General features: G+C 71.1%; 52 protein-coding genes (2 of these 52 cut by a window edge). 32 read left to right on the top strand and 20 right to left on the bottom strand.

What is annotated here, in order from left to right; translation table 11 throughout:
• Positions 1 to 988, top strand: the 3' portion of a protein-coding gene (locus OG507_RS17850; RefSeq protein ID WP_327368187.1) for an alpha/beta hydrolase. 134 nt of this gene lie to the left of the window's left edge; only the last 988 of its 1,122 coding nucleotides appear in the window; the start codon falls outside the window, past its left edge; its stop codon occupies positions 986 to 988.
• A 15-nt stretch (positions 989 to 1,003) separates the two neighbouring features.
• Here OG507_RS17850 and OG507_RS17845 read toward each other — a convergent pair whose 3' ends face one another.
• Positions 1,004 to 2,191 (bottom strand): ABC transporter ATP-binding protein, encoded by a 1,188-nt coding sequence (locus tag OG507_RS17845; protein WP_327368186.1) that lies wholly within the window; start codon positions 2,189 to 2,191, stop codon positions 1,004 to 1,006.
• A gap of 130 nt (positions 2,192 to 2,321) precedes the next feature.
• Here OG507_RS17845 and OG507_RS17840 point away from each other — a divergent pair, with 130 nt between their 5' ends.
• The 4 genes from OG507_RS17840 to OG507_RS17825 all read left to right on the top strand — a co-directional run bounded on the left by OG507_RS17840 (position 2,322) and on the right by OG507_RS17825 (position 5,914).
• Positions 2,322 to 3,038, top strand: coding sequence for an ABC transporter permease (locus tag OG507_RS17840; protein ID WP_327368185.1), 717 nt, complete (start codon positions 2,322 to 2,324; stop codon positions 3,036 to 3,038).
• Between the two features lie 3 nt (positions 3,039 to 3,041).
• A complete protein-coding gene (locus OG507_RS17835; RefSeq protein ID WP_327368184.1) occupies positions 3,042 to 3,716 on the top strand; it encodes an ABC transporter permease in 675 nt (224 codons plus the stop codon).
• Positions 3,717 to 3,822: 106 nt separating this feature from the next.
• Positions 3,823 to 4,809 carry an ABC transporter substrate-binding protein gene (locus OG507_RS17830; RefSeq protein ID WP_327368183.1) on the top strand — a complete coding sequence of 329 codons (987 nt, stop codon included), beginning with the start codon at positions 3,823 to 3,825 and terminating at the stop codon, positions 4,807 to 4,809.
• 94 nt (positions 4,810 to 4,903) lie between these two features.
• On the top strand, positions 4,904 to 5,914 hold the full coding sequence (locus OG507_RS17825) for a hypothetical protein (protein WP_327368182.1): 1,011 nt from the start codon (positions 4,904 to 4,906) through the stop codon (positions 5,912 to 5,914).
• Between the two features lie 33 nt (positions 5,915 to 5,947).
• On the opposite strand, the gene OG507_RS17820 is transcribed toward OG507_RS17825, so the two are convergent.
• Positions 5,948 to 7,090 (bottom strand): NADH-quinone oxidoreductase subunit D, encoded by a 1,143-nt coding sequence (locus tag OG507_RS17820; protein WP_327368181.1) that lies wholly within the window; start codon positions 7,088 to 7,090, stop codon positions 5,948 to 5,950.
• Positions 7,091 to 7,192: 102 nt separating this feature from the next.
• Positions 7,193 to 8,257, bottom strand: a complete 1,065-nt coding sequence (locus OG507_RS17815; protein WP_327368180.1) for an SAM-dependent methyltransferase — start codon at positions 8,255 to 8,257, stop codon at positions 7,193 to 7,195.
• A 96-nt stretch (positions 8,258 to 8,353) separates the two neighbouring features.
• On the opposite strand from OG507_RS17815, the gene OG507_RS17810 reads away from it, so the two are divergent.
• Both OG507_RS17810 and OG507_RS17805 read left to right on the top strand, forming a co-directional pair.
• Positions 8,354 to 9,556 carry a sensor histidine kinase gene (locus OG507_RS17810; RefSeq protein ID WP_327368179.1) on the top strand — a complete coding sequence of 401 codons (1,203 nt, stop codon included), beginning with the start codon at positions 8,354 to 8,356 and terminating at the stop codon, positions 9,554 to 9,556.
• 44 nt (positions 9,557 to 9,600) lie between these two features.
• The gene (locus tag OG507_RS17805) at positions 9,601 to 10,275 is read left to right on the top strand and encodes a response regulator transcription factor (RefSeq protein ID WP_327368178.1); all 675 of its coding nucleotides are present in this window, start codon (positions 9,601 to 9,603) and stop codon (positions 10,273 to 10,275) included.
• A gap of 83 nt (positions 10,276 to 10,358) precedes the next feature.
• Here the strand turns inward: OG507_RS17805 and OG507_RS17800 are convergent, their stop codons facing one another.
• Both OG507_RS17800 and OG507_RS17795 read right to left on the bottom strand, forming a co-directional pair.
• The gene (locus OG507_RS17800; RefSeq protein ID WP_327372014.1) at positions 10,359 to 11,459 is read right to left on the bottom strand and encodes a DUF5937 family protein; all 1,101 of its coding nucleotides are present in this window, start codon (positions 11,457 to 11,459) and stop codon (positions 10,359 to 10,361) included.
• A gap of 202 nt (positions 11,460 to 11,661) precedes the next feature.
• Positions 11,662 to 12,861, bottom strand: a complete 1,200-nt coding sequence (locus tag OG507_RS17795) for a threonine aldolase family protein (RefSeq protein WP_327368177.1) — start codon at positions 12,859 to 12,861, stop codon at positions 11,662 to 11,664.
• A 178-nt stretch (positions 12,862 to 13,039) separates the two neighbouring features.
• Between OG507_RS17795 and OG507_RS17790 the strand changes: the two genes are divergently transcribed.
• The 10 genes from OG507_RS17790 (at position 13,040) to OG507_RS17745 (ending at position 21,274) form a co-directional block, all read left to right on the top strand.
• On the top strand, positions 13,040 to 13,972 hold the full coding sequence (locus tag OG507_RS17790) for a Rossmann-like and DUF2520 domain-containing protein (RefSeq protein WP_327368176.1): 933 nt from the start codon (positions 13,040 to 13,042) through the stop codon (positions 13,970 to 13,972).
• Positions 13,969 to 15,069 (top strand): pantoate--beta-alanine ligase, encoded by a 1,101-nt coding sequence (panC, locus tag OG507_RS17785; protein ID WP_327368175.1) that lies wholly within the window; start codon positions 13,969 to 13,971, stop codon positions 15,067 to 15,069. Before OG507_RS17790 ends, panC begins: the two co-directional genes overlap by 4 nt.
• Entirely contained in the window at positions 15,066 to 16,811 is a 1,746-nt protein-coding gene (locus OG507_RS17780) for an L-aspartate oxidase (RefSeq protein WP_327368174.1), read from the top strand. The genes panC and OG507_RS17780 overlap by 4 nt, the downstream gene beginning before the upstream one ends.
• A gap of 2 nt (positions 16,812 to 16,813) precedes the next feature.
• A complete protein-coding gene (nadC, locus tag OG507_RS17775; RefSeq protein ID WP_327368173.1) occupies positions 16,814 to 17,857 on the top strand; it encodes a carboxylating nicotinate-nucleotide diphosphorylase in 1,044 nt (347 codons plus the stop codon).
• Complete coding sequence (locus tag OG507_RS17770; protein ID WP_327368172.1) at positions 17,857 to 18,654, top strand: type III pantothenate kinase; 798 nt, start codon at positions 17,857 to 17,859, stop codon at positions 18,652 to 18,654. The genes nadC and OG507_RS17770 overlap by 1 nt, the downstream gene beginning before the upstream one ends.
• Positions 18,655 to 18,795: 141 nt before the next feature.
• The gene (locus OG507_RS17765) at positions 18,796 to 19,374 is read left to right on the top strand and encodes a hypothetical protein (RefSeq protein ID WP_327372013.1); all 579 of its coding nucleotides are present in this window, start codon (positions 18,796 to 18,798) and stop codon (positions 19,372 to 19,374) included.
• Positions 19,375 to 19,435: 61 nt separating this feature from the next.
• A complete protein-coding gene (locus OG507_RS17760) occupies positions 19,436 to 19,615 on the top strand; it encodes a hypothetical protein (protein ID WP_327368171.1) in 180 nt (59 codons plus the stop codon).
• Positions 19,616 to 19,738: 123 nt separating this feature from the next.
• Positions 19,739 to 20,227, top strand: coding sequence for a BlaI/MecI/CopY family transcriptional regulator (locus OG507_RS17755; protein WP_327368170.1), 489 nt, complete (start codon positions 19,739 to 19,741; stop codon positions 20,225 to 20,227).
• Positions 20,228 to 20,236: 9 nt separating this feature from the next.
• A complete protein-coding gene (locus tag OG507_RS17750; RefSeq protein ID WP_327368169.1) occupies positions 20,237 to 20,794 on the top strand; it encodes an amino-acid N-acetyltransferase in 558 nt (185 codons plus the stop codon).
• A 144-nt stretch (positions 20,795 to 20,938) separates the two neighbouring features.
• Positions 20,939 to 21,274, top strand: coding sequence for a histone-like nucleoid-structuring protein Lsr2 (locus tag OG507_RS17745; protein ID WP_327368168.1), 336 nt, complete (start codon positions 20,939 to 20,941; stop codon positions 21,272 to 21,274).
• Here OG507_RS17745 and OG507_RS17740 read toward each other — a convergent pair.
• Positions 21,253 to 21,861, bottom strand: coding sequence for an SCO3374 family protein (locus tag OG507_RS17740; RefSeq protein ID WP_327368167.1), 609 nt, complete (start codon positions 21,859 to 21,861; stop codon positions 21,253 to 21,255). The genes OG507_RS17745 and OG507_RS17740 overlap by 22 nt on opposite strands.
• A gap of 428 nt (positions 21,862 to 22,289) precedes the next feature.
• Here OG507_RS17740 and OG507_RS17735 point away from each other — a divergent pair, with 428 nt between their 5' ends.
• Entirely contained in the window at positions 22,290 to 24,818 is a 2,529-nt protein-coding gene (locus OG507_RS17735; RefSeq protein WP_327368166.1) for an ATP-dependent Clp protease ATP-binding subunit, read from the top strand.
• A 126-nt stretch (positions 24,819 to 24,944) separates the two neighbouring features.
• Here OG507_RS17735 and OG507_RS17730 read toward each other — a convergent pair whose 3' ends face one another.
• Positions 24,945 to 28,205 carry an NACHT domain-containing protein gene (locus OG507_RS17730; RefSeq protein ID WP_327368165.1) on the bottom strand — a complete coding sequence of 1,087 codons (3,261 nt, stop codon included), beginning with the start codon at positions 28,203 to 28,205 and terminating at the stop codon, positions 24,945 to 24,947.
• Complete coding sequence (locus tag OG507_RS17725) at positions 28,202 to 28,564, bottom strand: trypco2 family protein (RefSeq protein WP_327368164.1); 363 nt, start codon at positions 28,562 to 28,564, stop codon at positions 28,202 to 28,204. The genes OG507_RS17730 and OG507_RS17725 overlap by 4 nt, the downstream gene beginning before the upstream one ends.
• 459 nt (positions 28,565 to 29,023) lie before the next feature.
• Here OG507_RS17725 and OG507_RS17720 point away from each other — a divergent pair, with 459 nt between their 5' ends.
• Complete coding sequence (locus OG507_RS17720; protein ID WP_327368163.1) at positions 29,024 to 29,719, top strand: M23 family metallopeptidase; 696 nt, start codon at positions 29,024 to 29,026, stop codon at positions 29,717 to 29,719.
• 19 nt (positions 29,720 to 29,738) lie between these two features.
• On the opposite strand, the gene OG507_RS17715 is transcribed toward OG507_RS17720, so the two are convergent.
• Complete coding sequence (locus OG507_RS17715; protein ID WP_327368162.1) at positions 29,739 to 30,323, bottom strand: TetR/AcrR family transcriptional regulator; 585 nt, start codon at positions 30,321 to 30,323, stop codon at positions 29,739 to 29,741.
• A 123-nt stretch (positions 30,324 to 30,446) separates the two neighbouring features.
• Here OG507_RS17715 and OG507_RS17710 point away from each other — a divergent pair, with 123 nt between their 5' ends.
• On the top strand, positions 30,447 to 32,057 hold the full coding sequence (locus tag OG507_RS17710; protein ID WP_327368161.1) for an MDR family MFS transporter: 1,611 nt from the start codon (positions 30,447 to 30,449) through the stop codon (positions 32,055 to 32,057).
• Positions 32,058 to 32,094: 37 nt separating this feature from the next.
• Here OG507_RS17710 and cseC read toward each other — a convergent pair whose 3' ends face one another.
• From cseC to OG507_RS17680, 6 genes are all read right to left on the bottom strand, one after another.
• Entirely contained in the window at positions 32,095 to 33,477 is a 1,383-nt protein-coding gene (gene cseC, locus OG507_RS17705) for a two-component system sensor histidine kinase CseC (protein WP_327368160.1), read from the bottom strand.
• Positions 33,474 to 34,178 (bottom strand): two-component system response regulator CseB, encoded by a 705-nt coding sequence (cseB, locus tag OG507_RS17700; RefSeq protein WP_327368159.1) that lies wholly within the window; start codon positions 34,176 to 34,178, stop codon positions 33,474 to 33,476. The genes cseC and cseB overlap by 4 nt, the downstream gene beginning before the upstream one ends.
• A 10-nt stretch (positions 34,179 to 34,188) precedes the next feature.
• On the bottom strand, positions 34,189 to 34,944 hold the full coding sequence (locus OG507_RS17695; RefSeq protein ID WP_442810993.1) for a hypothetical protein: 756 nt from the start codon (positions 34,942 to 34,944) through the stop codon (positions 34,189 to 34,191).
• Positions 34,932 to 35,570 (bottom strand): SigE family RNA polymerase sigma factor, encoded by a 639-nt coding sequence (locus OG507_RS17690; protein WP_327368158.1) that lies wholly within the window; start codon positions 35,568 to 35,570, stop codon positions 34,932 to 34,934. The genes OG507_RS17695 and OG507_RS17690 overlap by 13 nt, the downstream gene beginning before the upstream one ends.
• A gap of 189 nt (positions 35,571 to 35,759) precedes the next feature.
• Positions 35,760 to 36,662 (bottom strand): A/G-specific adenine glycosylase, encoded by a 903-nt coding sequence (locus tag OG507_RS17685; protein WP_327368157.1) that lies wholly within the window; start codon positions 36,660 to 36,662, stop codon positions 35,760 to 35,762.
• Between the two features lie 145 nt (positions 36,663 to 36,807).
• A complete protein-coding gene (locus OG507_RS17680) occupies positions 36,808 to 37,455 on the bottom strand; it encodes a phosphatase PAP2 family protein (protein WP_327368156.1) in 648 nt (215 codons plus the stop codon).
• A gap of 173 nt (positions 37,456 to 37,628) precedes the next feature.
• Here OG507_RS17680 and OG507_RS17675 point away from each other — a divergent pair, with 173 nt between their 5' ends.
• Complete coding sequence (locus OG507_RS17675; protein WP_327368155.1) at positions 37,629 to 38,447, top strand: hypothetical protein; 819 nt, start codon at positions 37,629 to 37,631, stop codon at positions 38,445 to 38,447.
• 87 nt (positions 38,448 to 38,534) lie between these two features.
• On the opposite strand, the gene disA is transcribed toward OG507_RS17675, so the two are convergent.
• Complete coding sequence (disA, locus tag OG507_RS17670; protein WP_327368154.1) at positions 38,535 to 39,659, bottom strand: DNA integrity scanning diadenylate cyclase DisA; 1,125 nt, start codon at positions 39,657 to 39,659, stop codon at positions 38,535 to 38,537.
• Between the two features lie 80 nt (positions 39,660 to 39,739).
• Complete coding sequence (gene radA / locus OG507_RS17665; RefSeq protein WP_327368153.1) at positions 39,740 to 41,152, bottom strand: DNA repair protein RadA; 1,413 nt, start codon at positions 41,150 to 41,152, stop codon at positions 39,740 to 39,742.
• A 172-nt stretch (positions 41,153 to 41,324) separates the two neighbouring features.
• Here radA and OG507_RS17660 point away from each other — a divergent pair, with 172 nt between their 5' ends.
• On the top strand, positions 41,325 to 43,265 hold the full coding sequence (locus OG507_RS17660) for a BACON domain-containing protein (protein ID WP_442810992.1): 1,941 nt from the start codon (positions 41,325 to 41,327) through the stop codon (positions 43,263 to 43,265).
• 81 nt (positions 43,266 to 43,346) lie between these two features.
• On the opposite strand, the gene OG507_RS17655 is transcribed toward OG507_RS17660, so the two are convergent.
• A complete protein-coding gene (locus OG507_RS17655) occupies positions 43,347 to 44,198 on the bottom strand; it encodes a hypothetical protein (RefSeq protein ID WP_327368151.1) in 852 nt (283 codons plus the stop codon).
• Between the two features lie 40 nt (positions 44,199 to 44,238).
• Here OG507_RS17655 and OG507_RS17650 point away from each other — a divergent pair, with 40 nt between their 5' ends.
• The 4 genes from OG507_RS17650 (at position 44,239) to ilvD (ending at position 48,819) form a co-directional block, all read left to right on the top strand.
• On the top strand, positions 44,239 to 45,171 hold the full coding sequence (locus OG507_RS17650) for a Ppx/GppA phosphatase family protein (RefSeq protein ID WP_327368150.1): 933 nt from the start codon (positions 44,239 to 44,241) through the stop codon (positions 45,169 to 45,171).
• A gap of 168 nt (positions 45,172 to 45,339) precedes the next feature.
• The gene (locus OG507_RS17645) at positions 45,340 to 46,155 is read left to right on the top strand and encodes a sugar phosphate isomerase/epimerase family protein (protein WP_327372011.1); all 816 of its coding nucleotides are present in this window, start codon (positions 45,340 to 45,342) and stop codon (positions 46,153 to 46,155) included.
• Positions 46,152 to 46,808, top strand: coding sequence for a TetR/AcrR family transcriptional regulator (locus OG507_RS17640; RefSeq protein ID WP_327368149.1), 657 nt, complete (start codon positions 46,152 to 46,154; stop codon positions 46,806 to 46,808). The genes OG507_RS17645 and OG507_RS17640 overlap by 4 nt, the downstream gene beginning before the upstream one ends.
• 160 nt (positions 46,809 to 46,968) lie before the next feature.
• A complete protein-coding gene (gene ilvD, locus OG507_RS17635; protein WP_327368148.1) occupies positions 46,969 to 48,819 on the top strand; it encodes a dihydroxy-acid dehydratase in 1,851 nt (616 codons plus the stop codon).
• 39 nt (positions 48,820 to 48,858) lie between these two features.
• Here the strand turns inward: ilvD and OG507_RS17630 are convergent, their stop codons facing one another.
• Positions 48,859 to 51,069, bottom strand: a complete 2,211-nt coding sequence (locus OG507_RS17630; RefSeq protein ID WP_327368147.1) for a serine/threonine-protein kinase — start codon at positions 51,067 to 51,069, stop codon at positions 48,859 to 48,861.
• Positions 51,070 to 51,196: 127 nt separating this feature from the next.
• Between OG507_RS17630 and OG507_RS17625 the strand changes: the two genes are divergently transcribed.
• The 6 genes from OG507_RS17625 to proC all read left to right on the top strand — a co-directional run bounded on the left by OG507_RS17625 (position 51,197) and on the right by proC (position 56,154).
• Positions 51,197 to 51,514, top strand: a complete 318-nt coding sequence (locus OG507_RS17625) for an SH3 domain-containing protein (protein WP_327368146.1) — start codon at positions 51,197 to 51,199, stop codon at positions 51,512 to 51,514.
• 52 nt (positions 51,515 to 51,566) lie between these two features.
• Positions 51,567 to 52,121: a hypothetical protein gene (locus OG507_RS17620; protein ID WP_327368145.1), complete on the top strand. Its 555-nt coding sequence runs from the start codon at positions 51,567 to 51,569 to the stop codon at positions 52,119 to 52,121.
• A gap of 136 nt (positions 52,122 to 52,257) precedes the next feature.
• Entirely contained in the window at positions 52,258 to 53,076 is an 819-nt protein-coding gene (locus tag OG507_RS17615; protein WP_327368144.1) for a class I SAM-dependent methyltransferase, read from the top strand.
• Positions 53,077 to 53,626: 550 nt separating this feature from the next.
• Positions 53,627 to 54,394, top strand: coding sequence for an ABC transporter ATP-binding protein (locus OG507_RS17610; protein ID WP_327368143.1), 768 nt, complete (start codon positions 53,627 to 53,629; stop codon positions 54,392 to 54,394).
• Positions 54,391 to 55,236 carry an ABC transporter permease gene (locus tag OG507_RS17605; RefSeq protein ID WP_327368142.1) on the top strand — a complete coding sequence of 282 codons (846 nt, stop codon included), beginning with the start codon at positions 54,391 to 54,393 and terminating at the stop codon, positions 55,234 to 55,236. Before OG507_RS17610 ends, OG507_RS17605 begins: the two co-directional genes overlap by 4 nt.
• A gap of 108 nt (positions 55,237 to 55,344) precedes the next feature.
• Positions 55,345 to 56,154, top strand: coding sequence for a pyrroline-5-carboxylate reductase (gene proC, locus OG507_RS17600; protein ID WP_327368141.1), 810 nt, complete (start codon positions 55,345 to 55,347; stop codon positions 56,152 to 56,154).
• 23 nt (positions 56,155 to 56,177) lie between these two features.
• Here the strand turns inward: proC and OG507_RS17595 are convergent, their stop codons facing one another.
• Positions 56,178 to 56,284, bottom strand: the 3' end of a protein-coding gene (locus OG507_RS17595; RefSeq protein ID WP_327368140.1) for a cysteine hydrolase family protein. The gene runs 478 nt beyond the window's last position; only the last 107 of its 585 coding nucleotides appear in the window; its start codon lies beyond the right edge, outside the window; it ends in the stop codon at positions 56,178 to 56,180.

The raw sequence follows: 56,284 nt of genomic DNA, 5'->3' as shown, positions 1-56,284 counted from the left end.
GCTGGCGACCCAGGTGACGGTGTTCGTCTGCGTCGCTCTGGTGGCCAACAACTCCTTCCTCTTCTACGGCTCCTGGGCCGATCTCTTCGGCCGGAAGCAGGATCTGGGCGTGGTCACGGACCACGCGGCCGGAGCACCGGCATCGGGGAACATCGTGCGGGTCGGGATCCAACGGCCGGACGTGCCGGGCGGTTCGCGGCCGACGACGGGCGGCCGGATCGACAAGGTCGTGATCGCGGGCCGGCAGTCGAAGATCGAGAGTTCGGCGTACGTGTATCTCCCGCCGGAGTACTTCCAGCCGGCCTTCGCCCGCCGGAAGTTCCCCGCGGTCGTCGTCCTCACCGGGTACCCAGGCGTCGCGGAGAACCTTCTGCAGGGTCTCAAGTACCCGCGAACGGCGCATGAACGGGTGAAGGCCGGCCGGGCGCAGCCGATGATCCTGGTGATGCTGCGGCCCACGGTGGCGCCGCCCAGGGACACCGAGTGTGTGGACATAAAGGGCGGGCCGCAGACCGAGACCTTCTTCGCCGAGGATCTGCCGCGGGCGGTCTCGGACGCGTACCGGGTCGGCACCCTGGCCCGCAACTGGGGCATCATGGGCAATTCAACCGGTGGTTACTGCGCGCTGAAGATCGGGCTCCACCACCCGGACCGGTTCGCCGCGAGCGCGGGGCTCTCCGCGTACTACAAGGCGGCCGAGGACCCGACGACCGGTGACCTCTTCCATGGAGACCAGGGGGCGCGCGACCGCTCCGATCTGATGTGGAGCCTGGACAATCTGCCGCAGCCCGACTCCTCCTTCCTCGTCACGACCTCCAGGCAGGGCGAGGGGAACTACCGCACCACGCGGCAGTTCATCGACAAGGTGAAGCCGCCCTCCCGGGTCTCCTCGATCGTGCTCGACAGCGGCGGGCACAACTTCAACACCTGGCGCCGGGAGATCCCTTCGGCGCTGGACTGGATGAGCAGCCGGCTCAGCGAGAACTGACCCCGGGCCGGCGGCTCACCCCGCGATGCTCTTGGCGATGCTCTCCACGGTCTCGACGGCCACCTCGGTACGCGGTACGGCCTGGGCATCGGCGTCGATCGAGCGGCGCAGCGCCTCATGGAGCCGGGCCGGGGTGAGCACGCCGAGGAAGCGGCCGGTGCTCTCCTCGTCGATGACGGCGATCCAGCCCGCGTCGTGCTGGAGCATGGTGGCGAACGCCTGCTTGAGCGGGGCTCCGACGGGCAGCCACGCCTCCATCCTGCGGGCGTGGGCGCGCACCGTGTCCTTCGTCCCGGCGGTGAAGCCGTCGGCCGGGATCCAGCCGTGCAGATTGTCCTGGCCGTCCAGCACGACCGCCCAGCGCGCGCCCTCGGCCCGCAGCCGCTCGGTCGCCCTCGCCAGGGAGTCGTCGAGGTGGACGACCGGCGGCTGGTCGAGGTCGCCCTCCTCGATGGGGGTCACGGAGAGCCGCTTGAGGCCGCGGTCGGCGCCGACGAAGTCCGCGACATAGGGGGTGGCGGGGGCGCCGAGCACGGTCGCCGGGGTGTCGAACTGCTCGATGGAGCCCTGTCCGTAGACGGCGATACGGTCACCGAGCCGGACCGCTTCCTCGATGTCGTGCGTGACGAACAGCACCGTTTTGCGGACCTGTGCCTGAAGTCTCAGGAATTCGTTCTGCAGGCGTTCCCGCACGACCGGGTCGACCGCGCCGAAAGGCTCGTCCATCAGCAGCACGGGCGGGTCCGCGGCCAGCGCCCTTGCCACGCCCACGCGTTGGCGCTGACCGCCGGAGAGCTGTTCCGGATAGCGGTCGCCATAAACGGAAGGATCAAGTCCGACGAGGTCGAGGAGTTCCGCCGCGCGTGCACGGCCCTTTCCCCGATTCCAGCCGAGGAGATGGGGAACCGTCGCGGTGTTTTCCAGGACCGTACGGTGCGGGAAGAGCCCCACCTGCTGGATCACATAGCCGATGCGGCGGCGCAGCTGGACGGGGTCGATGGCGGATATGTCGTCCCCGTCGAGGAATATCCGGCCCTCGGTCGGTTCGGTCAGCCGGTTCACCATCTTCATCGTGGTCGTCTTGCCGCAGCCCGACGGTCCGACGAGCGTGACCAGTTCACCCTCCGCGACCTCGAAGGAAAGGTCGTCGACGGCGGTCGTGCCGTCCGCGTACCGCTTGGTGACATGCTCGAAACGGATCATGGTTCCCCATTGTCGCGCGTGTTCTGTGAAGGACATGTTGCTGGAATACAACGTCCTCGGCGATTGTCAGTGGTCGAGGATAGGGTCACCAGAACATCGGTACGAGTCGGTAATCGGAGAGGGGGGACGGATGGCTGCCGCGCAGAACTGCATGGTGACGAACGACTGGATCTGCGGGGAGTATCTCCGTTCCCGCAGCCAGGAGTTGACCGATGCCACGGTCCAGCACATCTGGATCACCGCCGTCTCGGTGGCGATCGGACTCCTGGTGGCCTTTCCGCTGGCGCTGCTCGCCCGCCGCGGCCGCCGCTTCGCCGGGCCGGTCCTCGGGCTGACGACGGTGCTCTACACCGTGCCGTCACTCGCGATGTTCTCGCTGCTGCTGCCGCTGTTCGGGCTCTCCGCGGCGCTGGTCGTCACCGGCCTGGTGCTGTATTCGCTGACCATTCTCGTACGGAACATCCTGGCGGGCCTCGAAGCGGTTCCGCAGGAGGCGAAGGAAGCCGCGAAGGGAATGGGGTACGGGCCGTTCCGGCTGCTTTGGGAGGTCGAACTCCCCCTGGCGATGCCCGCGTTGATGGCCGGGGTGCGCATCGCCACGGTCTCCACGATCGCGCTGACGACGGTCGGATCGATCATCGGCAGAGGCGGCCTCGGCAACCTCATAGGGGACGCGCTGCCCAGCTTCTTCAAGGCCCAGGTGCTCACCGCCTCGGTCCTGTGCGTACTGCTCGCGGTCGTCGCGGATCTGCTGCTGCTGGGCCTCCAGAGGCTGCTGACCCCCTGGACCCGAATACGCACCGCGCCGGCGGGCGCGGCCGCGGACGCCACGGCGAAGGCGGTCTGACCCATGGGAGTTCTCGGCGAGGCCTGGACCTGGCTCACCACCGGCGCCAACTGGTCGGGGGAGAGCGGGGCGGCCCACCGGCTCGGCGAGCATCTGTACGTCAGCGGCGTCGCGCTCGCGCTGGCCTGCGCCGTGGCCCTGCCTATCGCGCTGTACCTCGGGCACATCGGGAAGGGGGGCGCGCTGGCCGTCAACATCTCCAATGTGGGGCGGGCGATCCCGGTCTTCGCGGTGCTGGCGCTCTTCATGGTCTCGCCGCTGCGCAACACCGGATATGTGCCGACGATCATCGCGCTGGTGCTGTTCGCAGTGCCGCCGCTGCTCACCAACGCCTACGTCGGGATGACGGAGGTCGACCGGTCGGTGGCAGAGGCGGCGCGGGGCATGGGGATGTCCGGGGGCCAGCTCTTCGTACGGGTCGAGCTCCCGCTGGCCTACCCGATGATCATGACCGGGCTGCGCTCGGCCGCGGTCCAGGTGGTCGCCACGGCGACGATCGCCGCGATGGTCGGCCAGGGCGGTCTCGGCCGGATCATCACCGCCGGGTTCAACACGTACAACACGCCACAGGTGGTCGCGGGGGCGCTGCTGGTCGCCGTGCTCGCCCTGCTGGTGGAGGCGGTGCTGGTGGTCCTGGACCGGCTGCTGTCACCGCTGCGCCGCCGCAGGACGGCATGACTGGTATGACGGCTCGGCGCGACCGTCCGTCGGCCCACGCCGTCGCATCCTCTGTTTCACCGGATTTCATCTCAGACAGCCCCTGTTGCTGTGGACGGAGAACACAATGAGCAAGACCTCGCGAATAGCGGGCGCGGTCATCGGCATGGTCGCGCTGGCCGGCTCGCTCGCCGCCTGCGGTGGCGACAGCCTGGAGAAGGACAAGGGGAGCTCGGCGGCCTCGGGCGACTCCGGCGGTTCCGGCAAGAAGGGCTCGCTCGTCGTCGGCGCGGCGTCCTTCACCGAGTCCAAGGTGCTCGCCGAGCTGTACGCGCAGATCCTGGGCGACGCCGGATACAGCACCTCAGTCACCACGGTGGCCAACCGGGAGCTGTACGAACCGTCTCTGGAGAAGGGCGAGATCGATGTCGTCCCCGAATATGCCGCGACGATCGCCGAATTCCTCAACGCCAAGGTGAACGGCGCGAAGGAGGCCGGGAAGAAGCCGGTCGCCTCCGGTGACGCGGCCGCCACGGTCGCGGCGCTGGAGAAGCTCGCGGGCCCGCTCGGACTGAAGGTGCTCCCGGTCGGCGAGGCCGTCGACCAGAACGCCTTCGCGGTGACCAAGGAATTCGCCGACGAGAACAAGCTGAAGACCCTTTCGGACCTCGGTGCCTCCAAGCTGAAGGTGAAGATCGCGGCGGGTGACGAGTGCGAGGTGCGGCCGTTCTGCGCGCCGGGCCTGAAGAAGACGTACGGCATCGATGTCACCGGTATCGACCCCAAGGGAGTCGGTACACCGCAGTCCAAGCAGGCCGTCAAGGACGGCAAGGACCAGCTGGTCCTCACCACCACCACGGACGCGGTGCTGGACAGCTACGGCCTGGTGTTCCTGGAGGACGACAAGAAGCTCCAGAACGCGGACAACGTTCTGCCGGTCGTCAATGCCAAGGACGCCGGTTCCCCGGACATTGCCGATGCACTCGGCAAGCTCACCAAGGCCCTGACGACCGAGGATCTCGCGGAACTGAACCGCAAGGTCGACGCCGAGCGCGCAAAGCCCGCCGATGTGGCCAAGGACTATCTGCAGTCGAAGGGACTCATCGAGAAGTAGGTATTGGGGGGATCGGAGGCCGTCAGGTAACCGGCCGGGAACAGATTGCCGGGCGGCCTCCCGATAGCCCCGTACACACGGTAAATTTCAGGCCATGCCACGTGGACGTCATCGCCATTCGCCACCTCTGCACAGAATCCTTCCGCCTTCGGTCGTCGCCGGAGCCTCGGTGCTCTGTGCCGCGGGCGCCTGGCTGCTCGCCGAGCCCCTGGTCCTGCGCGGTCTGGTGGCCGCCGCGGCGGCCGCTGCCGTGACCGGTGCGTATCTGATGCGCAGCTGGGACCGGGAGGCGGGCCGTCGTGTCGCGGATCTGACGCGCGCCCGCGCCGGTGACGAATGGCGGGCCGAGGAGCGCACGGCCGAGCTGGAGGCCGACCTGGAGGAGTCGCGGGAGCTGCGCGTACGGCTGGAGACGAAGCTGCGCCGCAAGCGCGTGGAGCTCGCCAACCTGCGCGGGGAGCACGCCGCGCTGCTGCGGCGGTACGCCAACGCCGAGACCGAGCGGGCCAGCGCGCTGGAGGGCCGCAGGCAGCTCGCGCTCGAAGCCGCCGCGCCCCGGGAGCTGCCCGCCGCACGCAGCACGCCGACACCGGCCACCTATCTGCGTGCCGCCAAGGCGCTGGAGGACCTCGCGCGCAACGGGGCGCTCCAGGAAGCGCGCCGTACCGCCGAGCAGGCCAGGGAGCGGGATCTCGCGGAGCGGGCCCGGGAGGCGGAGGAGCGGCAGGGGAAGCACGCGGCGGCCGCGGACGAGTCCGGGACGCACCACACGCGCCCGCAGGCCGCCCTTCCCGCGACCCGGCCGTCCGCCGCGCTGCCCGCGGCACGCGCCGTTCCGCGCGCCAGCGCCGTCGCTCCCTACGCGGCGTCCCGCCGCCATCCGGTGCCGCAGGGCAGCTTCGACTTCTTCGGTACGCAGAAGGCGCGCGCCGCGATCGAGTCCGTGCAGAACGAGGACCTCGCGGACGTGGTGGGAGAGGAGGCGCTGGCCGCGCACCGCACGGGCACGGCCGAGAACCGGGCCGTCGGCAAGGTCATCGACCTGACCGCGCACGACGAGACCGAGCAGCTCGACGTGGTGGAGCTGCGCAGCGCGATCTCGTAGCGGTCCGGGGCCCCGCGGCCTGTTTGTCGCGGTCTACTTGTCGATGTCGCCGACGACGAAGAAGAGCGAGCCCAGGATCGCCACCATGTCGGCGACCAGTGTGCCCGGCAGCAGCTCGGTGAGTGCCTGGATGTTGTTGTACGAGGCGGAGCGGAGCTTCAGCCGGTACGGGGTCTTCTCGCCCTTGGACACCAGGTAGTAGCCGTTGATGCCGAGCGGGTTCTCGGTCCAGGCGTAGGTGTGGCCCTCGGGGGCCTTCAGCACCTTGGGCAGCCGTTGGTTGATCGGGCCAAGCGCCAGGCCGGCCATCCGGTCCAGGCAGGCGTCCGCCAGCTCCAGCGCGTTGTGCGTCTGGTCCAGCAGGCATTCGAACCGGGCCAGGCAGTCGCCCTCGGTGCGGGTGACGACCTTGAGCGTGTCCTGCAGCTCCCCGTACGCGAGATACGGCTCGTCGCGCCGCAGATCGAAGTCGACTCCCGAGGCGCGGGCGATCGGTCCGGACACCCCGTAGGCGTGCACCGTCCCTGCGGACAGCACGCCGACACCGCGGGTGCGGCCCCGGAAGATCTCGTTGCCGAGCACCAGGTCGTCGTACACGTCCATCCGGGACCGGACCGAGGCGATGGCGTCCCTGGCACGGCCGAGCCAGCCCGCGGGGAGGTCCTCCTTGAGGCCGCCGACCCGGTTGAACATGTAGTGCATCCGGCCGCCGGAGACCTCCTCCATCACGGCCTGGAGCTCCTCGCGCTCGCGGAAGGCGTAGAACACCGGGGTGATCCCGCCGAGTTCGAGCGGGTACGAGCCGAGGAACATCAGATGGTTCAGGACCCGGTTCAGCTCGGCGAGCAGGGTGCGCGTCCAGACCGCACGCTCCGGGACCTCCATGCCGAGCATGCGCTCGACGGCCATCACGACGCCCAGCTCGTTGGAGAACGCCGACAGCCAGTCGTGGCGGTTGGCGAGCATCACGATCTGCCGGTAGTCGCGGGCCTCGAACAGCTTCTCCGCGCCGCGGTGCATGTAGCCGATGACCGGTTCGGCGTGCTGGATGCGTTCGCCGTCGAGGACGATGCGCAGACGGAGCACGCCGTGGGTGGAGGGGTGCTGGGGGCCGATGTTGAGCACCATGTCGGTGCTCTCCGCTGCGCCGCCGATGCCGACTGTCGTCTCCGTCATACGGCCAGTATTCCCTGAGCGCCCGGGGCTGTGCCCCGGACCCCGCGCGTCAAGCACCGACAGAGCTGGTTCCGACCGGGGCTGTGCCCCGGACCCCGCTCCTCAATCGCCGGAGGGGCTGCGTTCTGCCGTGGTGAGGCTGGGTTCGGCCGGGGTGGGGCTCGGTTCGGCCGAGGGGAGGCGGGGTTTTCGTTGTAGTAGCCAGGCGAAGTCGCCCAGGCCGTTCCGGGCTGTGAGTTCGGCTGCCTCGCTCGCCGAGGCCAGGGCACGTACGTATCCGGCAGGGTCGGTCGATGCCAGGCTCAGCGGGGGGCGTTCGCCGGTGATGCCGAGGTGGTGCAGGGCCTCGCGCTGTGTCAGCAGCTCGGGTGGTGCGGTCCCGTCCACCGCCGTCACCGCCGCCGCGCACGCGTCCAGCGCCACGTGCGAGGTGAGGTCGCAGCTGCCGTCCGGCACCGGCCGCACCTCGCGGCCGGACCGGAAGCCGGTCAGCGTGCCGAAGGGCGGCCGGGCCTCCCGTACGTGTGCGTAGTCCACCGCCACCGCGAGCCCCCCGGACAGTGTGGACACCGCCCGCGCCCAGGCCTCGTCGCGCGGGCGGCCGATCTCCGCGCGGGTGCCCGGTCCGGCCGACGGCCACCAGCGGCGCAGCCACTCGGCGTCCGCCCCGGTCACCGGCTCGCCGAGCCGCTCCGTACCGTCCGGCGCCCGGACGAGGACATAGCGGTCGACACCGTCCGCATCGGTCTCGGCGACGTCGGTCGGGACGTTGTCCAGCCACTCGTTGGCGAACAGCAGACCGTACGTCCCCTTCGGCGGCTCGGCGCACCATTCGATCCGTGGGTCCAGACCGGCCGGGCGGGCGGCGAGCTCCACGGCGTAAGCCCGTACGGCGAGACCGTCGGTGCCCACTGCCGCGAGCGCCGCCAGCACGCCCGTCAGCAGTTCGCCCCGCCCCGCCCCCAGATCCACCAGGTCGACCGAGCCGGTGCCCAGCTCCCGCGCCGTCCTGACCAGCAGCCGGGCGACGGCACGGGCGAACAGCGGCGACGCGTGGACAGAGGTGCGGAAGTGGCCCGCCGGCCCTTCGGGGCTCCGGTAGAACCCCCCGTCCCCGTACAAAGCGGTCTCTGCCGCATCCCGCCACCCATGCCACTCATCCGTCACGTTTCCAAGTCTCCACCTTGGGGAGTACGGTCCCTGCAGCCGGATCGGCCCCTCGGTTGACCCGTGCACCTACCGCCTTTCCCTACGCTGGGTTACGTGCAGCGCCTCTACGACTTCATCCGCAGACACCCGACGGGCGTCGACAGCTTCTGGGCTGTCTGCCTCCTCGGGTTCTCCGGCCTGTCCATGGTGGCGCTCGCGGGCAGCACCGCCGAGCGGATCGCCGCCGTGCCGATAGCCATCGGCCTGTGCACGGTCGTCGCGCTGCGCCGACGCACGCCGGAGAAGATGCTGCTGCTCGCCATCGCGATGGGCGTCGCGCAGTTGGTCTTCGAGGTCAAGCCGGGCGTCGCGGACTTCGCGCTGCTGGTGATCGTCTTCACCGTGGCCGCTCTCGGGGAGCGCTGGGCGTCCCGGCTCGCACTGGTCTGCAGCCTGAGCGCGGCCGGTCTCTCCCAGCTGCGCTGGCCGCAGGACGTACCGCGGGGCAGCTGGCTCCAGCAGGTCTTCGTCTGCGTCGTGATGACCGTGCCGTTCGTACTCGCCTGGGTGCTCGGCGACTCGATGCGGACCCGGCGCGCCTACCTCAGCCAGCTGGAGGAGCGCGCGGCCCGGCTGGAGCGGGAGCGCGAGGCGCAGTCGAAGGTCGCGGTGGCCGCCGAGCGGGCCCGTATCGCCCGCGAGCTCCACGATGTCGTCGCGCACAACGTCTCGGTGATGGTGGTGCAGGCCGACGGCGCGGCGTACGTCATGGACGCGGCCCCCGACCAGGCCCGGCAGGCCCTGGAGACCATCTCCAGCACCGGCCGGCAGGCCCTCGCCGAGATGCGGCGGCTGCTCGGGGTGCTGCGGACCGGTGACGTCAAGGAGAGCGGGGAGTACGTTCCGCAGCCCGATGTCGAGCAGATCGAGGACCTGATCGAACAGGTCAGGCGGACCGGACTGGCCGTCGACTTCAAGATCGAGGGCACCCCGCGCCCGCTGCCCAGCGGGGTCGAGCTGACCGCGTACCGCATCGTGCAGGAGGCCCTGACCAACACCCGCAAGCACGGCGGCCCGGACGCAGGGGCCAGTGTGCGGCTGGTCTACTTCGACGACGGGCTCGGGCTGCTGGTCGAGGACGACGGGCGGGGCGCGGCGCACGAGCTGTACGAGGACGGCGGCGCCGACGGCGCGGGCCACGGAATGATCGGTATGCGCGAGCGGGTCGGCATGGTCGGCGGCACGCTGGACGCCGGGCCGCGGCCCGGCGGCGGGTTCCGGATCAGCGCACTGCTGCCGCTCAAGCCGGCCCACTAGCCCACTGCCCCCTTGCTGGACAGGAACAGGAGACAAGGACCCTCATGGCGATCCGCGTGATGCTCGTCGACGACCAGGTGCTGCTGCGCACCGGCTTCCGGATGGTGCTCGCCGCCCAGCCGGACATGGAGGTCGTGGCCGAGGCCGGCGACGGCGCGGAGGCGATCGAGATCCTGCGCTCCACCTCCGTCGACGTGGTGCTGATGGACGTACGGATGCCGAGGCTGGACGGCGTCGAGGCCACCCGCCGCATCTGCGCGCAGCCGGACGCGCCCAAGGTGCTCATCCTGACCACGTTCGACCTCGACGAGTACGCCTTCTCCGGGCTGAAGGCCGGGGCCAGCGGCTTCATGCTCAAGGACGTACCGCCCGCCGAACTGCTCGCCGCTATCCGCTCCGTGCACAGCGGTGACGCCGTAGTCGCCCCGTCCACCACGCGCCGGCTGCTCGACCGCTTCTCCCCGCTGCTGCCGAGCGGCACCCGCGAACCGCTGCACAAGGGCATCGCCAAGCTCACCGAACGCGAACGCGAAGTGATGCTGCTGGTCGCACAGGGCCTGTCGAACGGCGAGATCGCGGCGCGCCTGGTCCTCTCCGAGGCGACCGTGAAGACGCATGTGGGCCGCATCCTCACCAAACTGAGCCTGCGCGACCGGGTGCAGGTCGTCGTCCTCGCGTACGAGACGGGCATGGTCCGGGCCGGTGGCGGGGCGGGCTGAAGCGGGAGAGCGCGCTGCGGCACCGGGTGCGGCGTACGCGGACGGGGATCAGGCACATCCGCTTCGGCCGAACCGGCCGTCGCTCAGCGCAGAACGCCTTCCAGGAAGTCGCTGCCGAGCCGGGCCACCACGGTCAGGTCCAGCTGGTGCAGTACGTACCGGCCGCGCCGCCGGGTGGTGACCAGGCTCGCCTTCTTCAGCACCGCGAGGTGCCGGGAGACCTCGGGCGCCGTGATGCCGTGCATATCGGCCAGCTCGCCGGTCGTGTGCGCGGACCGGGCGAGATGGCGGCACAGGCGCATCCGCATCGGGTTGGCCAGCGCCTCCATGCGCAGCTGGAGCAGTTCCACGGAGGCGGGGGAGGGCAGCTCGGGCTGGTGCACCGGGTAGTGGATCACCGGTCGCCAGCCCGGCGCGTGCAGCACCATCAGGTGCGGCCAGCCGAAGGCGGACGGGACGAGGGTGAGCCCGGGGCCCGTGGCGCTGGTCCTGCCCTCGGCGAGCTTGTCGGCGCTGATCCTGGTCCCGGCCTCGTCGAGCGACAGGGCCGGGGACACCGCGCCCATCGCCTCGCCGATGCCCTTGTGCCGCAGCAGATCCGTCTTGTGCCGGGCGTCGGCGACCAGCTGGACCTGCACGCGTCGCCAGGTGTCGCCGAAGAACGCCTGGTCGCAGTCCTCGAACAGGCGCCGTACCCAGCGGCGTACGGAGACGGGGTCGGCCAGCAGCTGCCGGGTGAACTCCACCTGCCGGGGACCGCGCGCCGCCGCCAGCTCCAGAGCGCGGGCGCGCATCGTCGCGTCGTCGAGGGGGGAGGGCGCGCCGATCGCGTAGTGGCTGGAGCAGGTGAACTCCAGGGCGGCGGAGACGAACCGCTCGTCGTCGAGCCGGTCGAGGATGTCCAGGTCCTCGGCGAGGTTCGCGCCCGTCCTGCCGTTGCCGCCACGGACCCCGGCAAACGGCATGAAGACGTCCGAGAACGTGTGGCTCCACAGGAAGTCGGCCTCGTGCAGCCGGTCCGCGAGGTCGGGCTCCAGCGCGCTCGCGGTCGCCGTCGCCCAGCCGTGCAGGCCCGGGTGGTGTCCCGGCTCGGCGAGGGCGTGCAGGGCCAGCCCCAGCTCGGCGAGGGGGGAGGTCTCGAAGACGATGTGCTCGGGCGCCAGCCCGGCGATGTCGATGTGCACGCTCACCCCTCCATAGTGCGGGGTGTGCGGGGGAGGCCACGCGCCATTTGACGGCGGTCGTCAATCGACGGGCCGGACGGGCGGGACCGGCCCACACTGCGGTCATGGACGCCATTCAGCAACACATGATCGACAGTTACGGAACCGTCCGGGCGGGGACCCGGGGTGAACATGTCGGCCCCGGGCCGCTCGGCAGCCCCCGCTAAGCCACCCGCTTCAGGAACTCCGCCACCGCCCCCCGTACATCCTGCGCCGTCCACTCCAGCCCTTCCCGCCCCACCGTGACCTCGGTGAGCGACACCCCGGGCGGCCCGGCAGCCGCAGGGTGCCAGACGCGGAAGAGCGCCACGCCCGTCTCCTCCGCCTGCCGCACCGCCGCCTCCGTCAGGGCATCCGCCCCGTACGGCAGCCACACCCGGAACTGGTGCGTGTGCGGCGGATCCGGATGCACCCGGAACCAGCCGACGCCCGCCGCCGAGAAGCCCTCGGCCAGCGCCCCGGCCACCACCTTCGCCCGTGCCACGTACGAAGGCAGCTGCGGCAGCTCCTGGTCGAGGCCGATCAGTGCGGCGAGCGCCGCCGGGAACTGCTGGAAGAGCTGTCCGCCGTACCGGTGGCGCCAGGTGCGGGCCTCCTCGATCAGCGACTCGGAACCGGCCAGCGCGGCCCCGGAAATGCCGCCGAGCGTCTTGTAGAACGAGACGTACACACTGTCCGCGAGCGCCGCGATCTCCGGCAGCTCCCGCCCGAAGTGGGAGGCGCACTCCCACAGCCGCGCGCCGTCGAAGTGCACCACTGCATCGCGTTCCCGCGCGGCCGCCACGACGGCCTCCAGCTCCTCCCACGTCGGCAGGACGAAACCGGCATCGCGCAACGGCAGCTCCAGCATCATCGTGCCGAACGGCTCGGCGAAGTCATGGATCTCCTGCGCCGTGGGCAGCCGGGGCTCGGACGTCGGATGGACGGTACGCAGCCCGCTCACCGCTCCCAGCGCGCCGCGCTCGTGCACCTCGGGGTGTGCCAGGGGATGCAGCGCCACCGTGGAGTTGCCGGTCCGTCCGGCCCAGCACCGCAGCGCGACCTGCTGCGCCATCGTCCCGGTCGGGAAGAACGCGGCGGCCTCCGTGCCCAGCAGGCCCGCGATCCGCCCCTCCAGCTCGGCGACGACGCCGTCGCCGTAGATGTCCGCGGGGCGGTCGGGATCGGTGACCGTCCCGGCCCCCGCCGCCAGTGCGGCCAGCCGTTCACCGAGCGACAGGTCCATGGGCGGCCTGATCAAGGCCCGCTCGGCCGCGCGCCAGGCATTCAGCCTGCGCAGCCGCTGCGCCGACTTCGATTCCGATTCCGACTCCGACGGCGATCCCGATGGCGACTGCTCGTCCGTGTCTGCTGTGTCTGTCATGGGACGATCATCACGCAGAGCGCAGCCCCGGCCCACACGGTTCACCGGTCTCCCCCGTGCCCCCTCCGGACTTTTCCCACAGGCTGTGGACAGTCAGGAGCCCGGGCGAAACGCTGGCGTAGCATGCAATGAAATCGTCCGGTACCCCCCGCGGACTGGAACGGAAGGCCACCGCCGCGTGAATGCAACAGTTCCCAAGGAGCCCCTCGATGCGAGGGACCGTCCCGCCCGCCTCACGGTCGGCGTCGTGGGCGCGGGCCGCGTCGGCCCCGCTCTCGCCGCGTCCCTGCAGCTCGCAGGGCACCGGCCCGTCGCCGTGTCGGGCGTCTCCGACGCGTCCGTGCGCAGGGCGGCCGCCCTGCTCCCCGACGTACCGCTGGTGCCGCCCGCCGAGGTCCTCGCGCGCGCAGAGCTGGTGCTGCTGACCGTGCCCGACGACGCCCTGCCCGGCCTGGTCGAGGGCCTCGCCGAGACCGGTGCGGTGCGGCCGGGACAGCTGATCGTTCACACGTCGGGGCGGTACGGGACGAGGGTGCTGGACCCGGCGCTGCGGGCAGGCGCGCTCCCGCTCGCCCTGCACCCGGCGATGACGTTCACCGGCACCTCCGTCGACGTCCAGCGGCTGGCCGGCTGTTCGTTCGGCGTGACCGCCCCCGAGGAGCTGCGGCTCGCCGCGGAGGCGCTGGTCATCGAGATGGGCGGCGAGCCCGAATGGATCGCGGAGGAGTCCCGCCCGCTCTACCACGCGGCGCTCGCCCTCGGCGCGAACCACCTGGTCACCCTGGTCGCCCAGTCGATGGAGCTGTTGCGCACGGCCGGGGTCACCGCCCCCGACCGGATGCTCGGCCCCCTCCTCGGCGCCGCGCTCGACAACGCCCTGCGCTCCGGCGACGCCGCCCTGACAGGCCCCGTGGCCCGCGGCGACGCGGGCACGGTCGCCGCGCACATCGGCGAGCTGCGCAGACACGCTCCGCAGACGGTCGCCGGCTATGTCGCGATGGCCCGCGCCACCGCCGATCGCGCACTCGCCCACGGCATGCTCAAGCCGGAGCTGGCCGAGGACCTGCTCGACGTCCTGGCCGACGGCACCGGAACCCAGGAGCCCCGATGACCAACAGGACCGGCACGCCCAGCACCGCCCACACGCCCGGTACGGCCCCTTCCGCCGCCGCGCCCCACACGCCGGGCACGCCCCGCCCCGGCGCCCCCGGCGCCCCCCTTCTCCGTACGAGCGCCGAACTCGCCGCGTTCGCCCCCTTCAAGGGGCCGCGGGCCGTCGTCATGACCATGGGCGCCCTGCACGAGGGCCATGCCACCCTGATCCGTACCGCACGCGCGGCCGCGGGCCCGGACGGACAGGTCGTCGTCACCGTCTTCGTCAACCCGCTGCAGTTCGGCGAGGCGGCGGACCTGGAGCGCTACCCCCGCACCCTCGAAGCCGATCTCGCCGTGGCGGGCGCCGCCGGGGCGGACGCGGTCTTCGCGCCCTCCGTCGACGAGGTCTACCCCGGCGGCGAACCGCAGGTCAGGATCTCGGCCGGCCCGATGGGCGAGCGGCTCGAAGGGGCCTTTCGCCCCGGGCACTTCGACGGGATGCTCACCGTCGTCGCCAAGATGCTGCACCTCACCCGCCCCGACACCGCGTTCTTCGGGCAGAAGGACGCCCAGCAACTGGCGCTGATCCGCCGCATGGTGCGCGATCTGAACTTCCCCGTGGAGATCGTCGGCGTGGAGACGGTCCGCGAACCGGACGGCCTCGCGCTCTCCAGCCGCAACCGCTTCCTGGACGCGGAGGAACGGCACACCGCCCTCGCCCTGTCCCGGGCCCTGTTCGCGGCGCGCGACCGGCTCGCCGCCCAGCAGGCGCTGCACGCCCGCGCGCAGACCACCGCGGCGACCACCGGCAGGGCCGCCGCGCTCACCGCGCTCGGCGAGACCCGCGCGGCCGCCGACACCCAGGCGGTGGCGCTGGCCCGCCCCGTCGACGGACCCGTGGCCGTGCGCGCCGCCGCGCAGCTGATCCTGGACGACGCGGCCGCCGAGCAGCCGCCGCTCGCCCTGGACTACCTGGCGCTCGTCGACCCGGCCGACTTCACCGAGATCCCCGACGACCGCACCACCGGTGACGCGATCCTCGCCATCGCGGCGAAGGTCGGCAAGACCCGCCTCATCGACAACATCCCGCTGACCTTCGGAGCCACCACGTGACCGGAATACGGCTGACCGCCCCCGCCCCCGGCTGGTCCATCGACGCCGACGTCGTGGTGGTCGGGTCCGGCGTGGCCGGTCTCACCACCGCGCTGCGCTGCGCGGCCGCGGGCCTCGCCACCGTCGTCGTCACCAAGGCCCGCCTCGACGACGGCTCCACCCGCTGGGCGCAGGGCGGCATCGCGGCGGCCCTCGGCGAGGGCGACACCCCTGAGCAGCACCTGGACGACACCCTGGTCGCGGGCGCGGGCCTGTGCGACGAGTCGGCGGTACGGACCCTGGTCACCGAGGGCCCCGACGCCGTGCGCCGGCTGATCGAGACCGGCGCGCACTTCGACACCACGGACGGCGGCGACATCGCGCTGACCCGCGAGGGCGGCCACCACCGCCGCCGCATCGCGCACGCGGGCGGGGACGCCACGGGCGCCGAGATCTCCCGCGCCCTGGTCGAAGCGGTCCGCTCCGCAGCCCTCCACACCGTGGAGAACGCCCTGGTCCTGGATCTGCTGACGGACGCCGAAGGCCGTACCGCGGGCGTCACCCTGCACGTCATGGGCGAGGGCCAGCACGACGGCGTCGGCGCGGTCCGAGCCCCCGCGGTGGTCCTCGCCACCGGCGGCATGGGCCAGGTCTTCTCCGCCACCACCAATCCGGCGGTCTCCACGGGCGACGGTGTCGCTCTCGCGCTGCGGGCCGGCGCGGAGGTCTCCGATTTCGAATTCGTCCAGTTCCACCCGACGGTGCTCTTCCTCGGCGCCGACGCCGAGGGCCAGCAGCCCCTCGTATCGGAAGCGGTACGGGGCGAGGGCGCCCATCTCGTCGACGCGTCCGGCACCCGCTTCATGCTCGGGCAGCACGAACTGGCCGAGCTCGCCCCGCGCGACATCGTCGCCAAGGCCATCACCCGCCAGATGCAACTGCACGGCACCGAGCACATGTATCTCGACGCCCGCCACTTCGGCGCCGAGATGTGGGAACAGCGCTTCCCCACGATCCTGGCGGCCTGCCGCGCCCACGGCATCGACCCGATCACCGAGCCGATCCCGGTCGCCCCCGCCGCGCACTACGCCTCCGGCGGCATCCGCACCGACCTGCGGGGACGTACGACCGTGCCCGGTCTGTACGCCTGCGGCGAGGTCGCCTGCACCGGTGTGCACGGCGCGAACCGGCTGGCGTCCAACTCCCTCCTGGAGGGTCTCGTCTTCGCCGAGCGCATCGCGGCGGACATCGTCGAGGACCGGCCCCGCGCGGGCGCCGCGACGAACGGCCCCCTTCCCGCCCCCTCGCCGCTGCTCGCCCCCGAGGCGCGCGGCACGATCCAGCGGATCATGACCAGGGGCGCCGGAGTCCTGCGCTCCGCCGAGAGCCTGGCCGCCGCGGCCGATGAGCTGGAGGATCTGCACAACAGCGCCGCCGAGGCCGCCGGGGCTGCCGAGCCCAAGGTCGCGGTGCCCGGCGTCGAGGCGTGGGAGGCCACCAACCTGCTGCTCGTCTCGCGGGTCCTGGTCGCCGCCGCCCGCCTGCGCGAGGAGACCCGCGGCTGCCACTGGCGCGAGGACCGGCCCGAACGCGACGACGAGAACTGGCGCCGCCACCTCGTCGTCCGGCTCACCGCGGAGCGTCAACCGGTCCTCCGTCGGACGGAGACCGAGGCATTCGGGCCCGTACGCCCGGCGCAGGCGCCAGACTGCGCAGCAGCAGCACCCCTGATTCACCCCGCCGACGTCACCGAGGAGCCGTAACCGTGAGCACGCCCGAAGAGAATCCGCGCCCCACACCCGTGGACGTACCGCTGATCCAGATCGGCGCGCCCGCACCGTCCGCCGGCGGCTGCGGGGACGGCTGCGGCTGCGGCGGGGACGAGTACTACGAGATCGACCCGCTGGAGTGCGGCCTCGACCCCGACCTCGCCCAGCTCCTCGCCGACGCGGGCCTGGACCCGGTTCAGGTCGAGGACGTCGCGCACGTCGCCATCGCGGAGGACCTCGACGGCGGTGTCGACGTCACCACCGTCGCGACCGTCGCCGAGGACGCCGTGGCCACCGGCGACTTCACCGCCCGTGAGGCGGGCGTCGTGGCCGGGCTGCGCGTCGCCGAGGCCGTCCTGTCCATCGTCTGCACGGACGAGTTCGCGGTCGAGCGCCATGTCGAGGACGGCGACCGCGTCGCCCCCGGCCAGAAGCTGCTGACCGTCACCACCCGCACCCGCGACCTGCTCACCGGCGAGCGCAGCGCACTCAATCTGCTCTGCAGGCTCTCCGGCATCGCGACCGCCACCCGCGCCTGGGCCGATGCGCTCGAAGGCACGAAGGCCAAGGTCCGCGACACCCGCAAGACCACCCCGGGCCTGCGCGCCATGGAGAAGTACGCGGTGCGCTGCGGCGGCGGCGTCAACCACCGCATGTCGCTGTCCGACGCCGCGCTGGTCAAGGACAACCACGTCATCGCGGCGGGCGGTGTTGCCGAGGCCTTCAAGCGGGTACGGGACGAGTTCCCGGACGTGGCGATCGAGGTCGAGGTCGACACCCTGCAGCAGGTCCGTGAGGTCCTCGACGCGGGCGCCGACCTGATCCTGCTGGACAACTTCACCCCGCTGCAGACGGCCGAGGCGGTCGCCCTGGTCGGCGGCCGCGCGGTCCTGGAGTCCTCCGGCCGGCTCTCCCTCGACACCGCGCGCGCCTACGCCGAGGCGGGCGTCGACTACCTGGCCGTCGGCGCGCTCACCCACTCCTCGCCGATCCTCGACATCGGCCTGGACTTCCGCGACACCGACGGGGCCGGCGTCTGATGCTGCTCACCATCGACGTCGGCAACACCCACACCGTCCTCGGCCTGTTCGACGGTGAGGAGATCGTCGAGCACTGGCGGATCTCCACCGACGCCCGCCGCACCGCGGACGAGCTCGCGGTGCTGCTGCAGGGCCTGATGGGCATGCACCCGCTGCTCGGCGAGGAGCTGGGCGACGGCATCGAGGGCATCGCGATCTGCTCCACGGTCCCGGCCGTCCTGCACGAGCTGCGCGAGGTGACCCGCCGCTACTACGGCGACGTCCCCGCGGTCCTCGTCGAGCCGGGCATCAAGACCGGGGTGCCGATCCTGATGGACAACCCGAAGGAGGTCGGCGCGGACCGCATCATCAACGCGGTCGCTGCCGTCGACCTGTACGGCGGTCCGGCGATTGTCGTCGACTTCGGCACGGCCACCACCTTCGACGCGGTCTCCGCCCGCGGTGAGTACGCCGGCGGTGTCATCGCCCCCGGCATCGAGATCTCGGTCGAGGCGCTCGGCGTCAAGGGCGCCCAGCTCCGCAAGATCGAGCTGGCCAGGCCGCGCAGCGTGATCGGCAAGAACACCGTCGAGGCGATGCAGGCGGGCATCATCTACGGCTTCGCGGGCCAGGTCGACGGTGTCGTCGCCCGGATGAAGAAGGAACTGGCGGCCGATCCCGACGACGTCACCGTCATCGCGACGGGGGGCCTTGCGCCGATGGTGTTGGGCGAGTCCTCCGTCATCGACGAGCACGAGCCCTGGCTCACCCTCATCGGTCTGCGTCTGGTGTACGAGCGGAACGTGTCCCGGATGTAGCGGATACGGGCGGCGTACCTGCGGGAACGGTTCGGTGGAGGCGGGGGCCGCCGCCGCGCCGCCGACTGCCAGTTAAGCCGATTTTGTCCCTTTAGCACGTATTGTCGCGTCATGCCCACGCCCTACGGATCACGCGGCGGCATGGCGTTCAGCGCGGACGAGCTGCGTGTGCTCCGACGCGTCCTCGCCATCGCCCTTCACCCCTCGCCCCTGCCCGACGAGGACGTCCAGGACTGCCTGCGGCTTGCGGGCGCGGTGGACGAGGCGGTCGGCGAGGCGGGACGGCTGCGCGCGTTCCTCCTCGCCGACCTCGTCCGCTACCGCAACGCCCTCCCCGGCTCCGTCAGCGGCTATCTGGAGCTTCTCCAGGATGCCCTGGCGGGCGGATACGACCCCCGCCCCGACGACCTTGCCGCGCTGCGCGCCCTGCGCCACAGACCGGTGGCCGCGGCGCTCCTGGAGCGCTGCCGGGTGCTCGCGGAGCGGTCGGTACGGGCCCGCCTCGCCGGACGCGCCGCCGCACCTGCCGCCCCCGCACCCCGCAGCCGGCTCCTCGCGCTGCCCGGTGGCCGGGCCGCCGACGCCGAACCCGAACGGCCCAAGACCCCGGCGGCCCCGCCCCGGCCGGTCCCGCCGGCCGAGCGTCCGGCACCGAAGCCCTCGGAGGTCTTCCCGCCCCGGCGCCCTGTCCCGCCGCCGCAGGAGCGGGCCGCGGGATAGCCGCGCCACGACGCGGAGGGGGTGCGCGGAAGGCCGTACCGGCCTCGCTACTCTGGACGCCATGGACTACGTATCCGCGCTGGTGCCCCCCGTGGTGATGGCCGCCTTCTTCATCGGCCTCGTCGTGACGATCGTCAAGAGCCAGGGCGGTCCCAACAAGGCCAAGGAGGACGCGGCCGTGGACATGGCGCTCGGCCACGCCGAGTCGGCCGAGCAGGCACCGCGGACGAACGGCGTCTGATCCTCCCGGAGGTCTCTTTGGGCCTCGCAGCATGTCGAAGGGCGCACGACCCGTCAGGAGTCGTGCGCCTTTTTGCTGCGTGAATAGCCGAGCATTCCCGGCATCTGGCACTAAAGTGACATTGTGCCCCGCCAATTGGGAGATCTGGAAGACGCCGTGATGACGCGGGTCTGGCAATGGAACCGTCCGGTCACCGTGCGGGAAGTCCTTGAGGACCTTCAGCAGGAACGCTCCATCGCCTACACCACCGTCATGACGGTAATGGACAATCTCCATCAGAAGGGCTGGGTGCGCAGGGAAGTCGACGGCCGCGCATATCGATATACGGCGGTCTCCACCCGCGCCGCCTACTCGGCCGCACTGATGAACGAAGCCTGGTCGCACAGCGACAACCCGGCCGCCGCTCTTGTCGCCTTCTTCGGCATGATGTCCGCCGAGCAGCGCGAGGCCCTCCAGGACGCCATGCGGATCGTTCTGCCCGATCTGCACGGCACCCCCGAGCTCCCGCCCGATGAAGCGGCGGATGAAGCGGCCGATGAACCGGCCGGAGAAGCGGCGGGAGAACCGGCCGGAGATCCGGCCGATGACGCGGGCCCGGAGACCGGGCGATAGCGTCTGCGTATGTCCTCAGAGCTTCCGCATACCGATTTCCGTACCGAACCGTCGGTTATAAACGTGGCCATCACCGTCCGCCGTGCCAGGACCAGCGATGTGGCATCGGTCCGCCGTCTCCTCGACGGGTACGTACGTGAAGGCATCCTGCTCGACAAAGCAACGGTGACGCTTTACGAGGACATCCAGGAGTTCTGGATCGCGGAACGCGACGAGGACGCCCGGGTCGTCGGCTGCGGTGCACTGCACGTGATGTGGGAAGACCTCGCCGAAGTGCGTACTCTCGCGGTCGATCACAGCATCAGGGGTGCGGGAGTCGGGCATCAAGTACTGGACAAGTTGTTGCAGACCGCCCGTTGGCTGGGCGTACGGCGGGTTTTCTGTCTCACCTTCGAAGTCGACTTCTTCGCGAAGCACGGCTTCGTGGAGATCGGAGAGACTCCGGTCGACGGAGATGTCTACAGCGAGCTGCTGCGTTCCTATGACGAAGGTGTAGCAGAGTTCCTGGGTCTCGAACGAGTGAAGCCGAACACCTTGGGCAACAGCCGGATGCTTCTGCACCTGTGACCGTCGCAAGAAGCCGTAGCCCTATGTCCGAATCGCGCACGTTTCCCGTCTTCTCGGGATCCTGAACCTCTCCCGGGGGTTTGTGTTTTCCGGGGAAAAGCGGTTTCCTTTCCGCGTACTGCATTTTCGATGAAAGGAAATCCCGTGGCACAGAAGGTTCAGGTCCTTCTTGTCGATGACCTCGACGGTGGCGAGGCGGACGAGACAGTCACGTTCGCGCTCGATGGCAAGACGTACGAGATTGACCTCACCACGACCAACGCTGACAAGCTCCGTGGTCTTCTTGAGCCCTACACCAAGGGTGGCCGGCGTACGGGTGGCCGCGCAGCGGCCGGCCGTGGCAAGGGCCGCGCCGTTACGGGTGGCAACAAGGACACCGCGGAGATCCGTAAGTGGGCGCGCGAGAACGGCCACAATGTGAATGACCGCGGCCGTGTTCCCGCGGAGATCCGCGAGGCTTACGAGAAGGCCAACGGCTGAGCTGTCGACTCATCGGTCGACCGCCCCGTTCGGGCACGCATCAACCGGGCCCGGTGGCTTTCCGTGGCCACCGCGTCCACGATCCGTACGAGATCGGGAGCACCCCCACCCCTGCTCCCGAGGCCGACGAGGGCCGGGAGCTCCGGCTCTCCCTCGTGCCGCGGCCCGGGGGGCCGCAGCCATACGGCGGCCCCCGACCGGCCCGCCGTCCGTCCGGGCGGTGCCGGCGCAGTGATCCGACCGCCCGTGCCGATGGCGGTCAGTGAGAGGGCGACCCCGCCCCACTCCAGCCAGTCGAGCAGCCCGGGCAACTCCTCGGCGCTTCCCGCCGCCACCAGCAGGCCCATCCGCGCGCCCGTCAGTGCGACCGGTCCGGTGCGGCCCACCCGCCGCAGCGCCGCACGGCCGACGGCCGCGGGCACCTCCAGGACGTCGAACCGCAGCCCGGTCAGCAACCGCACCGGTGCGGTGCCCTCCGTCGCCCAGCCGAGCTCGCGCTCGTACCACCGCGCCCAGCGCGCACACTCGGCGTGATCCTCCCGCCCGTCGGCGAGCGACGGCAGGGGAGGCGGGACGGCGATGGCCATGCCGGAAGAACGCCCGAGCCACTCCAGGGGTTACGCAGGGTCCGCATCCGAGTGCTCAGTGTGTCCGGGATGGGGGCGTAGAGACGTATTCGGGAGCGCGAAGATGTTCGCCCGTAGCGGAGGGAACGGGCGCGCGCCGCATGGACCGTCTGTAATTGCGGGTAAGACATCCCTAGTGGGACGGGGCGACACGCTGGTCCGGGCGTCTCACGTTCGCCATCGGCGTACTGGCGAAAGGGGTATCTGCCTGGCCTGCGGGAACATCGTCTCGCACCATCGGGTTGGAGCAGATGTCGGCGTTCGGGGCAGGAGGCCAAGGACGGTGTCGGCAGTTGGAATGAGCGGTCCCCGCTTGCGGGACTAAGCTGCGGAAGGACAGGGAGGGGACCGACCCCTTACTGCCTGACCGCTCTGAGGAGCGATTAACGATGTTCGAGAGGTTCACCGACCGCGCGCGGCGGGTTGTCGTCCTGGCTCAGGAAGAAGCCCGGATGCTCAACCACAACTACATCGGCACCGAGCACATCCTCCTGGGCCTTATCCACGAGGGTGAGGGTGTCGCCGCTAAGGCCCTGGAGAGCCTCGGGATTTCGCTCGAGGCGGTCCGCCAGCAGGTGGAGGAGATCATCGGCCAGGGCCAGCAGGCCCCGTCCGGGCACATCCCCTTCACGCCCCGGGCCAAGAAGGTCCTGGAGCTGTCGCTCCGCGAGGCCCTCCAGCTCGGCCACAACTACATCGGCACCGAGCACATCCTGCTCGGCCTGATCCGCGAGGGCGAGGGCGTCGCAGCCCAGGTCCTCGTGAAGCTGGGCGCCGACCTGAACCGGGTGCGGCAGCAGGTCATCCAGCTGCTCTCCGGCTACTCGGGCGGCAAGGAGGCGGCAACCGCGGGCGGCCCCGCGGAAGGCACGCCCTCCACATCCCTGGTGCTCGACCAGTTCGGCCGGAATCTCACCCAGGCGGCCCGCGAATCCAAGCTCGACCCGGTCATCGGGCGCGAGAAGGAGATCGAGCGGGTCATGCAGGTGCTGTCCCGCCGTACCAAGAACAACCCGGTTCTCATCGGCGAGCCCGGCGTCGGCAAGACGGCGGTCGTCGAAGGACTGGCGCAGGCCATCGTCAAGGGCGAGGTGCCCGAGACCCTCAAGGACAAGCACCTCTACACCCTCGACCTCGGTGCGCTGGTCGCCGGTTCCCGCTACCGCGGTGACTTCGAGGAGCGCCTGAAGAAGGTGCTCAAGGAGATCCGCACCCGCGGCGACATCATCCTGTTCATCGATGAGCTCCACACCCTGGTGGGTGCGGGTGCCGCCGAGGGCGCGATCGACGCCGCCAGCATCCTCAAGCCCATGCTCGCCCGCGGCGAGCTGCAGACCATCGGTGCCACGACGCTCGACGAGTACCGCAAGCACCTGGAGAAGGACGCCGCTCTCGAGCGCCGCTTCCAGCCCATCCAGGTCGCGGAGCCGTCGCTGCCGCACACCATCGAGATCCTCAAGGGTCTGCGCGACCGCTACGAGGCCCACCACCGCGTCTCCATCACGGACGAGGCGCTGGTCCAGGCCGCGACGCTGGCCGACCGGTACATCTCGGACCGCTTCCTGCCGGACAAGGCGATCGACCTGATCGACGAGGCCGGTTCCCGGATGCGCATCCGCCGGATGACCGCGCCGCCGGACCTCCGCGAGTTCGACGAGAAGATCGCGGGCGTCCGCCGCGACAAGGAGTCCGCGATCGACTCGCAGGACTTCGAGAAGGCCGCGTCCCTGCGCGACAAGGAGAAGCAGCTCCTCGCCGCGAAGACCAAGCGCGAGAAGGAGTGGAAGGCCGGCGACATGGACGTCGTGGCCGAGGTCGACGGCGAGCTGATCGCCGAGGTCCTCGCCACCGCGACCGGCATCCCGGTCTTCAAGCTGACGGAGGAGGAGTCCTCCCGGCTGCTGCGCATGGAGGACGAGCTCCACAAGCGCGTCATCGGCCAGAAGGACGCCATCAAGGCCCTCTCGCAGGCGATCCGCCGTACGCGAGCCGGTCTGAAGGACCCGAAGCGTCCCGGTGGCTCGTTCATCTTCGCCGGCCCGTCCGGTGTCGGTAAGACCGAGCTCTCCAAGACGCTCGCCGAATTCCTCTTCGGTGACGAGGACGCGCTGATCGCCCTCGACATGTCGGAGTTCAGCGAGAAGCACACGGTTTCCCGCCTCTTCGGTTCTCCCCCCGGCTACGTCGGTTACGAAGAGGGCGGCCAGCTCACCGAGAAGGTGCGCCGCAAGCCGTTCTCCGTCGTCCTCTTCGACGAGGTCGAGAAGGCCCACCCCGATATCTTCAATTCCCTGCTCCAGATCCTGGAGGACGGTCGCCTGACCGACTCCCAGGGCCGGGTCGTGGACTTCAAGAACACGGTCATCATCATGACGACCAACCTCGGGACCCGGGACATCTCCAAGGGCTTCAACCTGGGCTTCGCCGCCCAGGGCGACGTCAAGACGAACTACGAGCGGATGAAGGTCAAGGTCAACGAAGAGCTCAAGCAGCACTTCCGCCCCGAGTTCCTCAACCGTGTCGACGACACGGTCGTCTTCCACCAGCTCACCGAGGAAGACATCATCCAGATCGTCGACCTCATGCTGGCCAAGGTGGACGAGCGCCTGAAGGACCGCGACATGGGCATCGAGCTGAGCTCGGAAGCCAAGTCGCTCCTGGCGAAGAAGGGCTACGACCCCGTGATGGGCGCCCGGCCGCTGCGCCGGACGATCCAGCGCGAGATCGAGGACATCCTCTCCGAGAAGATCCTCTTCGGTGAGCTGCGTCCCGGTCACATCGTGGTCGTCGGCACCGAGGGCGAGGGTGAGGAGAAGAAGTTCACCTTCCGCGGCGAGGAGAAGTCGGCTCTGCCCGACGTCCCCCCGATCGAGCAGGCGGCAGGCGGCGCGGGCCCGAACATGTCGAAGGACGTGTGAGGACGCTCCCGAGCGGCTGAGCGCCTGAGCATCCGAAGGGGCTGCCCCGGAACCGTGAAAACGGTCCGGGGCAGCCCCTTCTGCCGTGCCCGCCGTGTACCCGCCGTGCTGCCGTGTCCGCTGCCGTCAGCGGCGCACATCGAGGCCTTCGCCACCGATGGGCCGGAAATTGCCGGTGACGGAGACCCGTAGTCCGGGCAGGGCTTCGAGCGGGGTCAGATCGATGCTCCCGCCGTACGTGGGAGGGGTGAACAGCAGCGATCTCAACGCGGGGAAGACCCGGGGGATCTGCTCGAACCCCTCGTCCGGTTCCGTGCCGCTGCGGAGCACCAGTTCCCGGACGGAGGGGACGGCCGCCTCGCCCTCGAACTCCGCCAGGGACACCACCTGCATGGTGAGGTCGGTGACCCGGGGAGCCTGTCGCAGGGCGTCGAGCAGGGGCCGCACCGGCGTGGGGGTTTCCAGATGGAGGACGCCCAGGAGCGTCCAGCCGTCGAGCGAGTCCACTTCGAACGGGGCCGTCCCCCGGATGGTCAGCGTGCGCACGTGGGGGTGCGAGGGCAGTCCCGTCAGCCGCTCGGCCGGCACATTCCTGAGGTACAGGAAGCCCAGCCGGTCCGAGGCGGAAGCCGTCGCCGAGAGCGCGGCGCCCGGGAGATGACTCATGTCCAGCTGGAGTGACCTCAGCGCACGGATTCCGGCGAGCGGACCGAGATCCTGCACGGCCGGGCAGGCGCGCAGGGACAGGTCCATGAGCCTCTCCCCGCAGTCCGCCAGAAAGGACAGGTCCGTCATACAGGGGTTCTCCCCGATGGAGAGTTCGGTCCACTGCCTGCCGCGCAGCGCTCCGTGGAGTTCGGCGTCGGTGAACCGGCCGCTGATCCGCAGATGGCCGGCGGAGGGCAGACGGTCCAGCGCGTCCAGTTGCTCCCGGGAGGTGATCTTCAGGAGGTGATACTCCAGATCGAAGACGGCGAGGACCTGCTCGGCGTACTCCGCCGCCGGGTATCTGTCCCAGTTGTCGCGGAACGTATAGCTGAGGGTCGGGTGGGCGAGCGCCCAGCGGCGGGCGTACGGCACGGCTTCGGCGCCGCCGACCTCGTTGATCAGATCCGCGACGGTGCGCACCTCCCTCGCGGCGAGCCCGGCGGTCGCCGGGTCGGGGAGATGGCTCAGCCCGGCCGGTCCCAGCCGGGCGAGCAGCCGTACGTCCCGGTTGGACTCCGGAGGGAACAGGGCCGCGACGGCCGTGCGGACCCTGGCACGTGTCGTCTCGTCCAGCCAGGTGGCGTGCTGGGCGCAGAGCGCGGCCAGGACGACGATCTCGTTCCGGGTGACGGTGTCCGCCGGTCCCGGCTCCACATCCAGCAACCCGTTGACCAGGACGGGGTGTTCACGGCGGCCGCAGTGGCCGGCCGCCAGCAGGATGACGTCCTGCCACTGCTGTGTGCCGGCCCGGCCGAGCAGTTCGTTCAGCTGGTCGCCCTCGACGAACTCCTTGGCGGCGAGGAAGTCCTGGAAGGTGCGGTGGGCGAACTGGTAGACGCCGTCGGCCCGTTCCTGGAGGACCCCGCTGCGGTTCAGCAGATGCGTCAGGATCTCCTCGGCCGTGCCCTGGCCGCGTACCTGTTCCATGCCCGGCAGGGCCCGGTCCAGCTGGTGCAGCGCCGCAGGGCGCCGGAGCTCCGACTGGTTGCCCCGTACGAGCCAGATCGCGATGCGCTGGAGGAGCTGGGCCTGTTCCTCCACGTTCATCGTGATGCCTTCGGGGGCCTCGATCCTGCGCCGCTTGTCGCGGTCGCCGAGCAGCATGGCGAGGGCCGAGTCGTACAGACTCCAGCGGGTCTCCGGCAGGATGCCCTGGCGGCGTCGGTGCAGGGCGCAGATCACCGCGCAGAGCAGCGGGGTGCGGGCCAGATCGCGCAGGGCGGAGTTCTGGGCGAACTGCTGGGTCAGATCCCGTTCCAGCCGGGTCAGGGTCTCGTGATCGTCGTCGTCCAGCCGGGCGGCCCGGTGCCAGGCGGCGGCGAAGGCCTCGATGTCCTCGTTCCGCATCGGCAGCAGCCGCAGCTCCTCGAAGCCCTCCGGCTCCAGCCAGTCCGGCTCCACGGCCAGCGGGCGCACCGTGGCCACGCAGCGGATGTCCGGGTACCGGTCGAGGAGCCGGGAGAGCCAGTCGTGCGCCTGCTCGCGGTCGTCCTGCGGGACCTCGTCCAGGCCGTCGACCAGCAGCAGCGCCCGCCCCGATTCCAGGACCCGGCCGACCCAGCCCTCCGGGGCCTCGTCGATCACCAGCCGGGCCGCGGCGGGCAGCCGTGCGGGGGCCGGGAACGTGCCTCCCTGGGCGCGCAGGGTGCGCAGCGGGACGACGAACGGCACCAGCCCGTTGAGCGCGGCCAGCTGCGGGCCCAGCGTCCGGGCGGAGGCATGGGCGGCCAGCCACCACAGCAGTGTGGTCTTCCCAGCGCCCGCTTCGCCCCGCAGCAGTACCCGGGGGCGGTCGGCGAGCAGCGCGTCGATCCGCTGGGGCGAACGCGGACTGCGGGGATCATCAGGGCCGGTGGGATTCCGCTGGGCCTCCAGGCTCAGATACGCGGTGTCCAGGTCCCACTCGGAATCGCGCCGGCCCAGCTCGTCGAGGCCGAAGATCTTCATGCGCCGGTACGCGGCACCGAGCGCTGCCGCGTACTCCTCCTCGTACCGCGCGTCCCGGGGGAAGTGGCCGTGGACCCGCTCGTGGCGCAGTGCCGTACCGCTCTGCCGGTAGACGAGACCGAACGGTTTCGAGGTGACGAGCGGGGCGAGCGGTACGCACTCCACGCGCCGGCCGCCGCGTTGCCGGGGGATCTGCCGGGCGATGCCGATCAGGACGTCCCCGGCGAAGACCGGGCCGCCGGACATGCCGCGCAACGACGGGGACTCATGGCCCAGGGGGTCGGCGGGCGGCGCGCCGTCCAGCTCGCAGACCAGCAGACCGCGCAGGTGCCCGGCCATGGGCAGGGCGGTGGCCGTGTACTGGTCGGCCTCCAGATGCTGCCCGGGGCCGTACCGCTGGATGTCGGGAAAGCCGGTGATCTCGCAGCCGGAGAGTGCCTGGTCGCTGTGGAGGACGCCGAGCCGCACGGGGGCGACCTGGAGCACCGGGGCCGCGGTCAGCAGCAGGGCGGCGTCGAGGTCGTGATCGATCCAGGCGACCGTCGCCGTTCTGCGGTTCGGTAGACCGGGGTGGGCGACAGAGGCCCGGCTGCCGCCCTTGACCACATGGGCGCAGGTCAGCACGAGCCGGTCGGTGAGCAGGGCGCCGCTGCCCTGGACGGATCCGGCACCGAGCACGACGACCGTACGCGTCGTGGGCGCCGTGGCGGCCGCGGGCGGCGCACCGCTCATGGCTGTGCCGTCCCGCCGCCGAAGTGCGCCGTGCTGCCCTCGTCCTCGTGGCCGATGCGCCAGGGCTCGCCGGTCGTGGCATCGCGCGGTTTGAGGGTGAACGCGACCTTGTGGGTGCGGCCGGTCGTACGGGACGCGTCGGCGCCCGCCTCGACGACCCAGGCCTTCACCTTGGTGCCGCCCTTGATCTCCTTGCGGAGTTCGAGGGTGAACTCCATCTGGATGTCGCCGACCTCGAAGGCCACGGGACGGCCGGTTGCGCGGCCCGCGGCGTCGATGAGCTGGTTGCGGATCGACTCGACGGCGTCGGCGAGCTCGATGCCGTCCATGCCGCTGGTGCCTGCGGCGTCACTGGCCATGGCCTTGTCCCCCCGGGAGCTGAGCTGGTCGCCGGTTCAGGGTAGCCAGCTTGCAGGCCGAAGGTCCCGAATCGGACAGTCTTCGGTCCCACCGGCGGTGACATGGCGCACAGCCCTTTCGCGGCCTACTAGGGGTGATAGGGGAAGGCTGCGTGATCGGGGCAGGGACCTTTGCCCCTGTGTGGGGAGGGGCTTTCGGGGCCGGAGGGGGATAAGCCTGAATGGCTATGTTTAGTCCGATTAAGGCGGTTTCGAACTGGGGTTAAACCTGTCCGGAAACAAGAGTTTCGAGGGGCCCGGGCATGGGGTGCGCGGAACGGGTGACGGTGAATTTCCCGGCCCGGCTACGGCTTTTGTTCGTAGATGGGGTGTTTGAGCATTGGCGGGGATGCGGGTTACCAAGGAATGGCCAGCCCGGCCGAAGCGCCGGGACCAGTCACTTCCGGAGGATTTCCGCTTATGCCGAAGCGCGTTTCGTTCCAGCACTCCCGCCGCCCGTCCCTGTCCCGTGTCCGTGGCGCCGTGGTGGCAGCCGGCCTGGGGACATCGATGGTTCTCGGCGCGGGCGCTGCGTTCGCCGTCGGCACGGCGAGCTCCGGTCACGCGAGCCTGGCCGGCAACAGCGCGGCCGAGTCGGTCGCCAAGCAGGCGGCCGTGCAGGCCAAGGCGGCCAAGTCCGTCAAGGGCGTGGTGGCCGAGAAGGCGGCGGTGAAGAAGACCGCGGCCAAGCGCCTCGCCGACTGGAAGACCCCGGTGAGTAACTACGTACTGAGCGCGTGCTTCGGCAACGACGGCGCCCGCTGGGCCCACAAGCACTCCGGCCAGGACTTCGCCGTGCCGATCGGCACCAAGGTCGAGGCCGCGCACAGCGGCACCGTCGTGAAGGCCGGTCCGAACGGCGGCGGCGACGGTTCCGCGTACGGCAACGCCATCGTGATCAGCCACGGCAACGGCACCTACTCGCAGTACGCCCACCTGTCGCAGATCAATGTGCACATCGGCCAGAGCGTGAAGACGGGCGAGAAGATCGCCCTCTCCGGCAACACCGGCAACTCCAGTGGCCCGCACCTGCACTTCGAGATCCGGACCACCCCGAACTACGGTTCCGCGATCAACCCGGTCTCGTTCCTGCACAAGGAAGGCGTCATGGTCTGACCCGACCCTGACGGACCCGCTACTTCGCGGACTCGGGGCCGTGTGCCCGGGTGACCAGTTCGAAGGCGACTTCGAGGACGGCCTTGCGCTTCTCCTCGGGGTCGCCTTCGACGTCGTTCAGGGCGAACATGCCCGCGTGCATCGTGAAGAGCGCGGTGAAACAGCGCACCTGGTCGGCGAGCGGGGCATCGGGTTCCTTGATCAGATCGACCATGCCGATGACGCGGTCCTTGATGGTCTTTCCGATGCTGAGGTCGCGTACCGTCGCCTGGTTCTCCTGCATGAACTGGAAGAGCGGGGCGGCGGCGGCCAGTGCCTCGCTGTAGCGGCGCAGGATCTCCTTCTTCGTCTCCAGGCTGTGGGGCTGACCCCTGCCCCACTCGATCAGCTCCTCGATCGGCCGGTTGAGGTCCTCGAAGATGCTGACCAGGATGTCTTCCTTGGTCTTGAAGTGGTAGTACAGCGCGGCCTTGGTGACATCCAGCCGCTCGGAGATCTCGCGCAGCGAGGTCTTCTCGTAGCCGTGTTCGGCGAAGAGCTCCAGGGCGACGTCCTGAATGCGCTGGCGTGTGTTGCCCCGGCGCGGCTGCGGTGTGCTGCCCATGGCGCTCTCCCTCGAACTTACTTGACGCCCGGCTAGTTACGGGTCTACTTTCCCCAGTGTAGTCAACTAGCCGGGCGGCAAGTAAGTGCCCGGCCGCGCACCGGGCACCAGGGGAGTGGGACCATGTCGGACCTGAAGAAGGCGACGGACGGGAAGGCGGACGACCGGCCCGCCGGGAAACCCGAGAAACGGCAGCGCAGCGTCCAGGTGGTGATGCTCGCCCTGATGATCACGATGCTGCTCGCCATGCTGGACAACCTGATCGTCGGCACCGCGATGCCGACCATCGTCGGCGACCTCGGCGGCCTGGAGCATCTGTCCTGGGTCGTCACCGCGTACACCCTGGCCACCGCCGCCTCCACCCCCATCTGGGGCAAGCTCGGCGACATGTACGGACGCAAGGGCATCTTCCTCACGTCCATCGTGGTCTTCCTGATCGGCTCGGTGCTGAGCGGAATGGCCCAGGACATGGGCCAGCTCATCGGCTTCCGGGCCGTCCAGGGCCTCGGCGCGGGCGGCCTGATGGTCGGCGTCATGGCGATCATCGGCGACCTGGTGCCGCCCCGCGAGCGCGGCAAGTACCAGGGCATGATGGCCGGTGTGATGGCGATCGCCATGATCGGCGGACCGCTGGTCGGCGGCACCATAACCGACCACCTCGGCTGGCGCTGGAGCTTCTACATCAACCTGCCGCTGGGCGCGGTCGCCCTCGCCATGGTCACCGTCGTACTGCACCTGCCCAAGCGGGAGCGCACCGAGGCGAAGGTCGACTATCTCGGCGCGGGGCTGCTGACCCTCGGCATCACCGCGATCGTGCTGGTCACCACCTGGGGCGGCTCGGAGTACGAGTGGAACTCCGCCGTGATCATGGAGCTCATCGCGATCGGTGTCGCCTCGCTCGCCGGCTTCGTCTTCGTCGAGACGAAGGCTGCAGAACCGATCATTCCGCTCCACATCTTCCGCAACCGCAACTTCACCCTGATGTCCGTGGTCGGCTTCATGTCGGGCTTCGTGATGTTCGGTGCGGTGCTCTTCCTGCCGCTGTACCAGCAGTCCGTCCAGGGCGCCTCCGCGACCAACTCGGGTCTGCTGCTCCTGCCGATGCTGCTGTCGATGATGGTCGTCTCGCTGATCGCGGGACGGGTCACCACCAGCACCGGCAAGTACAAGATCTTCCCCGTCATCGGCTCCGTCCTGATGGTGGCCGGTCTGTTCCTGCTCTCGCAGATGGACACCGGCACCACGCGGTTCACCTCGGGCGTCTACATGGCGGTGCTCGGCGCGGGCATGGGCTTCCTGATGCAGATCACCATGCTCGTCGCGCAGAACAGCGTCGAGATGAAGGACATGGGCGTCGCCTCCTCCGCGACCACCCTCTTCCGTACGCTCGGCAGCTCCTTCGGCGTCGCGATCATGGGTGCGCTGTTCACCGGACGGGTGCAGGACGAGATGGCCGCCCGCGGCGGCGGGGGCGCCACGGCGCAGTCCGCGCAGCTGGACGCGGCGAGCCTGGCCAAGCTGCCGGACGCGGTGCGTGAGGCGTACCAGTTCGCGGTGTCGTCCGGAACCCACATCGCGTTCCTGGTGGGTGCCTCGGTCGGAGTGATCGCCCTGCTCGCGTCGGTCTTCGTCAAGGAGGTCCCGCTGCGGGGAGCGGCTCCGGAGAAGGCGTCGTCGGATGATGCGCCGGAGCCGGCCGCGGGCGCGGGCAGCAAACAGCCCGAGGCCGTCTGACCTCTCCGTGCCTCCTTCGTACCCGGCCGTATCCGGCTCAGCAGCCGGGCCGTCTGCGGCCGGACTCCGCGCTCTGCACGTCGCCGCTGCCCGGTGTGCGCTGTTCGGACAGGCGCAGGATGGGGAAACTGCCGGTGTTCGTCGGTGCGTGCTCGGGCAGCCACAGCACGGCGATCGCCCCGCCCGTGCCCTTCGCCGCCCCATCGGGACCGGCGTTGCGGAAGGTCAGCCGCGCCCCGAGGACCCGTGCCTGACCGGCCGCGATCGTCAGCCCCAGACCGTGCCCGTGTCCGGCCCGGTCGCTGCTTCCGGTACGGAACCGGCTCGGGCCCTCACGCAGCAGCGCAGCAGGAAACCCGGCACCGTGATCGCGGATCCGCACCACCCGGCCCTCGACCGTGACCTCCACCGGGGTGGCACCGTGCTTGGCGGCATTGCCCAGCAGATTGCCGAGGATGCGCTCCAGCCGGCGCGGATCGGTACTGACCCAGGACTCGTGGACGACCTGCACCCGCACATCCGGGTCCAGCAGCGCCATCCGGCGGCTGACGAACTCGCCCAGCGCGATCTCCTGCAGCTCGGCCCGCTCCGAGGCACTGTCCAGCCGGGCCACCTCCAGCACGTCCTCGACCAGGGTGCGCATCGCCTGCGCCCGGTCCCGTACCAGCTCGGTGGGGCGGCCCGGCGGGAGCAGCTCGGCCGCCGTCAGCAGACCGGTCACGGGCGTACGCAGCTCGTGCGCGATGTCCGCGGTGACCCGGCGCTCCGCCTCGATCCGTTCGTTCAGCGCGTCCGTCAGCGCGTCCACCGCGCGCGCCAGCTCATCGGTCTCGTCCTGGACGACACCGCCGACGGCCTCCCTGACCCGTACATCCGTATTGCCCTGCGCGACCCGGCCCGCCGCGGCCGCCGCCTTGCGCAGCCGGCGCGACAGCTGCCCGCCGATCAGCACGCCCAGCGCACAGCCGCCGAACACCACCGAGACCGAGCCGATGACCAGCGCCCGGTCGAGATCGTCCATGATCGTGGCGCTGCGGTCGGCGAACCGGGTGTGCAGCGAGAGCACGTCGCCGTTGCCGAGCGGCACGGCCGCCCATACGTCGGGCACCCCGTTCCCGGATTCCTCGACATGGGTGGCGCGCCGGTTCCTGCTGGTCTCCGCGCGCAGGCTGCGCGGCATCAGCGGGTCGTTGAGCTTGGCGCCGAACCGGGGGTCGGCCTTCTGCGTCTTCTTCGCCTCGTACAGCAGCTGCGCGTACTTCAGCCGCTCCAGCTGGACCTCGCGCGCGTTCTCCAGCATCGAGACCCGGGCGGCGTTGTGGACGACGAAGCTGAGCGCGACCGCGGTCAGCGCGCAGACCGCCGCGATCGCGATGCTGATCTTCCAGCGGACACCCGTCCGCAGGGCCGGACGTCTCATGGCCTGAGTTTGTAGCCGAAGCCGCGGACCGTCTCGATCCGGTCCTGGCCGATCTTGGTGCGCAGCCGCTGCACATGGACATCCACGACCCGGGTGTCACCGCCCCATCCGTAGTCCCAGACCCGCTCCAGGAGTTTGTCGCGGGAGAGCACTGTGCCGGGCGCGGCGGAGAACTCCAGCAGCAGCCGCATCTCGGTCGGGGTCAGCGCCACCGGCTCACCGCGCTTGCGGACCTCCATGCCCTCGGTGTCCACCTCCAGGTCACCGAAGGCCAGCACCCCGCCGAAGGGCTGCGACTCCGGCTCCCCGTTGCCCGGCTGCCCGCCCGAGGCATGGCCGAAGCGGCGCAGCACGGCACGGATCCGGGCGACCAGGACCGCCCCGTCGAAGGGCTTGGTGACGTAGTCGTCGGCGCCGGCCTCCAGACCGAGCACCACATCGATCGAGTCGGCCCGGGCCGACAGCATGATCACCGGGACCGTCGACTCGTCGCGGATACGACGGCAGAGGCTGACCCCGTCGAGCCCCGGCACCATCACATCGAGCAGGGCGATGTCGGGACGGTCGGCCCGGAACGCCTCAAGACCCGACAGGCCGTCGGGCATCGCGGTGACCGCGAAGCCGTCGCGCTCCAGCGCCAGCTGGGTGGCCTCGCGGATGACATCGTCGTCCTCGACGAACAGGACGTGGGTCTCGGCCATCGGACTGCTCTCAGTTCCCCGCCGGCTCGGCGGATTCCGGAAGACCCGCTTCGCCGTTGCCGACGGCTCGGTTGAAGTCGTTGTGCACCCGGTCGTGCTCGCTGAACCGGTTGTCCGCCCAGCGGTAGGTGATCACTTCCTCGCCCGAGGGGTACGCGACCGAGTCCTTCTTCTCGTACACCTGGGCCGTCACCACCAGATCACCGCGGTCGATGGTGCCGTACACCGCGGGCTGCTCGATGGAGAAGACGTTCTCGTACCTGCCGTTGCCCCTCGGGCGGTACACATAGGTGCCGACGCCCACCGAGTCGCCGCAGGTCATCACGTTCACCACGACATCGGCCGAGGATCCGCCGGTCAGGGTGCCGTACGAGGTGTCCACCGGGTACTCGGAGCCGCTGCACGGCTTCAGATCCGTCCTGACCCCCTCGCTGACCTTGGGGTCCCGCTTGAGCAGCGTCACCGGATCGACCCGGGGCGTGGGACTGGCCGTGGCCTGCGGAGCGGTGCTCGGCGTGACCTGGGCGACGGGCTGGGTGCCCGCCGGGCCCTCGTCCCGGGTGCCGGTCCCGCCGGTGGAGCAGCCGACCGCGAGCAGCCCGAAGGCGGCGAGCCCGACCACGGTCGTGGTGCTCGCCGCCCAGCAGGCCAGATTCCGGCCCCGCCCGCCGGTGGCCTTGCGGCCACCGCTGTTTCTTCCGCCGCCGGGGTCCCCGTCACCGCCGTCGACGTTGGCGCTGTCATCGCCGGCTGTCAGGCCGCGCACCGCTCCCGCCCCCACTCGTCCATCCGCCTGGCCGCCCGGGCCCCTACCTGAGCCGCTGCCCGCGGCGCACTCACCGCAGCGCGGCCGGAAGCCGCCGGACCCCGCTCCTCGCGGAGCCGGGCCTCCCTGCTCGCCGCCTCACGGCTCTCCAGCTCCTGGCGCAGCCGGGCCAGCGCGCGGTGCAGCGTGCTCTTCACCGTACCGGCCGACATGCCGAGCGCCGCAGCCGTCTCTTCCGTACTCATCTGTTCCCAGTGTCGCAGCACGACGACGCTGCGCTGCTTGGGAGCCAGGACGCCCAGCACGTCCATCAGCAGGGCGCGGTCGGCGCGCTGCTCCGAGCCGTCCTCGACACTCGCGTCGGGCAGCTGCTCGGTGGGAACCTCGTCCAGCTTGCGGGCCCGCCACCACTCGGTACGGGTGTTGATCATGACGCGGCGCAGATAGGCGTCGGCGAGGGACTTGTCGGCGATGCCGTCCCAGCGGCCGTACGTACGGACCAGGGCGGTCTGCAGCAGGTCCTGTGCATCCACCGGGTCGGGGACCAGCCGGCGCGCACTGCGCAGCAGTGCCTCCTGCCGAGTGCGTACGTACTCCTCGAATTCGAGCACCTCGCCCTGCGCCATTCCAACCGCCTCCGTCCCCGTAGATCCCCGTAGAACCGCCGCCAGCCATCGTTCGGTCGGGCTGACGTCGATGACGCTACGGAGCTGTTGTCACGGGGCTGTGCGGAGCAGCCATACACCGACGCACGGCTGTCCATCGGTTGTGTAACAGCGGGAGAGAGCGGTACGGGGAGAGGGCGGTACGGATCCTCAGCTCAGCGGCAGCCGGTACTGCCCGCCGGCGAGCGGCTCGACCAGGCCGTCCGCGACCAGACCGTCCAGCGCACGGGCGCGTTGCACCGGTTCGTCCCACACCGCGTCCAGCGCCGACTGCGGCACCGGTGCCACGGCCTCGCGCAGCACCGCGAGCAGCCGACCGCGCACCTGCCGGTCCGTGCCCGCATAGGTCTGGCCGCGCCGCGGGGGACCCTGGTGGGCGGGCTTCCCGGCCAGCCGCCAGGCGCACTGCCCGGAGATCGGGCACCGTGTGCAGTCCTCGTTCTTGGCGGTGCAGACGAGTGCGCCGAGCTCCATCGTCGCGGCGGCCCAGCGGGCGGCCCGTTCGTCCTCCTCCGGGAGCAGGGCGCGGGCGAGCTTGCGCTCGGCGGCGGTGGTCGCGTTCGGCGGGTACTGGATGCCGGTCGCGGCCCGGGCGAACACCCGGCGGACGTTCGTGTCGAGCACCGCATGGCGCTGCCCGTACGCGAACGAGGCCACGGCCGCCGCGGTGTACTCACCGATCCCGGGCAGGGCGAGCAGCTGACCGTGCTCGCTCGGTACGTCGCCGCCGTGCCGTTCCGTTATTGCCTGCGCCGCCCCGTGGAGGCGGAGCGCCCGGCGCGGGTAGCCGAGCCGGCCCCAGGCGCGGACCGCCTCACCGGGCGGCTCGGCGGCCAGGTCGGCCGGGCGCGGCCAGCGGGCCAGCCACTGTTCGTACACCGGGAGGACCCGGCTGACGGGGGTCTGCTGCAGCATGAACTCGCTCACCATCACGCCCCAGGCGCCCGCTTCGGGGCGGCGCCAGGGCAGATCGCGGGCGTGCTGTTCGAACCACCCGATGACGGGAGTGTGGAGGGAGGCGGGGGGCGTCTGTGTCGCAGTCATGGCAGTCATCGCATCGCCGATCCTGACACGGAAGGGCTGAGGACGGCTTCGCGCACGGTGGTGTCGCCGGTCCTGGGGGCCCTTGGGGTGATAATGCCACCCGTCTGTCCCCGCGATATCCGGCAACCGGCCCAAGGGGACTCCCTCCGGGCCGTCAGTGCCGTCCGTGCCGCCGCCGGGACCGGCCGCCCGGCGCCGCACCCGGGCCCGACGCCCAGACGGCCAGGGGCGCACCGCTGCTCCGTACCGTCCGGACGAGCGAGCGCGCCGGGCGGCGCAGCACGGCGACCGCCGCGGCCGCGACCGCCGCACCCAGCAGCAGGCCGACCGCCACGTCATGCGGATAGTGCACCCCGACGAAGACCCGTGAGAAGGCCATCAGCAGGGCCAGCGGCGCGGTGAGCCAGGCCAGCCCCGGCCGGGCGATCGCCAGGGCGACGGCCGCCCCGCCGGCGATCGCGGAGTGGTTGCTGGGAAACGACCAGTCGCCCGTCGGCGGGCACGGCACCAGCGAGGCCGCGGCCCCGACGACCGACCGGCAGGGGCGCTCCTCGTCCACCATCGACTTGAGCACCTCGCTGCCCACATAGGCGAAGGCGGTCGCGATGGGCGCGAGCACCGCCAGTGCCAGGGCGCTCTCGTCCGCCCGCCTGTCACGCCACCACCCCGTGATGAACAGGATGCCGAAGACCAGGAGCCCGAGCTCCGTCCATATCTCGGCCAGGTGTTGTACCCATGACGGCATGTCATGGGCGAAGCCGGTGATGTCCCGGTAGAGCGGGGCAGTGAATGAACTATCCATGTGACAGAGGGTAGTCAACGAAACCGGGTGGTCACCTTGGGCGATGCCGGTGGCCCAACTCGCCGGAATCACGCGGCAGGAACGGTCCGTCCCGAGATGATGATCCGCAAAACTTCGGGGTCGGGCGGCGGGTGGGGCGGGAGTTGGGCCCGATCTCTCGTACAGTTTGCGCCGTGGGATCTTTGCGTAATCCGATCGGGCCGCTTCCCTCCAGCATCTACTGGCGACGGAGGGCCGTAGCGGCGACTCTGGTTGCGCTGCTCGCGCTGCTGATCGCGTGGGCCGTCACGTCCGGCGGCGGCAAGGGCGGCACGGACGACTCCCGGTCCGGCGGATCGGCTCCCACGCGCGAGATCACTCCCGGCCCCTCCCAGCCGGGCCCGGCCATCAGCCAACAGCCGGGCGGACGCGACGAGTCGGACGGCTCCGGCGGTGGAGGCGGGGACAGCAGCGGTACGGGCGGCGGCTCCGACGGCGGCGCGGGCGACAGCGGCGGCGCTACGGGCGGCGGCAGCGGTACGGACACCGGAGCCGGCGGTACGGGCGGCGGTGCGACGACCGGCCAGCAGGTCCCGGCGGGCTCCTCGCTCCCCGACTGCACCGCCGGCGCACTGCAGTTGAGCCTGAGCACCGAACTCAGCTACGGCCCCGACGAGAAGCCGAAGTTCCGGTTGACCGCCAGGAACACCTCGTCCACCACCTGCAAGGCCGACTTCGGGCCGAAGAGCGCGGTGCTCACCATCACCGAGGCCGGTGGCGACGACAGCCAGGTGTGGTCCTCCAAGGACTGCCCGCGCACCGCGGGCAGCCTCCTGCTGATGGTCCCGGCGGGCTCGACCGTCGTCCACACCGTGGAGTGGGACCGCAAGAAGAGCGCCCCGCAGTGCGCGACACCGCCCGCGGGGAGCGCGGGGCCCGGTACGTACCTGGTCGAGGCGAAGGCGCCGGGCGAGCCGGTGCAGCGCGCCTCGTTCGTCCTCGCGAAGGACTGAGGACCCGGGGCGGTGGCCGCGGGGCCGTGAGAAGGGGCCCAGTCTCCCGGGCCCCGACACCACCTGCGCGTACCGCTGCACGTACGGCTAGACGTACCGCTCAAGGATCGACGACTCGGCCAGTCGCGACAGCCCCTCGCGCACGCTCCGCGCCCGCGCCTCGCCGACCCCGTCCACCGTCTGGAGGTCGTCCACGCTGGCGGCGAGGAGCTTCTGCAGACCGCCGAAGTGCTCCACCAGCCGGTCGATGATCGCCCCGGGCAGCCGCGGCACCTTCGCCAGCAGCCGGAAGCCGCGCGGCGAGACCGCGGAGTCGAGCGTCTCGGGCGAACCGCTGTACCCCAGCGCCCTTGCCACGACCGGGAGTTCGAGCAGCTCGGTGTGGGACAGCGCATCGAGCTCGGTCAGCGCCTCGGCGACCGTACGGGAACGCTTCGCGGTCGGCTCCGGCACATAGTCGCGCACGACCAGCTCGCGCTCCGGCTCGACGCCCGCGATCAACTCGTCGAGCTGGAGCGAGAGAAGCCGCCCGTCGGTGCCCAGCTCCACCACGTACTCCGCGATCTCGGTCGCGATCCGGCGGACCATCTCCAGGCGCTGTGCGACGGCCGTCACATCCCGGACCGTCACCAGGTCCTCGATCTCCAGCGCCGAGAGCGTGCCCGCGACCTCGTCGAGCCGGAGCTTGTACCGCTCCAGGGTGGCGAGTGCCTGATTGGCGCGGGAGAGGATCGCGGCGGACTCCTCCAGGACCCGGCGCTCCCCGTCCACGTACAGCGCGATGAGGCGCATCGACTGCGAGACCGAGACGACCGGGAAGTTGCACTGCTTGGAGACCCGGTCCGCCGTGCGGTGGCGGGTGCCGGTCTCCTCGGTGGGGATGGAGGCGTCCGGGACCAGCTGCACGCCGGCCCGCAGGATCTTGGTCATGTCCTTGTCGAGGATCAGTGCCCCGTCGAGCTTGGCCAGTTCACGCAGGCGCGTCGCGGTGAACTCCACGTCCAGCACGAATCCGCCGGTGCACATCGACTCCACGGTCTTGTCCATGCCGAGCACGATCAGCCCGCCGGTGTTGCCGCGGAGAATGCGCTCCAGGCCGTCCCGCAGCGCCATTCCGGGCGCGACGGCGCTCAAGGAGGCGCGCATCAGCGCCTCGTTACCGGTGCCTTGGCCGGACTTTCCGGGCGATGCTGCCCGGTCGCTGGCTGCCACTGCACTCCTCCGGTCACAGGTTTGCGGTGCCCTTACGTCACTCATACCGTTCGTACGGACGGGCGAGACCAGGGCAAAGTCTACCGGCGCGCGTTCTCCTCCTGTGGGGCCTGTGCATGAGACCGGCGCGGGAGCACTCTCAGAGCATCGCCCATGTTGGCGACTTCTGTGACCTTCATACCGGCCGGGACCTTACCCGGGTCGGTCGGAACCAGTGCGTGCGTGAAGCCGAGACGGTATGCCTCGGCCAGCCTGCGCTGGACTCCCGTAACCCTTCTGACCTCGCCCGCGAGGCCCACCTCGCCGATTGCCACCAGGTTCTTGGGGAGGGGTGTGTCACTCGCCGCGCTGGCCAGTGCCAGCGCGATCGCGAGGTCCGCGGCGGGCTCGGAGAGCTTCACACCGCCGACCGTCGCGCTGTAGATGTCCCGCTTGCCGAGCGAGCTGATCCGGCCGCGCTGCTCCAGAACGGCCAGCATCATCGACACCCGGGACGTCTCCAGACCCGAGGTGGTGCGCCGGGGCGAAGGGATCTGGGAGTCGACCGTCAGCGCCTGCACCTCGGCGACGAGCGGACGCTTGCCCTCCAGGGTGACGGTCAGGCAGGTGCCGGGCACTGGTTCGTCGCGCCGGGTGAGGAACAGTCCGGACGGGTCGGCGAGGCCGGTGATGCCCTCGTCGTGCAGCTCGAAGCAGCCGACCTCGTCGGTCGCGCCGTATCGGTTCTTGACGCCGCGCACGAGACGCAGGCGGGCATGGCGGTCGCCCTCGAAGGACAGCACCACGTCGACGAGATGCTCCAGCAGCCGCGGCCCGGCGATCGCCCCGTCCTTGGTGACATGGCCGACCAGGAGCGTCGACATGCCTCGCTCCTTGGAGGCCCGGATGAGGGCGCCGGCGACCTCCCGGACCTGGGCCATGCCGCCGGGCGCCCCGTCGATCTCGGGCGAGGCGACGGTCTGCACGGAGTCGAGGATGAGGAGCGACGGCTTGACGGCGTCCAGATGGCCGAGGACCGCGGACAGATCGGTCTCGGCGGCGAGATACAGATGGTCGTTGATCGCCCGGATCCGGTCGGCGCGCAGCCGCACCTGGCTCGCGGACTCCTCGGCGGTGACATAGAGCGTGCGGTGGTCGTCGCTGGCCGCCTTGGCGGCCACGTCGAGCAGCAGCGTCGACTTGCCGACGCCCGGCTCGCCCGCGAGCAGCACGACGGCACCCGGGACGAGACCGCCGCCGAGCACCCGGTCCAGTTCGCTGACGCCGGTCGACCTGGCGGTGGCCGTGCGGCTGTCGACCTGGCCGATGGGGAGCGCAGCGGTGCTGACCCGGCCGGCCGCGGTGGTCCGCACGGCGGGGGCGCCGCCGAACTCCTCGACCGTCCCCCACGCCTGGCATTCGGGGCAGCGGCCGAGCCACTTGGCGGTCGTCCAGCCGCATTCGGTGCAGCGGTAGGACGGCCGGTCCTTCGCGGATTTCGTACGGGCAGCCATGGCGCAACCGTATAGGTGGGGTACGACAACGCCGCCGGGCGCGGTCCGCGAGCGGTGCCCGATCAGCTGAACCAGGGACTCCAGTCCCCTTTTGAGCGATACGTTCACCCGTAAGGATTAAATGTGTCGAAGGGGCTCTAAAGGCATGCTCTCCGCTGCCTACGGTCGCCAGGTGACGAGCAGAAGGCTGGAGCCACCTACGCACACCACCGGCGCACACCGGGCGCGGCACCGTGCGCCCCACTCCTCTGCGCAGCCTTCGCCGCAGCGGCCCCCCGCACGTTACGAGCCGCATCTCGACGGCCTGTTCACCTACTGCCTCTCCGTGCTCTGCGACCACGATGCCGCCACTGAGGCGCTCGGCGGTGTGCTCGCGATCGCGGAACGGCAGGACGGCCGGTGCCCGGCGGGCGAGGAGGAACGTAAATCCTGGCTGTACGCGCTGGCCAGATGGACGTGTCTGCGCAGGCTCACCGAGCAGAAACAGGGCCGTCAGGCGCACCGCCACCACAAGGCAGGGACGCCGCCGGGAAGGCAACCGGTCAAGCAGGAGACGAAACGGGAGCCGAAGCGGTCGGGGGGAGGGCCTCCGGGCAAGCAGCCGAGCGGGACGGCCACCCAGGGCCCGCGCGTCGGCCGTCGTACACCCCCTGTCGTCGTGACCAAGGCCGTCGCCGCCCTCTCCGCGCCGGGCGGCGCCCCGGCGGGCAACGCGCCCGCCCAGGAATCCGACGCCGCCGCCGAGGCGCACCGCCGTGAACTCGCCCAACTGGCCTGGCCGGAGGCCGCGGGCACCACCCCCGAGCAGCGCGAAGCGCTCGAACTCGCCGTACGCCACCGCCTCGCCCCGCGCGCCGTCGCCTCCGTCCTGGGCCTCGAACCGGCGACCGCCCGCGAGCTCCTGGCCACCGCGGCCTGTGAGGTGGAGCGCACCCGCGCCGCCCTCGCCGTCGTCGAGACCGGCAACTGCCCCACCGTCGCCCGGCTCACCGGCGACCACCGCGTCCTGCTCTCCCCGGCCCTGCGCCGCGAACTGGTCCGCCACGTCGACGACTGTCCCCGCTGCCGCCGGGCCGCCGAGCGGGCGGGCGCCGAGGGCCCCTGGCCGGGCGCGGCCGTCACCCCGGCCGCCGTACTGCCGGTCGTCGAGGCGCCACGGCCCTCCGCGTACGTGGCGATGGTGCACGCCCAGCGCAATCGGTCCGGCGGCCCGCGCTTCGACCGGGCGGGCTTCCCCATGGACCCGAAGGACCACGCCGCGCGCCGCGACCGGCTGCGGGCCAGGGTCGTGACGACGACGGTGGTGGCGACCGTCGTCGCCGCCCCGGTGATCGCGCTGTGGACCGCCTACCGCGGCGCGCCGCAGACCGGCGAGGGCCACGACGGCTCGTCGGTCACCGCGACCGAGACGGACGTCCGCCACGACCTCGGCGGCCCCCCGGACGGCCACTACGAGAACGCGGGCAACGCCCGTCCCCAGCCCGGCGCCCGCTTCGAGGACGGCCGCAGCCCGGACGTCTCGGCCGAGGTGATCGGCTCGGGCCCGGTGCGCGGCGGCGTCGGCGGGCTCACCGTCGCGGTCCGCACGTCCGGCGGTACGACACTGATCCGGCTGACCGCGTCGGGCGGCGCACCCGTCGCCTGGTCGGCCCGCGCGGATGCGTCCTGGCTGCGCCTGAGCAGTTCCTCGGGCACGCTCGCCGCGGGCGAGAGCATCACGGTCCGCGTCCTGGTGGACCACCGGCGCGAGCCCGCCGGTGCCTGGAGCGCACGCATCGCCCTCGCCCCTTCGGGCTCGGTCGTGGCGATCCGGGGGTACGGGGCGACGGCGCCCACGCCCGGCGGCCCGGGGCACTCGGGGCCGCCCGAACCCTCCACGCCGTCGGGCCCGTCCGTACCGTCGGGCCCGTCCGTACCGTCGGATCCGCCGCCGTCCTCGCCGGACCCCACCCAGCCGACCGACCCGACACCGGACCCGACCGATCCCACGCCGTCACCGACCGACCCGTCCCCGACGGACCCGACGCCGTCCCCCGACCCTTCCGACCCGTCCGGTCCGTCGACTCCCGCCGACCCGGGGACGGGCACGGGCTCCGCCACGCCGACGGGCTGAAGACGGGCTGAACAAGTGCTGAAACAGCCCGCCGCGTGACCTGCGCCTCCGGTGTGACGTAGACCGCAGGCGCCCCGGCCGTTACGCCGGATCGACCGGATCCGCCGGGTGCGGCGCCATCGGCAGCAGCGAGGACAGCCGCTCCTCGCACAGCTCGACCAGCCGGTCGTACCCCTTCTTGCCCATCAGCTCGGTCAGCTCCGGGCGGTACGACACGTACACCGGCTCCCCGGCCCCGTGCGCCGAGGTCGCCGATGTGCACCACCAGTGCAGATCGTGACCGCCCGGGCCCCAGCCCCGGCGGTCGTACTCGCCGATCGACACCTGCAGCACGCGCGTGTCGTCGGGCCGGTCGATCCAGTCGTACGTACGCCGGATCGGCAGCTGCCAGCAGACGTCCGGCTTGGTCTCCAGGGGCTCCTTGCCCTCCCGCAGCGCCAGGATGTGCAGCGAGCAGCCCGCGCCCGCCGCGAACCCGGGACGGTTCTGGAAGATGCACGAACCCTTCCAGCGCCGCGTCTGGCGTTCGCCGTCGTCGTCGACCTCGACCCAGCCCGTCTCCGTACCGACGTCGTGGAACTGCCACAGATCGGGGGTCAGCCGTTCGACATGGCTCGCCACCCGCTTCTCGTCGTCCTCGTCCGAGAAGTGCGCGCCCAGCGTGCAGCACCCGTCGTCCGCACGGCCCGCCTGGATGCCCTGGCAGCCACTGCCGAAGATGCAGGTCCACCTGGACGTCAGCCAGGTCAGGTCGCAGCGGAAGATCTGCTCGTCGTCCGCCGGGTCCGGGAATTCGACCCAGGCGCGTGCGAAGTCGATCCCCGTCTCGTCTTCGGACCGGTTCGGTCCGTTCGCTTCCTGTTGTTGCATCTCCTGCTTCGTTTTCTGCTTCTTCGTGATTTTGCCCGGCTTCGCCTTTTTCGTCTTTGGCACGCGCCAAGAGTAAGTCCGCCGTCCCGGTAGCGTTCCGGGTATGAGACTCGGAGTCCTCGACGTGGGTTCGAACACAGTGCATCTGCTGGTGGTGGACGCGCACCCCGGCGCCCGCCCGCTGCCCGCGCACTCGCACAAGGCGGAGCTGCGCCTGGCCGAACTTCTCGACGGGGACGGGGCGATCGGCCCCGACGGTGTGGACCGGCTCGTGGCGACGATCACAGACGCGCTGCAGGCCGCCGAGGACAAGGGATGCGAGGACGTCCTGCCCTTCGCCACGTCGGCGGTACGGGAGGCGAGCAACGCGGACCAGGTGATGGCCCGGGTGCGGGAAGAGACGGGCATCGACCTCGCCGTGCTCAGCGGTGCGGAGGAGGCCCGGCTCACCTTCCTCGCCGCGCGCCGCTGGTTCGGCTGGTCGGCGGGACGGCTGCTGGTCCTGGACATCGGGGGCGGCTCGCTGGAGATCGCGTACGGCATGGACGAGGAGCCGGACGCCGCGGTGTCGCTGCCGCTCGGGGCCGGCCGGCTCACCGCCGGATGGCTGCCGGGCGATCCGCCGGACCCGGCGGAGGTGAAGGTGCTGCGCCGCCACGTACGGGCCAGGATCGCCCGCAGCGTCGGCGAATTCACCCGCTTCGGGCGCCCGGACCATGTCGTCGGCACCTCCAAGACCTTCAAGCAGCTCGCCAGGATCGCGGGCGCCGCACGCTCCACCGACGGCCTGTACGTTCAGCGCGCCCTCACCCGCAAGGCGCTGGAGGAGTGGGTGCCGAAGCTGGCCGCGATGACCGCCGAGCAGCGGGGCACCCTGCCCGGGGTCTCCGAGGGCCGGGCCTCCCAGCTGCTGGCCGGGGCGCTGGTGGCGGAGGGGGCGATGGATCTGTTCGGGGTCGAGGAGCTGGAGATCTGCCCCTGGGCGCTGCGCGAGGGCGTCATCCTGCGCCGCCTGGACCACCTGCCGGCGGAGTAGACGGAGCCGGCGGAAAGGCGGAGCAGCCCGCACCGGGCTGAGCACGCGCGGGGCGTTTCGGCTTGCACCCTCGGGCCGGACCCCGCCCTTCATGGCCCTCCTCGCTTTCCGCCGGGGCCTCTCGGCGTGGCGACGCACTGCCCGTACGCTGTCCCAGTGGCAGAACCAGTGGTGCGCATCCCGGATGCGAAGGTCGCCCTGTCGACGGCTTCCGTCTACCCGGAGTCGACGGCGACGGCCTTCGAGATCGCCGCGCGTCTTGGTTACGACGGTGTCGAGGTCATGGTGTGGACCGACCCCGTCAGCCAGGACATCGAGGCGCTGCGACGGCTCTCGGACTACCACCAGGTGCCGATCCTGGCCGTCCACGCACCCTGCCTGCTGATCACGCAGCGCGTCTGGTCGACCGATCCGTGGGTGAAGCTCCAGCGGGCCCGTGCCGCCGCGGAGAAGCTCGGTGCGACGACCGTCGTCGTCCACCCGCCGTTTCGTTGGCAGCGCAACTACGCGCGCGACTTCGTCACCGGGATCTGGCGCATGGCGGACGAGACCGATGTGAAGTTCGCCGTCGAGAACATGTATCCCTGGCGCTACCGGGACCGCGAGATGCTCGCGTACGCCCCCGACTGGGACGTCACCAGCGACGACTACCGCCACTTCACCGTGGACCTCTCGCACACCGCGACGGCCCGTACGGACAGCATGGCGATGGTCGGCAGGATGGGCGACCGGCTCGCCCACATCCATCTCGCCGACGGCAAGGGCTCCAACAAGGACGAGCACCTGGTGCCCGGCCGCGGCGACCAGCCCTGCGCCGAACTCCTGGAGCAGCTGGCCCGTACCGGCTTCGACGGCCATGTCGTCATCGAGGTCAACACCCGCCGCGCCATGTCCACCGCCGAACGCGAGGCCGACCTGGCGGAGGCGCTGGCCTTCACCCGCCTCCACCTGGCGTCGTCCTCGGCCGAGGCGCCGCGCCCATGACCGGTGGCCCCACCGATCCCACGGGCCCCGCCCCCAAGCGCCGCGGTCGTCCCTCCCGCAAGACCGAGACCACCGGCCCCGACGCCCGCACCCGCATCCTGGAGGCGGCCCGCACCGAATTCGCGGAGCGCGGCTACGACAAGACGTCGATCCGGGGCATCGCCAAGGCGGCAGGCGTCGACTCCGCCCTCGTCCACCACTACTTCGGTACGAAGGACGAGGTCTTCGCGGCCGCCATCGAGCTCTCCTTCGAACCGGCCCTGGTGATCCCGTCCATCCTCGGCAGCGACACGGACGGCCTGGGGGAGCGCCTGGCCCGCTACTTCATCGCCGTATGGGAGAACCCGGCGACCAGGGCCCCCCTGCTGGCGATCATGCGCTCCGCGCTGACGCACGAGGCAGCGGCGAAGGTCCTGCGCGGCTTCGTCCTGCGCCGCCTCCTGGAACGCGTCGCCGAGGCACTGGACGTACCGGACGCGACGTTCCGCGCGGAACTGGCCGCCTCGCAGATGCTGGGCATCGTGATGCTGCGCTACGTCATCCAGGCGGAGCCGCTGGCTTCGGCGCCCCCCGAGAAGATCATCGAAATGGTCGCACCGACACTGCAGCGCTACCTGACGGAACCCGACATCCCCAACCCCTCCGGCGTTTGAGGAACGGGGTCGCTCCCGGCCCCCGCCGAATCCCACCGCACCCGGCACCTCCCGCCCACCCACCGATCACCCGATCCCGCATACCGGACACAGTGTCCAGATCTTGGAGCCGGAGGCGTACGCTCGGAGACAGTCTTTGATGTCGAAGGAGCGAGAGACGATGCCCCAGCTGAGGTCCCGCACTGTCACCCACGGCCGCAACATGGCGGGCGCCCGCGCCCTTATGCGGGCCTCGGGCGTAGCGAGCGAGGACATCGGCAAGCCGATCATCGCGGTCGCCAACTCCTTCACCGAGTTCGTCCCGGGCCACACCCACCTCGCGCCCGTCGGCCGGATCGTCTCCGACGCCATCAAGGCCGCAGGCGCCGTCCCGCGCGAGTTCAACACCATCGCCGTCGACGACGGCATCGCGATGGGCCACGCCGGGATGCTGTTCAGCCTCCCCTCCCGCGACCTGATCGCCGACTCCGTCGAGTACATGGTCGAGGCGCACTGCGCGGACGCGCTGATCTGCATCTCCAACTGCGACAAGATCACCCCCGGCATGCTGATGGCCGCGATGCGCCTCAACATCCCGACGGTCTTCGTCTCCGGCGGTCCGATGGAGGCCGGCCAGGCCACCCTCGTCGACGGCACGGTGCGCAAACTCGACCTGATCAACGCGATCAGCGACGCCGTCAACGAGAACGTCTCGGACGAGGACATCCTGCGTATCGAGGAGAACGCCTGCCCCACGTGCGGCAGCTGTTCCGGCATGTTCACCGCCAACTCGATGAACTGTCTGACCGAGGTCCTCGGTCTCTCCCTCCCCGGCAACGGCTCCGTTCTCGCCACGCACACCGCCCGCAAGGCGCTGTACGAGGAGGCAGGCCGTACGGTCGTCGAGATCACCAAGCGCTACTACGAGCAGGACGACGCGACGGTCCTGCCCCGCTCCATCGGCACCCGCGCCGCGTTCGACAACGCCATGGCGCTCGACATCGCCATGGGCGGCTCGACCAACACGATCCTGCACCTGCTCGCCGCCGCCCAGGAGGCCGAGCTGGCGTACGACCTCGACGACATCAACGAGGTCTCGCGCCGCGTCCCCTGCCTGTCGAAGGTCGCGCCCAACGTGGCCCCCGGCGGCACGTACTACATGGAGGACGTGCACCGGGCCGGCGGCATCCCCGCCATCCTCGGCGAGCTGCACCGCGGCGGCTTGCTCAACGAGGACGTGCACTCGGTGCACACCGACTCCCTCGCCGAGTGGCTGAAGAACTGGGACATCCGCGGCGGCTCCCCGTCCCCCGAGGCCGTCGAGCTGTGGCACGCGGCCCCCGGATGCGTCCGTTCCGCGACCGCCTTCTCGCAGTCCGAGCGCTGGGAGACCCTCGACCTGGACGCGGCGGGCGGCTGCATCCGCGACATGGCGCACGCGTACTCCAAGGACGGCGGCCTCGCGGTCCTCAAGGGGAACCTCGCCGAGGACGGCTGCGTCGTGAAGACGGCGGGCGTCGACGAGTCGATCTGGACCTTCGAGGGCCCGGCGGTCGTCTGCGAGTCGCAGGACGAGGCCGTCGACAAGATCCTCCGCAAGGAGATCAAGGAGGGCGACGTCGTCGTCATCCGTTACGAGGGCCCGCGCGGCGGCCCCGGCATGCAGGAGATGCTCTACCCCACGTCCTTCCTCAAGGGCCGCGGTCTCGGCAAGAGCTGCGCCCTGGTGACCGACGGCCGCTTCTCCGGCGGTACGTCGGGCCTGTCCATCGGCCACGCGTCGCCGGAGGCCGCGGCGGGCGGCGCGATCGCGCTGGTCGAGGACGGCGACCGGATCAGGATCGACATCCCGAACCGTTCGATCGAGCTGCTCGTCCCCGAGGCCGAGCTGACCACCCGCCGCGAGGCGCTGAACGGCGTGTACGCGCCGAAGAACCGCGACCGCAAGGTCAGCGCGGCGCTGCGCGCGTACGCGGCGATGGCGACGAGCGCGGACCGGGGCGCGGTGCGGGACGTCTCCAAGCTCGGCTGAACCGACTCGGGACGCAAGAACCCAGGAAGGACCCCGCTCTCACCAGTGAGCGGGGTCCTTTCCGTCGACGGCGAACACGGACCCGTCCGGCGCGGTCCCGAAGACGGTCCGGCCCGCGGCGACAGGGGCGGGCAGCGCCGAGGCGTACGCGAGCCTCCCGTCCCGGAGCCGGGGGCCCGTCTGCCCCAGCAGCGTTCCGCGCTCCGTGTCCACGGCGAGCAGCCGCCCGTCCGCCGCCGAGAAGTACAGCCGGTTCCCGGCGGCGAGAACGGGCGCCGACGTCCGCCCGGCAGCGGTCTCCAGCTGCCAGAGCGCCGCCCCGCCGTCGGCCGGGCGCGTGCCGACGGCGACCAGTGTCCCGCCGTGCGCCAGCAGATAGGCGGTGTCCCCGCCGATCACGACCTCCGGTTCGTTCATCCGGAACGGCAGCGCCACCCGTGCCACGCGCCTGCTCTCCGGGTCGTAACGCACGAGCCCGACCGTCTGGGCGTCCTCGGTCATGGACGTCAGGACGAGCGCACCGTCCGAGGTCCCCACCGGGGTGAGCATTCCGTCCAGCCGCCGCTGCCAGGCCGCGTGCCCGGTCGCCGGGTCGAGGGCCGTGACCAGCGTGGTGGATCCGTAGGCCGAGTGCTCGAACGCGTAGGCCAGCCCCGATCCGTCGTCGTACAGCGCGTAGTCCGGCCGCTGGTGCCCGCCGAGGGGGTGCCGCCAGAGGGACGCGCCGGTCGCGGAGTCGAGCGCCTCGGTCGCGCCGTCCTCGCCGACCAGCAGCAGCGTGTCGCCTGCGGCGAAGGGGGTGCCGACGTACGGGGAGAGGTCCGCGTCCCAGACCTGTTCGCCGTCGGCGGGGTCGTACGCCCGGAGCTTCCCGCCCGCCGTCGCCGTATGCACCAGACCACCGGAGACCGACACCACGCCGGCCGGCGCGGTGTCCCCGGAGGGGCCGCGACGGGACCACAGCAGCCGGCCGTCCGCGGGGTCCAGCCGGGCGACGCCGATACCGACGGCCGCGCAGTACAGCGCCGACGCGGACCGTTCGGAGGCATCCTCGCCGGAACCGCCCGCCGAGAAACAGACCGGAGTGGAGCTGCCCGAGGCCGGAAGAGGAGTTCGCCACGGCGCGAACGCCACCGCCGAGCCCTTCGCCCCGCCCGACTTGCCCGAGCCGGCGGAACCGGTGGAGTCGCCCGTCACACCGGCCGCCCACACCCCGCCCCCACCGACGGCGAGCAGCGCCGCGGCGGCCACCAGCCAGCGCCGCTTGCCGCCACCGCTCGCGGTCGCCCCGCCGCTGCCGCCCCGCGCCGCCGCGCCCGCGCCCACATGCGTGTCCGCGACCGCCGCGGCCGTTGCCTCGGCCGCGATCCCGGCTTCGACGGCCACCGGTCGCCGCTGCGACGGTATGAACGCGGCTGCGTCGTACGAAGGAGGGCGCAGCGCCACCATGATGTCGTCCGGAGTGGGCCGTTCTGCAGGGTCCTTCGCCAGGCACTGCCCGACCAGCGGCGCCAGGTCCGTCGGCACCCCCGCGAGATCGGCCTCGTCGTGCACCACCTGGTACGCCACGATGTACGGGCTGTCCGAGTCGAAGGGCCCCCGGCCGGTCGCCGCATGGACGAGCACGGCCCCCAGGGCGAACACATCCGCCGCGGGCCCGACCTCACGCGGCCGCTGGAACTGCTCGGGCGCCATGTACGGCGGCGAGCCGATCAGCTTGCCCGTCTCGGTGCGCAGATCGCTGTCGTACGGCCGGGAGATCCCGAAGTCGATGACCTTGGGCCCGGAGTCGGAGAGCAGCACATTGCTCGGCTTGAGATCGCGGTGGATCACTCCGGCCCGATGGATGTCGCGCAGTGCCTCGGCGAGTCCCGCCGTCAGCCTGCGCAGTTCGGCGGGGGCCATCGGCCCGTTCCGCTTCACCTGGTCGGAGAGCGTGGGGCCGGGTACGTACAGGGTGGCCATCCACGGCCGTGCGGCGTCCGGATCGGCATCGACGACCGGCGCCGTGAAGGCCCCGCTGACCCGCCTGGCCGCCCCGACCTCCTGCCGGAAACGCGCTCTGAACTCGGGGTCCGCGGAGTATTGCCGATGCACCACCTTGACGGCGAGCTGCAGCCCCGAGGCGGAGCGCGCCAGGTGCACGACACCCATGCCGCCCTCGCCGAGACATGCCTCAAGGCGGTAGTGACCGGCGTACTCAGGATGCTCCGCTTCCGGATCGGCTCCGGTACCTCGCAGCGGCGGCATCGCCCACCCCCGTGTGTTCGTGCGCAAGCGCGACGCACGGAGCCTAGTCGATGGTGCGTGCGATTCGGACGTGGCTTGTAACCTGCGCGTCGTACACATCGTCTCGACGGGGGAGGGCCCACGGGCCATGGAAGAGCACACCGACAGCACCACCGAAGCCGCTGACGGCACCTTCGAAGCCGCCGCCACCGACGACGTCACCAGGTACCCCATCGCGCCCGGCTACCGCGTCAACGTCCGCAGGGGGCCGGGCACCCAGTACGGCATCGTCAGGACGCTGCCGTACGGAATGAAGGTTCCGGTCTACTGCCAGAAGCCCGGGGAGTGGGTCACCGGCCCGTACGGCACCTCGAACCTCTGGGACAACATCGCCAACGGCCAGTTCGTGTCGGACGCCTACGTCCACACGGGCAGCGACGGCTACATCGCCCCGCGCTGCGACTGACCGGTACGGCGCCGGTCCCCGGGGCCGCGGGCGCCCGGGGATAATCGACCTCGTGAGCGAGAACAGCGAAGCCCCCGGCGCCGACCCCACGCCCGGCAGCAGTACGCCCGGCTCCACCACGCCCGGCCCGCAGCCCGAGCCCCTGCTCTTCTTCGGTACGACCTGGGTCGACCACGACGGGGGCTACGGGCTGCGACGCGTCGGGGCGGCGGTCGGCTCCCTCGTCGCCGCGGTCGCCGCCTGCTTCGTACTCCGCTTCGCCTTCCAGGGACTGCAGATCGCCGACGTCGGCGATCTCGTCGGCATCCTGGTCGTCCTGATGTTCGCCGTCTGCAGCGCCATCGCCTTCCGCAAGACCTGGGAGGGGTTCAGCCGCCGCCCGGCCGATCCGGCGCGCGAGGCCAATCTGCGCGGGCTCAAGACGATCGGCTTCGTGGGCTCGTTGATCGCGTATTTCCTCCGTACGTTCAAGGAGGCGCCGGGCGAGCAACTGCGCCGCACGGAGTACGAGACGGCCCAGGCCCGCTACGCAAAGCGCCGCTCGGCCCGCACCGGAAACCCGGCCGCCCGTAAATCGACCAGGAGCAAGCGCCCCAAGCGCAAGTAGCCGCACGCGTCCGCGGGCCAACTCCTGCGGCCTGCGCCAACAACGACCGGCCAAGCCCCCCGTACCGGCCAAGCCCCCCGTACCGGCCAAGCCCCCTGCACCGGCACAAGCCCCCCGCACCGGCCATCATGGCCCCATGCCTTCTTCCGCCCCTGGCCCCGGCTCTCGCCCTCCTGTCGCCTCCCCCCGCGCGCTCTCCTTCGATCGCGCAGCAGCTCAGTACGCCGCAGCCCGCCCCGGCTACCCGCCCGTTCTCTTCGACGCCGTCGAGGAGCTGGCCGGCCGGCCCCTGCGTGGCGCCCGCACGGTCGACGTCGGTGCGGGCACGGGTATCTCCACCCGGCTCCTCCACGACCGGGGCGCCCGGGTGACGGCGGTGGAACCGGGCCCCGGCATGGCGGAAGAGCTGCACCGCGCACTCCCGTACGTGGCGATCGTGCGCGGCGACGGCAACCGCCTCCCCCTCGCCACCGCGTCGGCCGACCTGATCACGTACGCCCAGTCCTGGCACTGGACCGACCCGAGCCGCGCCACCCCCGAGGCCCTGCGGGTCCTGCGCCCCGGCGGCGCACTCGCCCTCTGGTGGAACGTCTCCGATCACGCCGTCCCCTGGATCGCCGAGCAGGACGCCCGCCTCCGCCGTTTCCTCGGCGCGGGCGACAGCGCCCACGGCTCGTCCGTACACTCCCGCGACCTGCCGTCCGAGCTCGACTTCGTACACCGCACCGTGCCCTGGACCCGACGGGTGTCCCTCGACACCCACCTCGCCAACCTCGGCAGCCACTCCGCCTTCCTGGTCCGGGCTGAAGAACCCACCTACCGATTCCTCACCGAGGAGCGCGACCGGCTCGCGGAGCTGTTCTCGGACGGCACGGTCGAGGAGAGCTACGTGGTCGACCTGAGCGTGGCGATCCGCCCGGGCTCACCCCCGTCCCCGTCCGCACCGGACTCCTGACCCGCAGGCCGAAGCGCCTCGCGCTCGTCGCCACGATCGTCCCGGCCGTCACCGTCACCGCCAGCACCATCGCCTCCCCGCGATGCTCCCGCCACAGCGGCACCGACGCCCGTAGGGGAACGAGCCTGAAGCCCGCATGCACCAGCAGGCCGCCCGCCGCCACTTCGGCCACAGCGTGAGTACAAGCAGCGCCCCGGAGGCGGCGGCCGCACCCACACACAGCGGCAGGGCGACCAGGAAGACGACGCGCGAAGAGGCGAAGTCGGCACGCGACAACGGAAAGGGTCGAAAGCTCGGGCAGTCAGGAAAACCACGCACGGGAAGCACCTCCGTCGACTGACTGGCGGACACGTCATGGACAGGGAGATGCATGAGTACCGAGGGACGGTGAAATTCATTGTCCTTTACGGGAGTTGAATACCCGGCCCGGATCCGGGAACCGGCCGGAGGCCGCGGAAGCGCAATGAGGTGGAATGCCCCGCTCCGTTCACGCCCCCGCCCGCTCACGCCCTCTTGACGGACCGACACCGCCGGGATCAAAATTCATCACATGATGAATTCTTCGGGCGTCGCCATCGAGGCCCGCGGCCTCACCGTCGTACGAGGCAACCGCACCGTCCTCCGCGACCTCGACTTCACCGTCGAACCCGGCAGGATCACCGGCCTCCTCGGCCCCTCCGGCTGCGGCAAATCCACCCTGATGCGTGCTGTCGTGGGCACCCAGGCCAAGGTCACCGGCACCCTCGACGTGCTCGGCAGCCCCGCGGGCCACCCCGCCCTCCGCCCGCGCATCGGGTACGTCACCCAGGCCCCGTCCGTCTACACCGACCTGACCGTCCGGCAGAACCTCGACTACTTCGCGGCGGTCCTCCAGCCGGGCCGCCGGCACCGGGACGCCCGCCGCGCCGCCGTCACCCGCGCGATCGCCGAGGTCGACCTGACCAGCCACGCCGACGCCCTCGCCGGCACCCTCTCCGGCGGCCAGCTCACCCGGGTCTCCCTCGCCGTGGCATTGCTCGGCACCCCCGAACTTCTGGTCCTCGACGAACCGACCGTCGGCCTGGACCCGGTGCTGCGCCGCGACCTGTGGAACCTCTTCCACGCCCTCGCCGCCGACCGCGGCACCACACTCCTCGTCTCCTCCCACGTCATGGACGAGGCCGAGCGCTGCCACCGGCTGCTCCTCATGCGCGAGGGCCGGATCCTCGCCGACGACACCCCCGAGGCACTGCGCACCGCCGCCCGCACCGCCACCGTCGAAGAGGCGTTCCTCCACCTGGTCGACGAAGCCGCCACCCGTCAGGAGACCGCCCGATGAGCACCAGGACCCCGCAGCCGACCCCTCAGCCCGCCCCGAACCCCACCCCGCAGCCCTCACCCCGGGTCCGCACCCAGCACCACCCCCACCCCGCCGCGCCACCCCTCAGCCCCGCCCGCACGCTCGCCACCGCCGCACGCGTCCTGCGCCAACTGACCCACGACCCCCGCACCGTCGCGCTGCTCCTCCTGATCCCGGTCGTGATGATCACGCTGCTCCGGTACGTGTTCGACGGCAGCCCCCGCACCTTCGACGCCATCGGCGCCTCGCTCCTCGGCATCTTTCCGCTGATCACGATGTTCCTGGTGACCTCGATCGCCACCCTGCGCGAACGCACCTCGGGCACCCTCGAACGCCTCCTCGCCATGCCGCTCGGCAAGGGCGACCTGATCGGCGGCTACGCCCTCGCCTTCGGCGCCGTCGCGATCGTCCAGTCCCTCCTGGCCACCGCGCTCTCGGTCTGGGCACTCGGACTGGACGTCACCGGCTCCCCGTGGCTGCTGCTCCTGGTCGCCCTGCTCGACGCCCTGCTCGGCACGGCACTGGGCCTCTTCGTCTCCGCCTTCGCCGCGTCCGAGTTCCAGGCCGTCCAGTTCATGCCGGCCGTGATCTTCCCGCAGCTCCTGCTCTGCGGCCTGTTCATCGCGCGCGACCGGATGGCACCCGCCCTCGAAGCGGTCTCGAACGTCCTGCCCATGTCGTACGCGGTCGACGGCATGAACGAGGTCCTCCACCACACCGACGTCACCGGCGACTTCATCCGGGACGTCCTGATCGTCGCGGGCTGCGCACTCCTCGTCCTCACCCTCGGCGCCGCCACGCTCCGCCGCCGCACCGCCTGAGGCCACGGTGCGAGGATGGCGACGACGACGTACCACCAGAACCGCGAACCACCAGAACCGCGAACCACCAGAACCGCGAACCACCGCACCGTCCGGAGGGTGAACCGCATGACCCAGACAGTCGCAGTCCTCGGCACCGGCAAGATCGGCGAAGCCCTGCTCAGCGGCATGATCCGGGCAGGCTGGCGCCCGGCGAACCTGCTGGTCACCACCCGCCGCTCCGAGCGTGCCGAGGAACTCCACAGCCGATACGGCGTCGAAACCGTCACCAACGCCGAGGCCGCCAAGCGCGCCGACATCCTCATCCTCGCGGTGAAGCCCCAGGACATGGGCCGGCTGCTCGACGAGCTCGCCGAGCACGTCACCGCCGACCGTCTGGTCATCAGCGCCGCCGCAGGCATCACGACCGCCTTCATCGAGGACCGCCTCACCGCGAACACCCCGGTCGTACGCGTCATGCCGAACACCCCCGTCCTCGTCGACGAGGGGATGTCCGTCATCTCCGCGGGCAGCCACGCCACCACCGAGCACCTCGCCGCCGCCGAGGCGATCTTCGGCGGCGTCGGCAAGACCCTGCGCGTCCCCGAGTCCCAGCAGGACGCGGCCACCGCCCTCTCCGGCTCGGGCCCCGCGTACTTCTACTTCCTCGTCGAGGCGATGACCGACGCGGGCATCCTGCTCGGCCTGCCCCGCGCCCAGGCCCACGAGCTGATCGTCCAGGCCGCCATCGGAGCCGCCGTGATGCTCCGCGACAGCGGCGAACACCCGGTCAAGCTCCGCGAAGCCGTCACCAGCCCGGCCGGCACCACCATCAGCGCCATCCGCGAGCTGGAGAACCACGGCGTACGAGCCGCCCTGATCGCCGCCCTCGAAGCCGCTCGCGACCGCAGCCGCGAACTCGCCTCCGGCAACGGCTGACGGCCGCGCCCGTTTGTCCGGCCCTACCCCGCGGCCTCGATCAGCTCCGCACTGCGCACCACCTTCGCGAAGCCACCGCCGTGCAACGACACGGCGGTGGCCCGCGCCAGCTCATCCGCGCCCAGCGTCC

It is taken from the genome of Streptomyces sp. NBC_01217, from assembly GCF_035994185.1.
Lineage (GTDB): Bacteria > Actinomycetota > Actinomycetes > Streptomycetales > Streptomycetaceae > Streptomyces.
This window is presented reverse-complemented; position numbering and strand designations above follow the sequence as displayed.

What these genes read in the sequence shown, in the direction of transcription:
- OG507_RS17845 (WP_327368186.1), bottom strand. Translation starts at nt 2,191, where the DNA reads ATGATCCGTTTCGAGCATGTCACCAAGCGGTACGCGGACGGCACGACC.
- OG507_RS17840 (WP_327368185.1), top strand. Translation starts at nt 2,322, where the DNA reads ATGGCTGCCGCGCAGAACTGCATGGTGACGAACGACTGGATCTGCGGG.
- OG507_RS17835 (WP_327368184.1), top strand. Translation starts at nt 3,042, where the DNA reads ATGGGAGTTCTCGGCGAGGCCTGGACCTGGCTCACCACCGGCGCCAAC.
- OG507_RS17830 (WP_327368183.1), top strand. Translation starts at nt 3,823, where the DNA reads ATGAGCAAGACCTCGCGAATAGCGGGCGCGGTCATCGGCATGGTCGCG.
- OG507_RS17825 (WP_327368182.1), top strand. Translation starts at nt 4,904, where the DNA reads ATGCCACGTGGACGTCATCGCCATTCGCCACCTCTGCACAGAATCCTT.
- OG507_RS17820 (WP_327368181.1), bottom strand. Translation starts at nt 7,090, where the DNA reads ATGACGGAGACGACAGTCGGCATCGGCGGCGCAGCGGAGAGCACCGAC.
- OG507_RS17805 (WP_327368178.1), top strand. Translation starts at nt 9,601, where the DNA reads ATGGCGATCCGCGTGATGCTCGTCGACGACCAGGTGCTGCTGCGCACC.
- OG507_RS17795 (WP_327368177.1), bottom strand. Translation starts at nt 12,861, where the DNA reads ATGACAGACACAGCAGACACGGACGAGCAGTCGCCATCGGGATCGCCG.
- panC (WP_327368175.1), top strand. Translation starts at nt 13,969, where the DNA reads ATGACCAACAGGACCGGCACGCCCAGCACCGCCCACACGCCCGGTACG.
- OG507_RS17770 (WP_327368172.1), top strand. Translation starts at nt 17,857, where the DNA reads ATGCTGCTCACCATCGACGTCGGCAACACCCACACCGTCCTCGGCCTG.
- OG507_RS17765 (WP_327372013.1), top strand. Translation starts at nt 18,796, where the DNA reads ATGGCGTTCAGCGCGGACGAGCTGCGTGTGCTCCGACGCGTCCTCGCC.
- OG507_RS17760 (WP_327368171.1), top strand. Translation starts at nt 19,436, where the DNA reads ATGGACTACGTATCCGCGCTGGTGCCCCCCGTGGTGATGGCCGCCTTC.
- OG507_RS17750 (WP_327368169.1), top strand. Translation starts at nt 20,237, where the DNA reads ATGTCCTCAGAGCTTCCGCATACCGATTTCCGTACCGAACCGTCGGTT.
- OG507_RS17740 (WP_327368167.1), bottom strand. Translation starts at nt 21,861, where the DNA reads ATGGCCATCGCCGTCCCGCCTCCCCTGCCGTCGCTCGCCGACGGGCGG.
- OG507_RS17735 (WP_327368166.1), top strand. Translation starts at nt 22,290, where the DNA reads ATGTTCGAGAGGTTCACCGACCGCGCGCGGCGGGTTGTCGTCCTGGCT.
- OG507_RS17730 (WP_327368165.1), bottom strand. Translation starts at nt 28,205, where the DNA reads ATGAGCGGTGCGCCGCCCGCGGCCGCCACGGCGCCCACGACGCGTACG.
- OG507_RS17725 (WP_327368164.1), bottom strand. Translation starts at nt 28,564, where the DNA reads ATGGCCAGTGACGCCGCAGGCACCAGCGGCATGGACGGCATCGAGCTC.
- OG507_RS17720 (WP_327368163.1), top strand. Translation starts at nt 29,024, where the DNA reads ATGCCGAAGCGCGTTTCGTTCCAGCACTCCCGCCGCCCGTCCCTGTCC.
- OG507_RS17715 (WP_327368162.1), bottom strand. Translation starts at nt 30,323, where the DNA reads ATGGGCAGCACACCGCAGCCGCGCCGGGGCAACACACGCCAGCGCATT.
- OG507_RS17710 (WP_327368161.1), top strand. Translation starts at nt 30,447, where the DNA reads ATGTCGGACCTGAAGAAGGCGACGGACGGGAAGGCGGACGACCGGCCC.
- cseC (WP_327368160.1), bottom strand. Translation starts at nt 33,477, where the DNA reads ATGAGACGTCCGGCCCTGCGGACGGGTGTCCGCTGGAAGATCAGCATC.
- cseB (WP_327368159.1), bottom strand. Translation starts at nt 34,178, where the DNA reads ATGGCCGAGACCCACGTCCTGTTCGTCGAGGACGACGATGTCATCCGC.
- OG507_RS17690 (WP_327368158.1), bottom strand. Translation starts at nt 35,570, where the DNA reads ATGGCGCAGGGCGAGGTGCTCGAATTCGAGGAGTACGTACGCACTCGG.
- OG507_RS17685 (WP_327368157.1), bottom strand. Translation starts at nt 36,662, where the DNA reads ATGACTGCCATGACTGCGACACAGACGCCCCCCGCCTCCCTCCACACT.
- OG507_RS17680 (WP_327368156.1), bottom strand. Translation starts at nt 37,455, where the DNA reads ATGGATAGTTCATTCACTGCCCCGCTCTACCGGGACATCACCGGCTTC.
- radA (WP_327368153.1), bottom strand. Translation starts at nt 41,152, where the DNA reads ATGGCTGCCCGTACGAAATCCGCGAAGGACCGGCCGTCCTACCGCTGC.
- OG507_RS17650 (WP_327368150.1), top strand. Translation starts at nt 44,239, where the DNA reads ATGAGACTCGGAGTCCTCGACGTGGGTTCGAACACAGTGCATCTGCTG.
- OG507_RS17640 (WP_327368149.1), top strand. Translation starts at nt 46,152, where the DNA reads ATGACCGGTGGCCCCACCGATCCCACGGGCCCCGCCCCCAAGCGCCGC.
- ilvD (WP_327368148.1), top strand. Translation starts at nt 46,969, where the DNA reads ATGCCCCAGCTGAGGTCCCGCACTGTCACCCACGGCCGCAACATGGCG.
- OG507_RS17630 (WP_327368147.1), bottom strand. Translation starts at nt 51,069, where the DNA reads ATGCCGCCGCTGCGAGGTACCGGAGCCGATCCGGAAGCGGAGCATCCT.
- OG507_RS17625 (WP_327368146.1), top strand. Translation starts at nt 51,197, where the DNA reads ATGGAAGAGCACACCGACAGCACCACCGAAGCCGCTGACGGCACCTTC.
- OG507_RS17615 (WP_327368144.1), top strand. Translation starts at nt 52,258, where the DNA reads ATGCCTTCTTCCGCCCCTGGCCCCGGCTCTCGCCCTCCTGTCGCCTCC.
- OG507_RS17610 (WP_327368143.1), top strand. Translation starts at nt 53,627, where the DNA reads ATGATGAATTCTTCGGGCGTCGCCATCGAGGCCCGCGGCCTCACCGTC.
- OG507_RS17605 (WP_327368142.1), top strand. Translation starts at nt 54,391, where the DNA reads ATGAGCACCAGGACCCCGCAGCCGACCCCTCAGCCCGCCCCGAACCCC.
- proC (WP_327368141.1), top strand. Translation starts at nt 55,345, where the DNA reads ATGACCCAGACAGTCGCAGTCCTCGGCACCGGCAAGATCGGCGAAGCC.